Here is a 55,791-nt window from a genome sequence, read left to right on the forward strand (position 1 = left end):
CCATGGCCGGTGCGCGGCGATTCACCTTCAGCCCGCCGGGAAGCACGCCCGGCGAACGCAGGCCGCGTGCCACGCAATCCTGCATCGCTTTCCAGATCTTCAGCAGGCCGGCGCGCGTTTCCGCTTCCGGGCGCCAGATGCTTTCGTTGTGCATCATCAGCTCGGCGATGCTGAGCTGGTGTTCGGCGCACAGCGCCAGCAGCTGGTCGCCGGTGGAGAACGGGAAGGGCTGCTCGCTGGTATCGGCCACGATGCGGTCTTCCGCCGCCTCGTCCGGGTTGACTACGAAGCCACCGCCGACCGAGTAATAGTCGCGGGTGGCCAGCTCGTTGCCGGCAGCGTCGTACGCGGAGAAGCGCATGCCGTTGGTGTGGAACGGGAGCTTCTGGCGTTTGTTGAAGACCAGGTCGGCTTTTTCGTCGAAGGCGATCTCGTGCCGGCCGAGGATGCGGATGCGCTTGCTGGCGCGGATGCGCTCCAGCGTGGCCGGGATGCTGTCCGGATCGACGCGGTCGGGCCATTCGCCTTCGAAGCCGAGCAGGACGGCCTTGTCGGTGCCGTGGCCGCGGCCGGTCATCGCCAGCGAACCGAACAGTTCGCAGCGCACCCGCGCCACGCGTTCGAGCACGCCTTTCTCCTCCAGCCAGTGCTCGGCAAAGCGCGCGCCTGCGCGCATCGGACCGACGGTGTGCGACGAAGACGGGCCGATGCCGATCTTGAAAAGGTCGAAAACGCTGACTGCCATGGCTGGAGTGGGGTTGGCTATGGGGAATAGCCGGCTATTCTACGCCCGACGGCCCCGCCACCCCATACACCACCGCATGCAAGCATTCACACTCTTCCAGCGCGACGACTGCCACCTCTGCGACCAGGCACTTGGCCTGCTCGCCAGCGTGCGTTTCCCGGAGTTCTCCTCCGTGTGGATCGATGACGACGAGGCGCTGGAAGCGCGCTACGGCGCGCGCGTGCCCGTGCTGCGCCGCAGCGACGGGCTGGAACTGGACTGGCCGTTCGATGCCGAAGCCCTCAAGGAACTCGTGTAGGAGCGCGCCTGCGCGCGAATTGGGGTGGGTGGAACAAACCAGACTGACCGCTATATCGTTCTGGAACAACCCGGAATGACCGCTAGATCGTTTCAGAACAACCCAAGCTGACCGCTACACCGTTCCATTGGCTTTTCGCGCGCAGGCGCGCTCCTACAGAAGCGGTCGCACGTGCGGTTTATTTGCGCAGGCGCGCCAGGATTTCTTCGCGCGCTTCGCGCAGGATCGAATCGCGGTCGAGGCTGGCGACGACGTCGGCGACGGCGCGCTTGGCGCCTTGCTCGCCCCAGGACTTGCCGGCGACGAGGTAGCGTTCCGCGGCGCGGCCGATCAGCACGGTGGCGTACCAGCCCAGCGCGCCCTGGGCGGCCGCGGTGACCACGATCGACAGGCCGCCGCTGATGCCCTTGAGCGCGGACGCGACCAACTGCACGCCCCAGACCGCGCCCATCAGCGCGGCCAGCTGGGTGCTGATGACCGCGACGAGGCGTCCGGATTCCGCGCGGGTGAGTGGCAGGCCGTAAACCCGGCTTAGCTGCACCACCATGGCCGCGTCCAGGCCGCCGGCGAGCAGCAGATCGGCCACCGGGATCGGATTCAATGCCACCGCGACCGACTTCGCGATGCAGTACTGGCGGATGACGCCGCTGGCGGCGTCGCGACGGGTGGCCGCGATGCGTGCGCTGATCTGGTCGGTGAGCTTGCCGGCGAACAGGCCGGCATGGATCGCGGAGAGCGCCTTGCCTTCGCGCTCGGCGATGGCGACCAGCCGGGCCTTGAGCGCGGCGACGTCGGCTTCGCGCGGTTCGCTGCGTCGCTGTTCACGGCCGAGTGCGTCGACCTCGACGACCAGTCGCGGTGCCGGCCGCGCCGCCACGGCGAGGACGTCCTCGCGACGCACCAGGCCATTGGCATGTTCGCGCAGACGGTCGAGCAGGCCGTCGCGTTCGTCGTCGGCGTATCGATCGGACTTGTTGAGCACCAGCAGCAACGGCCGGCTGGTCGCGGCGAGCGTGCGCAGGGCGTCGCGTTCTTCGCGGGTGAGGTCGCCGTCGGCGACGAAGACGATCAGGTCGCTGACTTCGGCCACGTCGAAGGCGAGCTTTTCGCGCGCTTCGCCACCGAGTTCGTTGATGCCCGGCGTATCGATAAGGACCAGGCCGGCATGCGCCGCTTCATCGAGGCGCACCGCGTCGGCTTCGGTGGTCGTGCCGTGCAGCACGCCCATGGCGAAGGCGTCGCGCCCGAGCAGGGCGTTGCCCAGTGCCGACTTGCCCGCGGAGACGCGGCCAAAGACAGCCACGTGCAGTTCTTCGCGCTCGATCCGCTCGAGCATGTCTTCCACGCGGCGGAAATCCGCGGCCATCGCCGCGCGAACATCCGCGGGGATGGCCGGATCGTCGAGCAGGCCGCGCAGGCTGGCGCCCACGGCACCGCCACGCGTGTCCGCCGCGGGCGCGTCGACGCGGCCTCGGCGGAAGCGGCCGGCGAAGCCGCGCAGGCGATCGCGCCAGCCTTCGGTCATCGCTTACTTCGGCTGCAGGTTGAGCGTGCCGTTGACCAGCACTTCGTCGGCGATCGTCGACGTGTCCTTGTACTGGCCGCTGCCCACGCCGAAGTCGAGGCGCTTCAGGGTGCCGGTGACCGACAGGCGTGCACCGCCAGCGGCCGGGTTGAACACGACCTTCAGCTGCAGCGGCTTGGTCACGCCATGCAGGGTGAGGTTACCGTTGGCGATGACGTCGCCCTTGGCGTCCTTGCTGAAGCCGGTGGTGACGTAATGCGCCTTGGGAAACTTCGACGTGTCGAAGAAGTCCGCGGTGGGCAGCGCGCTGTCGCGGTCGCCGTCGCCGGTCTTCGCGGTCGCGACGTCCACGGTGACGTCGAACTTCGCCGTGGCGACGTTCGCCGGGTCGTAGCTGATGGCCGCATCGAACTTGCCGAACGAGCCGTCGAACTGCTGGCCCTGGAACTTGCCGCTGAAGCCGAGCGTGCTACCCGGGCCGACCTTGTAATCCGCCGCGGTGGCGGCAAGCGGCAGGGCGAGCGCGAGGGCCAGCGCGGTCAGGCGGCGAACGGACGGGATCATGGCGTGTCTCCGGAAGGGGTGGGGGTGTTTCGCTTCGCACGTCCGAACGGGAGCATGCGCCGCAGGGTGTCGTCACGGTCGATGAAGTGGTGTTTCAGCGCGCCGCCGACATGGGCGACCAGCACCAGCAACAGCAGCCAGAACAGGTAGACGTGCACCGTGCCGAGCAGGTTGGACAGGTCTTCGTTCTTGTCGACCAGCGCCGGCAGGTTGAACTGCTTGAAGTACTGCAGCGGGAATCCGTGCGCCGAGTTGAAGGCCCAGCCGCTGAGCGGGATCGACACGATCAACACATACAGGAAGCCATGCACCACGTGCGCGGCAAGCTGTTGCCAGCGTGGTGCGGGCTCGTCCGGCGGGCGCTTGTCGATCGCGCGCCACAGCAGGCGCAGCAGGAACAGCGCGAGCACGGTCAGGCCGATCGACTTGTGCAGGGCGAACATGTTGATCTTGTTGAGCGACGGCTTAAGGCCGTCCATCCAGAAGGCGAACGCGCCATTGCCGAGGATCAACAGCGCCATCAACCAGTGGAAGGTCTTGGCGACGGTGCTCCAGCGGGTGGGCTCACTGCGCGTGGGCATCGGGGGTGTCCTTGTCGTGGCTGGCGGGCGCGTCGGCACCGCGGATGGCTTCGATTTCCAGCCAGACCGACACCGGGGTGCCGATCGAGCCGGTGTTGGATGTCATGCCGAACGTCGTGCGGTCGATGACGATGTTGGAGGAAAAGCCGGCCGTGGTGTGCAGCCCGTAGATCGTCTTGCCGACCCGGTTGACCCTGAAGGGCAGGTCGAGCGGGCGGGTGATGCCGCGCAGGGTGAGCTTGCCGTGCACCACGCCTTCCTCGTCGCTGCGCTTCTCCACCGAGTCGCTGGTGAAGCGCGCGGTCCGTCCGCGATCCGCATCGAGCAGGCTGCTGCCACGCACGGCCTTGTCCCAGTCCGGATCGCCCATGTCGACCGACGACAGGTCGACCGTGGCATCCACCGAGGAGGCCGGCCAGTTGTCCGGATCGAAGCGGATCGTGCCGTCGGTGATGCGCAGGCGGCCGAACGAGCGGGAAAAACCATTGTGGTCCACGTTGAATACCACGGCGCTATGCACCGGATCGATCCGGTACACCTGGGGTGACGCATGGGCAGTGCCGGTCCATGCAGCGAGGACGAGCATGCCGGGAAGGAGGGCGTGGCGCATTGTGGGAACCTGCTCCATCACGGGGCCAGGTGGGCGGCCGGTGGGAAAGAGTGTGGCCGACGGCGCCGGCCTTGTCAGCCTGCGCGCCGCGAACGGATCGTTCACTCAGCGATGGCGCAGGGCATCCGTGGTGAGTTCCGCCAGCTGGCGCAACCGGTTGCCCCGGGTGTCGTCGAGCAATTCACGCATGCGCTCCGCGGCCGTGGCCTGGTCCAGCTCCTGCCGCTCGGCGAGGGTGGCGGCCAGCGCCTTGCCCAGGCTGTCGAAGATCAGCGCGTAGGCAAAGGCGTGCAAGACGCCGCCGCCCAGCGTGCCCAGGCCCGGGAACGCCTTCAGCGCGTTGCCTGCCACGGCCAGCACCACGGACGTGCCGGTTCGCAAGGTCATGCGTACCTGGCGGAGCAGGCCTTCGATTTCCACGTCGGTGATACGCACGTTGTAAACCGCCGCCAGCGCGCGGACCATGCCCGTGGCCAGGGCGCCCTGGATCACCAGGTCGGTGCCGGGGGCCACGGCGGCCATCGCGCCGACGATCGCCCGGCGTGCATAGCGCGCGACGATGCGTTCGGCTTCTGCGGCGCGCTGGGCCTGTTCGAGCACGGCGGTGCGCTCGTGCAGCCCGGCGAGCACCGCGTTCTCCCGCGCGGGTTCCAGCGCCGTGGGGCCCGCCGCCAGCAACCGGCGCAGCGCGGCGATGAGTTCGTCGACCTGGGGCTTGCGCCGGCGCCGCACGTCTTCGCTGCTGCCGTCGGCCAGGCGCCGGGTGAACTGCTCTTCGCCACCCGCGCTCAGCATCACGATCGCATCGGGCACGCCATCCGCATGCGCATGCAGGTGGCGCAGGATCTGTGCACGTTCGTCGTCGTGCCACTGGTCGGCCTTGTTGACGGCGAGCACCAGCGGCTTGCCGAAATCGCCGAGCCAGCGCAGTTCGCTTGCCTGCGCGCGGGTCAGGTCGCCGGCGCAGACGTAGACCACCGCGTGTGCGCGCAGCGCTTCTTCGCGGGCCATCCGCTCGCGTGAATCGCCGTCGGCTTCGGCCGTGCCGGGCACGTCGGCCACCGTCCAGGCCTGGCCATCCGGTGCGTTGCCTTCGAAATGCCCGACCACGCGCGTGGTGCCACCGCGTGCATCGCTGTGCACCGTCGCGCCGGGCACCAGTGCGGCGACCAGCGCGGACTTGCCCGTGGATATCTCGCCGAACACGGCAATGTAAAGGCGTTCGCTGCCGCGACGATGATCGAGTTCGGTCAGTTCGCTGCGAAGTTCCTCAACACCGGGTGCATCTTCGCGCAGGGCCGATAGCCGTACTTCGAGGCTGGGTCGGTCCGGTGCCTGAATGGGCGCGCGTGGTTTGCGCGGCCGCAACCACCAGATGCCGGCGGCGACGCCTGCGCACAGCAAGGCCAGCAGCAACGTGCCGAGGAGCCAGCGCAGGCCCTCCGGCAAACCCATGAAGCGCTCGGCCAGGGCCAGCGCACGCTCCAGCGTGGCGAAGGAGAGCCAGGCCAGGGCGGCGATGCCGATGGCCGCGACGAGCAGGCGGAGTCGGGATGACATGCCCGCATTCTAGGGCTAGCGATCAGCGAAGGCCTACATGAACACGTGGGCGCCGCCATCTCGGCCCCGCGCTGACTGCATGCCATCATCGTCTTCACATTCAGGACATCGGCGTAGGCAGTCACGTCATGACGAGATGGATTCTCGCAGCGATCGCATACGCGGCGCTCGTTTTTAAACCCGTACACGCCGGCATGCCGCCGGTGCCCACCCCGCAGTTCCGTAGCTACGGACTGCACGAAGGCCTGCCCAGCAGCAAGGTCAACGTGGTGGTGCAGGATGCCCAGGGTTTCGTCTGGGTCGGCACCGCGTCGGGCCTTGCCCGGTTCGATGGCGTCTCGTTTACTGTGCCTGCACTCGGGCAGGCAGGCGGCCAGTCCCTTCCCGGGATGGCGGTTTCCGCGCTCATGGTCGACCGCACCGCCCGGGTATGGATGGGTGGCCCCGAACTCGGGCTGGCCCGCTACGACCCCGCAAGCGCCGCCTTCGTCCACTGGCGTGATGGCCTGGTCGATCCCGACGTGCGCGCGATTGCCGAGGCCGGGGACGGCTCGGTGTGGATCGGCACCGCCGATGGGCTTGACCGGATCCACCCTGACGGATCGCTCGAGCACGTGGCGCCGGGCCCACGCGGGCTGGCGTCCGTTTCCGTACAGGCGTTGCATGCCGACGCCTCCGGCCGGGTCTGGGTCGGCGGGGACGGCGGCATCGACATCGTCGCCGCCGATGGCAGCGTGGCGCGGGCATCGTTCGAGGAATCTTCGCCGCCGCGCGTGCTGCACATCGACGCCCGTGGTGACGAGCTCACGGTCTCGACCGTGCGCGGACTTTACCGACGTGGCGCCGACGGCACCTTCAGGCGCGATCGCCGCGTGCCGGACACGCCGATCTATGCGGCGTTCGCCGACAGCCACGGCACCACCTGGGTGGCCAGCCTCGACGGCCTGTTGATGCTGGATCGCCACGGCCGGATCCACCCGGTCGCCGGTGTATGGACGGCGCAGGGCGGGCTGCCCGGCCGCTCCGTGCGCGGCATCATGGAAGACGGCGAGCACGGGATGTGGTTCGCACTGAACGACGGTGGCCTCGGTTACCTGGGGCCGAGCTGGGAGGACTTCACCCGCTTCGCCCACGTGGCGACGGATCCCTCCAGCCTGCCGGGGCGCACGGTGACGGCGGTGGCCGCGCATGGCGACGACCAGCTGTGGGTTGGCGGCCTGCGCGGCTGGATCCGCTCGTTCGATCCGGCCACCGGTCGCACCGGCGAGGCATACGACGTCGGGCCCATGCGCATCCAGGCCCTGCTGGAAACGCGCGCGGGCGACGTCCTCGCCGGGACGGTCGAAGGGCTCACCCGGATCCATCGCGGGCATGCGGCACCGTGGCTGCGCAGCGAAATCAGGCACGCAGTGACCAGCCTGACCGAGGCACCGGATGGGAAGGTGTATGTGGCGGCGCTGGGCGCCGGCGTCTTCGTGCTCGACCCGGCATTGCGCCATGCCGCGCCCCTGGCGTTCGCCGAGGCACGTCGCGGTTCCACCGATACCCGGCAGATCGAAATCGTCGGCGGCGATCTCTGGCAGGCCAGCGTGGCCGGCCTCGCGCGACGCGATCGTGGCGACGGGCGCATGCACTATATCGAGGGCGTCGCGCCTGGCCGGATCAGCGCGTTCGAACCGGACGACGACGGGTTCTGGGTCGTGCGGCCGGACGCGCTCCAGCACTACACGTGGGAAGGCACGCGTGCACTGCTCGATCGCACGCTCGGCGGCGCACAGGGCTACCCATCGGCCGACATCCTGAATATCCGTCGCGACATCGGCGGGCGGCTATGGCTGTACGGGCAGACGGGGGTATGGCGCTTCGATCCACGCACCGGCACGTTCAGGCCCTTCGGCCTCGCCGACGGCCTCGCCAACGGCGAGTTCACCCACGCCACGACTGTCCGCCTTGCCGATGGCACGATGTACGGTGCGACCCTGGGTGGACTGGTCGGATTCCGGCCGGACCAGCAGCGCGACCATTCCCGGCGGCCGGGTATCGCCTTGCTGGGTGCGAGTGTCCTGCGCGGCGGCACGCGCATGGCATTGCCGGCGACGGGCGACACCCTGCACGTCGCCTGGAACGATCGGGAGTTGGTCGTGCGTGCCCGCACCCTTTCCTACGTCAATCCGGATCGTAACCACCTGGCCTTTACGCTCGAGCGTGACGGGCGCTCTTCGGTGGTGCATGCAGGCAAGGAAGGCGACGGCACCCTCCCGCCGCTGGCGCCCGGTACCTATCGGTTGGCCATCGCCGGACGCGGCCGCGATGGTGTGGACGGCCAGCTGGCTCGTCCGCTCTCCGTCGAGGTGCAGGCGCCGCCATGGCTGCGCTGGTGGGCGTGGCTGGGTTACGCCGTCGCGGCGCTCGCGTCCATCGCCACCGGCGTCCACGCGACGCGTTTCCGGCTGCGCCAGGCCATGCGCGTGCAGCTGGCCGAGCAACAGCGACGGCTGGCCGAAGAGGCGAATGCCGCGAAGACCGACTTCATGGCCACGCTGGGCCACGAGATACGCACGCCCATGACCGGCGTGCTTGGGATGGCCGAACTGATGGCGCGCACGCCGCTCGACGATACCCAGCGTGGCTACATCGAAGCCGTGCGTCGTTCGGGCACCATGTTGCTGCGGCTGGTCAACGACGCGCTGGACCTGACCCGCATCGAGGCGCGCCGGCTGGTGCTCGAACCCGAATGCGTTTCGCTACGATCGATCGCGGCGGCGGCAGTGGATCTCGCATCCGCGGCCGCCAAAGCCAAGGGCCTGTCGCTGTCGATGGTCGTGGAAGCGTCGGTGCCGCGCGCGGTACGCGCGGACCCGGTCCGGCTGCGCCAGGTACTGCAAAACCTCGTCAACAACGCGGTGAAGTTCACCGAACGCGGTGGGGTGTCCGTGCATGTCGGTGGCGAAGCAGGGCGCTTGCTGCTCAGCGTGCGCGATACCGGGCCGGGCATGGACGACGCCCTGATGGGCCGACTGTTCTCGCGCTTCGAGCAGGGCGGCACGCGGCAACGCGGCGAAGGCTCTGGCCTGGGCCTGGCGATCTGTCACGAGCTCTGTGCCCTGATGGGCGGCAGCATCGCCGTCGAGAGCCAGCCCGGCATGGGCAGCACCTTCATGGTCACCCTGCCGCTGCCCGCCTGCACCTGCGCAGGGGGAGCATGCATCGTGCCCGTGCTTGCCGACCCCGCGACGCAAGGCCACCGCGTGCTGCTCGTCGAGGACGACGCGGTGGTCGCCGAAGTGATCGCCGGGCTGCTAAGCCAGCGCGGCCACGATGTGACGGTGCTGGCGGATGGCCTCGTCGCGCTGGCCGAACTGGCGATCACGCCCTTCGATGCCATGCTGCTCGATCTCGACTTGCCCGTCGTGGATGGCTTCCAGGTGGCGCGGATGGCCCGGCGCATGGAGCGCTGTGCTGCCATGCCGATCGTCGCGGTGACGGCGCGATCGGCAGGCGACGAGCTGGATGCGATCCGCGCGGCAGGCATGGATGCGCTGCTGCGCAAGCCCCTGACCGGCGATGACCTCGCCGCGGTGCTGGAGGCTGTCGTGTAAGTTGGCTAGCCGAATCGTTTGAAGTAGCCCAGCGCGCCGACCACCAGCAACACCGTTGGCAGCAGGTTCGCCATCAGCGGTGGCAAGCCGTACACGGTACCGAAGTTCACCATCGCGCCCTGCAGGAAGTACCAGCCGATCGCGAGGATGATGCCGATGAACAGGCGCTTGCCGAAACCGCCCGAGCGCAGCGAGCCGAAGGCGAACGGCATGGCGCAGAGGACCAGCACCAGCACGTTGAGCGGGAAGATCACGCGGCCCCAGAACGCCACCGCATAGGCGCCCGGGTTCTGGCCGTTCGATTCCAGGTAGCGCATGTTGCGGCGCAGGTCGGACATCGATAGGTATTCGGGGTGGATGATCGACTGTTCCAGCACGTGCGGGTTCAGGCGCGACTGCCACGTCTGCGTCGGCGCGGTGATCGAATGGACGCCAGCGTCGTTGCGCGTGCTCGTGCGCACGTTGGTCATGATCCACTGGCTGCCATCGTGGATCGCGCTGTCGCCGTGCGAGAACTCGGCGACCTCGCCATCGGGCGAGAAGGTGTACACGCGCACGTCGACCAGCTTGACCGTGGTGCGGTCACCGTCCTGGGTGGCGATGGCGCTCTTGGCATTGATGATCTTGCCGGCGTCGCGCGCCCACAGGCCACTGCTGGTCGAACCCAGGTTGCTGGAGCGCATGCGCACCTGGATCGCCTGGGCATGCTGGTCGCCGTACGGGGCCACTGTCTCGCCCATGATCACGACGAGCACCGTCATCACCGCCACGATGCCCACCGCCGACACGGCGATGCGCAGCTTGGACATGCCCGCGGCACGCAACGCGGTGAGCTCCCCCGTGGCCGCCAGGCCGCCGAGGCCCAGCAGGCCGCCGATCAGCGCCGCGTTGCTGAACATCTGGTAGAGGCGCCGCGGCACCGTCAGCATGATGTAGGCGATGGCGTCGTAGAGGCTGAAACCGTTTTTGCCGATGTTGCCGAGCTGGCGAACGAACTGCTGCAGCGAATCGAAACCGGTCAGCACCAGCCACACCAGCAGCAGGGTGCCGAGGACGCTGGCGCCGATCAGCCGGTCGGCGCGCTTGATGGTCAGCGTGGCCATCATGCGGCTCCCTTCACGCGCCGCGGGGCGTTCTGTTTCCAGAAGAACCAGGCCGCGATGGCGAACACGATGGCATGCAGCACCCAGATCGGCACCGAGGTATGCAGGTGTCCCTTGATGATCTGCGTGCGGGCGATCAGCTGCCACACCACGTAAAGGAAGTACGACAGCACGGCGACCAGCAGGCGGCCATAGCGCGCATCGCGCGGCGCCTGGCGGGACATCGGCAGCACCATCATCATCAGGACCAGGGTGGAGACCGGCGCGGCGAAGCGCGACACCAGTTCGCCCAGGGCGTCGGCAGTGCCGGCCTTGAACAGCGCCACCGTGGTGGACTCGTGGGCCGGATCGGTATCGTCGTCGTCATCGCTGATGTTCGACAGCGAAACGTCGTTGCGCTCGTATTTCATACGCCGCCAGTTGTCGCCGCCCAGGGGGATCTCGAACTGCCAGCCGTCGAACAGGGCGAGGAAGCGGTCCTGGCCGTTGCTCTCCTGGTACATCTGGCCATGTTTGGCATTGACCACGCGCACCTGGGGGTTGCCGTCCGAATCCACCCGGTCGGTGGCCAGGAAGGTCTTGCCCAGCACCGTGCCGTCGCGGCTGAGGGTGTCGACGAAGATGATCCCGCCCTTGCCGGGCAGCTCGGTGAAGCGGCCGGCGTCGAGGCCGGCGGCGATCACCGACTTGTTGGCCGCGGCGATGGCCTGGTCGGCGGTGCGGGCGGACCAGGGGCCCAGCCACAGGGACAGCATGCCGACCAGGATCGTGGTGATGGCGGCGAGCAGGACCACCGGGCGCAGCATGCCGCGCGGGCCCATGCCGGAGGAGGCCAGGACGTGCATCTCGCTTTCGCGATACATCCGGCCCAGGGCGATCAGGGTGCCGAGGAAGGCGGCCATGGGCAGCAGGGTCGAGAGCAGGTCCAGCATCTGCAGGCCGAGCACTTCGAACATGATGCTGGGCTGGATGCTGCCGTTGGCGACCTTCTGCAAAACGCCCGCGAAGGCGCCGCCGGCGAAGATCACCAGGAGCACCACGGCGGTCGCCAGGATGCCGTAGGCAAGTTCGCGAAGGAAGTAACGGTCGAGGATGCTGAGCATTTGGTAGAATTCGCGGTTCGTGCCGCGCCAGTCCCAGCCGGCAAACCTTAAGTCTAGCCTGTCCGGGCCCCGGCAGGCTTTCGCAGGACGGTAAGTCATGACGGTTCAGTTCAGCCTTGGTTCCAACGCTCCCGAGTCCGCAGCCACCCCCGTGGCGGTGGTCGGTGTCTATGAGAACGGTGTCCTGACCAGCGCCGCGGCGCGGATCGACACCGCCGCCAGCGGGGCGATCAAGCGCCTGGTCGAGGCCGGGGACATCACCGGCAAGGTCGGCAACGTCGTGACCCTGCTCCATCCGGCAGGCATCGCCGCCGCCCGCGTGCTGGTGGTGGGCCTCGGCGCCCAGAAGACCTTCGACACCGCCCGCTACCAGCGGGTGACCCTGGAAGCCGCCCGCGCCATCGGCCGCTTGCCGGTGACCGAGGCCAGCAGCTGGCTCACCGAGGTGGATGTGCCGGGCCGCGACGCCGCCTGGAAGGCCCGCGTGGCCGCGCTCGCCACCGACCATGCCGCCTATCGCTACACCGCCACCCTGAAGCCGCGCGACAAGGCTCAGCCCGAACTGGCTTCGGTCAGCTTCGCCGGTCCGGCCGACGCCGAGGCCGGCCTGGCCCAGGCCCGCGCCATCGCCGAGGGCGTCCGCTTCGCCCGCGAGCTGGGCAACCTGCCGCCGAACATCTGCAACCCGGATTACATCGCCGACCAGGCCCGGGCCTTCGCCGAGGCCCATGAAGGCGTCACCTTCGAGGCGCTCGATCGCGCCGACATGGAGCGCGAAGGCTTCGGCTCGCTGCTGGCCGTGGCCCGTGGCTCGGCCAACCAGCCGCGCCTGGTCATCCTGCAGTGGAACGGCGGCAAGGACGGCGAGAAGCCGTACGCCTTCGTCGGCAAGGGCATCACCTTCGACACCGGCGGCATCAGCATCAAGCCGGGCCCGGGCATGGAGGAGATGAAGTTCGACATGTGCGGCGCCGCCGGCGTGCTGGGCGCCTTCGCCGCCGCGGTGAAGATGAAGCTGCCGGTGAACCTGGTCTGCGTCGTCCCGGCCGTGGAAAACATGCCGGACGGCAACAGCTACCGCCCGGGCGACGTGCTGACCAGCCTGGCCGGGATCACCATCGAGGTGCTGAACACCGACGCCGAAGGCCGCCTGATCCTTTGCGACGCGCTGACCTACACCGGCAAGCGCTTCGACCCGCACACCATTATCGACGCCGCCACCCTGACCGGTGCCTGCGTCGTCGCCCTGGGCAAGCACGCCACGGGCCTGATGACCAAGGATGAGTCGCTGTCGGCCGAACTGCTGGCCGCCGGCGAAGAAACCCTCGACCGCGCCTGGCGCCTGCCGCTGTGGGATGACTACCAGTCGCAGCTGGAATCGGGTTTCGCCGACGTGGCCAACATCGGCGGCAAGTACGCCGGTGCGATCACCGCGGGCTGCTTCCTGGCGCGCTTCACCGAAGGCCGTCGCTGGGCCCACCTGGATATCGCGGGCACGGCATGGGACGAAGGCCGCAAGGGCATGGCCACCGGCCGCCCGGTGCCGCTGCTGGCGCAGTGGCTGCTCGATCGCGCGGCCGGCTGATCGCTGACGATGCCGCGCGCCGACTTCTACCTGATCGATAAGCCGCGTTTCCGCGAGGATCCCCTGCTGCTGGTCTGCGAACTCGCCAGGCGCGCGTTCGGGGCCCAGCAGCCGACCCTGATCCTGGCGCGGGATTTCGAGCAGGCGGAGGCGATCGACGAGTACCTGTGGGCATTCGACGAGGATGCGTTCATTCCCCACCAGCTGGCGGGGGATGACGACGATGCGAATACGGCGGTGCTGATCGTGCCGCCGGGGGTGGAGGTCGCGGATCGTCCGATGGTGATCAACCTGCGCGATACCTGCGCGCCGGGGCAGTTCGATCGCGTGCTGGAAGTCGTCGCGGCGGATCCGGCGGAACGCGAGGGCTCGCGCGCCCGCTGGACCGAGTACAAACGCGGCGGCTTCGACGTCACCAAGCACGACATGTAATCAAGCGGTTGCCGCCTTCGGCGGCCATGCCTGACGGCCTCCGGCCGAACCTCGGCCCCTGTACGCGTCTGCGCGTGGTGGCCGTCCGCGCGGCGCTCGGGCGTGGTCGCAGGACAGCCCTCGGTGCCTACCCTCGCTGCTCAGACAGGTCCTCCGCGCTCGATAAGGTTGGCCGCAGCCGCGGCCCATGTACTTATTGCCCTACGGGCGCTCGCTTGTGCGGAACTCGCCTCGAGGGTAGGCACCGAGGGCTCTCTTCATCCGTGTCGTAAGCCGGATTGGACAGCCACGCCACCGGCCGGCGGCTCGTGTAGGAGCGCGCCTGCGCGCGAACAGCCAACAGCGCGGTGATGCAGGAGCGTGAGTCATCGTCCTTGCCGAATGCCTTCGAACCAAGTCGGAGACGTGCGCTGGTTTCACCGCTTCCATAACCCACGAACAACGATGTGGTCGGGTGAACCGCTGGCCTGCATCAATCCATAGCCTCATTCGCCCGAAGCGAAGCAGTCGGTTCGCGCGCAGGCACGCTCCTACGTACAAATCTCGCGGCAAGGATGAGGAGAGCCCTCGGTGCCTGCCCTCGAGGCGAGTTCGTGGCGGCGAGGGGGCCGGGCGGAAGAAGCCCGAAGGGGGCCGGCCAGGACGGCCGGCCGTTTCTGCCGAGACAGGAGTCGAGTCAGAAACCTCCGCCCGGCACCCGGTGCGCGGCCGACGGCCAAATAAAGAAACGGGCTGCGGAGCAGCCCCTCCCTGTCGCACGCCAGAACGCTGTCTGAGCAGCGAGGGTAGGCACCGAGGGCTGTCCTGCGACCACGTACGAGCGCCGCGCGGAGCAGGGCCGCCCGAGCGCGGCCCGTCAGTTCAGTCCTCAGGCGCCCAGCTTGCGGGCCTGCTCACGCATGGCATCGGCCTGGCGGGTCCAGTCGGTGATGCGCTGGCGTTCCTGTTCGACGACTTCGGCCGGGGCGTTGGCGACGAAGTTGGCGTTGCCGAGCTTGGCTTCGCATTTGCGGACTTCGCCTTCGATGCGGGCGATTTCCTTGGCGAGGCGGGTCTTCTCGGCGCCGACGTCGATGAGGCCTTCCAGCGGGATCAGCGCGCGCATGCCACCGATGACGGCGGCGGCCGCGGCGGGTTCCTCGCCGTCGACCCAGGCCGGCGTTTCGACGCGACCGAGGAAGGCGATCTGGGCGGAGAACTTGTCGGCACGCGCACGATCGGCGGCATCGCCGTCGGCGAACAGCAGCGGGATGACCTTGCCCGGGGCGATGTTCATCTCGGCGCGGATGCGGCGGACGCCGGTGAGCACGTCCTTGATCCATTCCACTTCCGCGGTGGCGGTGGCATCGCCTTCGATCTCGTCGGCTTCCGGGTACGGGCGCAGCATGATCGTCTCGCCGTCGATGCTGAGCAGCGGGCGGACGTTCTGCCAGATCTCTTCGGTGACGAACGGGATCAGCGGATGCAGGGCGCGCAGCAGCGTCTCCAGCACGTGGGCCAGGGTGTAGCGGGTCGAAGCGATGGCGCTTTCGTCGGTGCCGTTGAGCGCGGGCTTGGACAGCTCGAGGAACCAGTCGCAGAACTCGTTCCAGGTGAACTCGTACAGCGCCTGCGAGGCGAGGTCGAAGCGGTACAGCGCGAGCTGTTCCTTCACCGTGGCCAGCGTGTCGCGCAGGCGGGTGAGGATCCAGCGCTCGGCTTCGGTGGACGGCGGGACCTTCGCGACCGGGCCGTCGCCGAGGTTCATCAGCACGAAGCGCGAGGCGTTCCAGAGCTTGTTGACGAAGGCCTTGTAGCCGGCGGCGCGCTCGAGGTCGAACTTGATGTCGCGGCCATGCGTGGCGAGCGAGGCGAAGGTGAAGCGCAGCGCGTCGGCGCCGAAGGCGGGGATGCCTTCGGCGAATTCCTTGCGCGTGGCCTTCTCGATCTTCTCCGCCATCTTCGGCTGCATGAGGCCACGCGTGCGCTTGGCCAGCAGGTCATCCAGGGTGATGCCGTCGATGATGTCGAGCGGATCGAGCACATTGCCCTTCGACTTCGACATCTTCTGGCCGTCCTTGTCGCGGATCAGGCCCGTGAAGTAGACGTCCTTGAACGGCACTTCGCCGGTGAAGTGGTCGGTCATCATGATCATCCGGGCGACCCAGAAGAAGATGATGTCGAAACCGGTGACCAGCACGCTGGTCGGCAGGTAGCGATCGAAGCCGCGTTCGGCCTGTGCCTGCGGATCGGGCCAGCCCAGCGTGCTGTGGCTCCACAGCGCCGAGGAGAACCAGGTTTCCAGCACGTCGGCATCGCGGCGCAGGGCGCCGGTGTAACCCTGCGCGGCGGCGAGCTTGGCTGCCTCGGCCTCGTCGTGGGCGACGATGATCGAACCTTCGTCGGTGTACCACGCCGGGATCTGGTGGCCCCAGGTGAGCTGGCGGCTGATGCACCAGTCCTGGATGTTGGTCATCCAGTGGCGGTAGGTGTTGATCCAGTTTTCCGGGACGAGGCGGACCTTGCCTTCCTCGACGATCTCGAGGCCACGTGCGGCCAGCGTGTCCATTTTCACGAACCACTGCCAGGTGAGGTAGGGCTCGATGACCTGGCCGGTGCGGTCGCCGCGCGGGACCTGCAGCTTGTGCTTCTTCGTCTCGACCAGCAGTTCCTGCGCCTCGAGGTCGGCGAGCACGGCCTTGCGCGCGACATAGCGATCCATGCCGCGGTATTTCTCCGGCGCGGCGTCGTTGATCGCGGCCTCGTCGGTGAGGATGTTGATCATCGGCAGGTTGTGGCGCTGGCCGATCGCGTAGTCGTTGAAATCGTGCGCCGGGGTGATCTTCACGCAGCCGGTGCCGAAATCCTTTTCGACGTAGTCGTCGCCGATGATCGGGATCTGGCGATCGGAGAGCGGCAGGGCGAGCATCTTGCCGATGAGGTGCGCGTAGCGCTCGTCGTCCGGATGCACGGCCACGGCGACATCGCCCAGCATGGTTTCCGGGCGCGTGGTGGCGACGATGAGCTCACCCGAGCCATCGGCCAGCGGGTAGCGGATCGACCACATCGAGCCGTCTTCTTCCTCGCTCACCACCTCGAGGTCGGACACGGCCGTCTTCAGCACCGGATCCCAGTTCACCAGCTTCTGGCCGCGGTAGATCAGGCCTTCTTCGTGCAGGCGCACGAAGGTTTCGAGGACGGCCTTCGACGGGCCTTCGTCCATGGTGAAGACTTCGCGGCTCCAGTCGCCGGACACGCCCATGCGGCGCATCTGGCGGCCGATGGTGCCGCCGGATTCCTTCTTCCACTCCCACACGCGGGCGATGAACGCGTCACGATCGAAATCGGAGCGTTGCTTGCCTTCGGCGTTGAGCTGGCGGGTGACGACCATTTCGGTCGCGATGCCGGCGTGGTCGGTGCCGAGCTGCCACAGGGTGTCGTAGCCGCGCATGCGGTGGTAGCGCACCAGGGTGTCCATGATGGTGTGCTGGAACGCATGGCCCATGTGCAGCGTGCCGGTGACGTTGGGCGGCGGCAGCATGATGGTGTAGGGCGTGCCCTTGCCGGACGGCTTGAAGTAGCCGTTGGCTTCCCACTGGGCATACCACTTCGACTCGATCTGGCTGGGTTCGAAACTCTTGTCCATGCTGGGGTTCCCGGCGCGGGCCGCGTGGGCGTCGCGATTTGGCAGGCGAAAAGGGAATATTGTAGTTTTTTCAGGGGCCCACGGCGAGGCGCGGGGGGCCGACTTCCGCTCGGCGCTCGGGCGTTGCGGCGGGAAGAGCCCTCGGCGCCTACCCTCGCTGCTCAAACAGCGTTCTGGCGTGCGATAGGGAGGGGCTGCTCCGCAGCCCGTCTTCTTATTGGCCTGCGGCCGCGCACCGGGTGCCGGGCGGAGGTTTCTGACTCGACATCCTGTCTCGGCAGAAACGGCCGGCCATCGTGGCCGGCCCCCTTCGGGCTTCTTCCGCCCGGCCCCCTCGCCGCCACGAACTCGCCTCGAGGGTAGGCGCCGAGGGCTCTTCCTCCACGTTCCCGCAAGCTGGGTTGGACGGCCCGACGCCACGGCGGCCCTTGTAGGAGCGCGCCTGCGCGCGAATAGGGTTGCTTAAACACAGCAGGTGCCGGCGCCCAGGATCATCATTTCAATGTGATTCGATGGCGTCCGCATGAATCGGTGAACTAGGTCCCATCATTCCCGCTACGTTGGATTTTCGCGCGCAGGCGCGCTCCTACACGCAAATCTCGCGCGAGCTGCAAGAACAGCCCTGGGCGCCCACCCTCGAGGCGAGTTCCGCACAAGAGAGCGCCCGCAGGGCAATCAAATACATGGGCCGCGGCTGCGGCCAACCTTATCGAACGCGGAGGACCTGTCTGAGCAGCGAGGGTGGGCGCCCAGGGCTGGTCCTGCGACCACGCACGAGCGCCGCGGGTCGGCGCCTACAGCGCGGTGGCCGCGTTGTAGGTGATACTTGTGCGATGACTGAACTCGATGTGGCCGCGATCCTCGGCGCGGAGGGCCCATTCGCCCGCGAAGTACCCGGATTCGCGCCACGCGAAGCCCAACAACGCATGGCCTCCGCCGTCGCGGACGCCATCGACCAGCGCGAGCTACTCATCGCCGAAGCCGGCACCGGCACAGGCAAGACCTTCGCGTACCTCGTCCCCGCGCTCGCCTCCGGCCGCAAAGTCATCGTCTCCACCGGCACCAAGGCCCTGCAGGACCAGCTGTTCTTCCGCGACCTCCCGCGCGTCCACCACGTGCTCGGCAGCCGCGCCAAGACCAGCCTGCTCAAGGGCCGCGCCAACTACCTCTGCCTGCACCGGCTCGACCAGGCCGTGCGCGAGGGCAACCCGGACCGCCAGCTGGCCACCCAGCTGTCGGCGATCCGGGCCTGGTCGGCACGCACCCGGCGTGGCGACCGCATGGAGATGATCGACATCCCCGAGGATTCCCCGGTCTGGCCACGGGTCACCTCCACGCCCGAGAACTGCCTGGGCAGCGAGTGCCCGTTCTTCGACGACTGCCACGTCGTCAAGGCCCGACGCGAGGCGATGGAGGCCGACGTGGTGGTGGTCAACCACCACCTGCTGCTGGCCGACCTCGCCCTCAAGCAGGAAGGCTTCGGCGAGATCCTCCCGGGCGCCGACGCGTTCATCCTCGACGAAGCCCACCAGATCCCCGAGCTGGCCGGCCAGTTCTTCTCGCAGAGCGTCGGTTCGCGCCAGCTGGTCGACCTGGGCCAGGACGCCCTGGCCGAGGCCCAGGGTGTCACCGGCGCGACCAGCCAGTTGCTGGAGCCGGTGGAGGCCGTGCAGGACCTGGTCAAGCGCCTGCGCCTGGCGATGGACCCGCTGCCGCCCAAGGGGCCGTTCGGCGCGCTGGAGCGCGACAGCGGCGTCCACGACCTGCTCGGCGAACTGCGTGACGTCGTTGCCGCCATGTCGGACCTGCTGGCCGGCCTGGGTGAGCGGTCGCGTGGCCTGGCCAACGTGCACGAGCGCGCGCAGATGCTCAGCCTGCGGCTGGACCGCATCGCCGAGGAACACTCCGCCGCCGACGTGCGCTGGTACGAGACCTGGCCGCGCGGTTTTGCCCTGCACGCCACGCCGCTGGACCTGGCCTCGCCGCTGCGGGCGATGCGGATGGCCACCAACGCGGCATGGATCCATACCTCCGCCACGCTGTCGATCGCCGGGGACTTCCAGCACTTCGCCCGCCAGCTTGGTATCGAGGACCCGGTCACCCTGAATGTCGAAAGCCCGTTCGACTACGGGCGGCAGGCGCTGGCCTACCTGCCGAAGGACCTGCCGGATCCCTCGGCGCGCGATCACACCGACAAGGTGATCGCCGCGATCCGCCCGGTGCTGGATGCATCCGACGGCCGGGCGTTCCTGCTGTTCACCTCGCACCGTGCGTTGCGCCGCGCGGCCGAACTGCTGGAGGGGCGCGTGCCGTGGCCGCTGTTCGTCCAGGGCACGGCACCACGGCATCGCCTGCTCGAAGAATTCCGCCTCAGCGGGCGCGGCGTATTGCTCGGTGCGGCGAGCTTCTGGGAGGGCGTGGACGTGGCCGGCGAAGCGCTCAGCGTGGTCGTCATCGACAAGCTGCCCTTCGCGATGCCGGACGATCCGGTCCTGCAGGCACGGCTGGAAGCGCTGGAAGAGGCGGGGATCAATCCCTTCATGGGCTGGCAGGTGCCGACGGCGGTGATCGCCCTGAAACAGGGAGCCGGCCGGCTGATCCGCGACGTGCACGACCACGGGGTGCTGGTGCTGTGCGACCCGCGCCTCACCACCAAGGGCTACGGCCGGCTGTTCCTCAACAGCCTGCCGCCGATGCCGCGCACCCGCGAACTCGGCGACGTCACCGCGTTCTTCGACAGCCGAAAACCCGACGCCGCCCCTTCCGCGCCCTGATTTGCCCGATACCCGGCCGCGAAGCCGCCGCCGGCCCGCGCAGCATCCTCCCCACATTCGCCAAGGGAGGAGCCCCATGTTTCGCTGGACGCAATCGATCACCGCCAAGGTGCTGGGCATCGGGGTGCTTGCCCTGTTGATGATGATTCCACTGACCCAGGCCGACGGCCTGGTGCGTGAGCGCATGAGCATGCGCGACACCGCCATCAAGCGGGTGTCCGACGGGTGGGGTGGGCCGCAGGGGATCGGTGGCTTCGTCATCGCCGTGCCCTCGATCGAGCCGGTGCGCGACCCGCGCAGCGGCACGCCGGCCACGCGCGACAGCGTACGCATCGTGCTGGCCGACGAACTCGCCACCACCGCCGACCTGGCCGTGAGCAAGCGCCGCAGTGGCATGTACGAGGTGCCGGTCTACACCAGCGATGTGACCATCCGTGGGCGCTTCGTGGCCGCCGACATCGAGCGTGCCGCCACCGCCAGCGGGGCGACGTTGTATCCGGATCGCGCCGAGCTGCGCCTGCTGATCGCCGACACCCGCGGCCTGCAGGGGATCACCGCCGCCACGGTCGACGGCCGCCCGGTGCGGCTGGCCTCGTCGTCGGCACGCATGGGTCCATACAGCGTGCTCTCCGTGCCGTTCCCGATCGATACCACGCGCAGCACGCCGATCGACTTCGCGCTGACCCTGCGCGTCGCCGGTACCGAAGCGTTCTCGGCGTTGCCGCTGGCCCGTTCCAGCACGCTGCGGCTGCGCTCGGGCTGGTCGGATCCGTCGTTCCAGGGCGCGATGCTGCCGGGCAAGAGCTCGGTGACTGCGAACGGTTTCGACGCCACGTGGCAGGCCCTCGACCTCAACCGCTCCTACGGCCAGCACTGGGACGGTAGCGACCAGGAGGTCAACGGCCGGCTGGCGAGCTCCGCCTTCGGCGTACGCCTGGTCGAGCCGGGCAGCGTGTACCAGCAGAACGATCGCGCCGGGAAATACGGCTTGCTGTTCATCGCCCTGACCTTCGTCGCCTTCTTCCTGTTCGAGGTGCTCAAGGGGCTGCGCCTGCATCCGGTGCAATACCTGCTGGTCGGCGCGGCCATGGTCAGCTTCTACGTCCTGTTGCTGGCGTTCTCCGAGCAGATCGGTTTCGGGCCGGCCTACCTGGTGGCGGCGGGTACCGTGGTCCTGATCGTGGGTGGCTACGCGGCGGCCGTGTTGCGTGCCCGCACCGCCGGCATGGTGCTCGGCGGCGTGCTGGGGCTGGTTTACGCCATACTGTATGGACTGATCGGCGCGGAACAGTACGCGCTGCTGATCGGCTCGGTCGTGCTCGTGGCGGTCATCGCGCTGCTGATGTACCTGACCCGCCGCATCGACTGGTACGCCTATGGCGTGCCCTTCAACAGCCAGACGGATTCGCCATGAACTTCCTCGCCATCGAAACCTCCACCGAAGCCTGTTCCGTCGCACTCGTCCATGGCGACGAAGTGATCGAACGCAGCGAGATCGCGCCGCGCCGCCACGCCGAGCTGGTCCTGCCGATGGCCGACGCACTGCTGGCCGAGGCGGGGCTGTCACGCAACGCGCTCAACGGCATCGCCGTCGGTCGCGGCCCGGGTGCGTTCACCGGCGTGCGCCTGGGCGTCTCGCTGGCCCAGGGCATGGCCATGGCGCTGGACGTCCCGGTCGTGACGGTGTCCTCGCTGGAGGCGCTGGCCCTGGAAGCACCCGAGGACGATGCGGCGATCCTGTCGGTGATCGACGCGCGCATGGGCGAGATCTACGTGGCCGCCTGGCGGCGCGAAGACGACGGTAGCGTCAGCCTCATGGACCACGAGCGGGTCGACACCGCGGCGGCCCTCGTGCTGCCCGAAGCGATCGCCTGGCACGTGGTCGGCACCGGCTGGGCCACGTACGAAGCGGTGCTGCGCGAACGGATCACCGCACCGATCCGCTCGGCGGACGGCGCGCGCTTCCCGCAGGCCCGGCACATCGCCGAGGTCGCCGCCCGTCGTTTCCGCGATGGAGGTGCCGTGGCGCCCGAGCTTGCGCTGCCTGTCTATCTTCGCGACAAGGTCGCCCTGACGTTGGTCGAGCAGGGCAAGCCGCGGCCGGTGTAATAACCCAGGAGGAGGGGCGTGTGGGGACACTCAGGGTCGTAGGCGCCACCGTTGTGTTCGCGCTTTTCCAGCAGGCCGCGATGGCGGCCACGAGCGAGCCGAGCGCGCCCTCGGGTGTCATCCTGGACCCGCTCTTCGGTATCCCGGTGGCGTGGGGCGCGGTCCCGTACGACCGCGCGCCCGACCTCGTCTACGCGTGCGACTCACTGGGCAAGCAGCCGCGCGGGTATCTGTTCCTCTTCGGCAGCACGACCCGGGACGGCGTGACCTACGCGCTCGTCCATGGGTGGGAGCGCGTGCCGGACGGGTCGGGTGTCGACGGCGCAGGGCCCTTCGAGCAGGATGTGACGGCCACGATCGTCGTCGTGAAGGCGGGGCGGTGTATCGGCACCATGGCGGATGGCTACGCCTGGAGCAGAAGCCAGCGTGATCGCTCGATCGCGGCGAGCTATGGCATCACGGATGCCGTGGTCACTGCGCTGCTCGACGACGGGTTCGAACGGACGTTACGGGCCTATGGAGGCCCGCGCCCCTTTTTGAAAGCGCTGAACGAGAATGCACCGGCCACAGGCCTCGGGCGATTGGATTACCTGGCAAGGAAGGTGGAATCCCTGCGTAAATCGGCCGGCATGGGTGGCGCTGGGGCCATGTAGGCGTTCGCCTACAGACATCGCCTTCCTGATTAATTAACGTCCGTACCGCCTTCACTCGTGGTGTCCGTGAAGCCTTCTTGACTCGCCCGTAGGACGCGCGCTCCTGGGTGCGTGACGGATTCCGTGTAATCGCTACCGAAACGGCGACGATGGTTTCTTCGACGGATATCTCATGATGACGATCAATCTTCACGATGCACTCTTTCACTCTTACGAACTGGAGTGTGGAACGTCCTCCACGGCGACGTTCCGGGTCTCGTATTACCCCGACGAACAGAGCTCGACTCGGATCGATGCAACGATTCGTATTGCCAACGCCTCATCCATCGCGACTAATATCGATCTTGAGCGACTGGCGATTCATAAAGTTTTCGGCGACGTGAGTGACTGGTCGCCGTCGCAGGGGCGGGGATTGACCTACATCCACCTGGCAGGCGGAACGATTTCTGTTTTCGGCGATGAGCCCGTGCTGTCCGTGGCGACGCCAGTTGTCGAGGAATAACGACATCGCGTGGCAGTGGCTATTTTCCCACTGCTCGACGAGGCCAAGGATGGTTCGGTGACCTGGCTCGGCGGCAATGAGCTTTCGCTCACCTGGCCCTAAAGCGTTCGCGAGGCAGTCCGATGAAGTATTGCGATGGTCAGGTCAGCCAGCTGGGAGATGTCGTCTCACTGGGCGGTGTCCCTGGCAGGGTGGTCAGCGACATCGACGGGGCGCGGTATGGCGTCGCTCCTGAACATTCGGCTGGGCAATGGGCATATCTCGGGGTGGGTGTCATGATCGAGTTTGAACGTTACGGTCTGATCCATTACACGGAGCCTGAGCACGATCTGGTGCTGGTTAATCGTGCCGATGGAGATCAGGGCCAGGAAACCTCCGATCCCAGATCGATGGGTGGTTGAGGGCCTGAAACGCACGCAGTAGGGAAGTCCGGACGTCCAGGCATTGCGTCTGCACGCCGCAGGTACGTAAAGGCACCTCGATGCTCGACAAGTTACGAACGTTAGTTTTTGCCACTTTCATCGTTGCTTGCATCGCGGCTTGCACGAATGGGCGAAACCAGTTCTCGACGATGATTCCGGCTTCGGCCACCAGCGTTACATACGCGCATGACCTCACTTCGGGCGAAGAAGTGTCATTTGACGTGCTTTCGAAGCCTGGCTCCTATCAATACATCCAACCCATACGCAACGAGCTTGGACGAGCGGGGTACGTCTTGTGCAAGAAGTCGGCGGTGAGTACGTGGAAACCATCTCCCGGCAGCGACACGGGTGGCTTACCGAACAAGTCCTGGATCGTTGAAATGTATGCAACCCGGAACTTCGAGAAGTTTTTCGTCATGCGTGTCAATGCCGGGCCATCGGAGCATGGCGCGGAGTGGGCGGAAACGTTCCACCTCGCCGCTCAGAACGTGCCGAAAGGAAGGCAGGACATGACTTCCATCAAGGAGTTCTGTGACTGATGCAACATTCACTGCCAGAACGTCGAGCGGCCCATCGATGCACGGTCCGGGTTATGCGCAAGGATGCAATCGCGCGAATCGCTCTTGCACTCATCTTGTCGGTAACGCTCGGTTGCGCGTCCCGGAGTCCGGCGTGCTCAGGGTTGGTGTCCGCAGATGCCGTTGCCCACGCTGGACCCGTCATCGATGCATTCAAAGCGCATCTGAATACATACAAGTCCGATTCGGAAATAGGTGCCTACTTCGCTGACTTCCGACATTACGATCTCTCGACCGTTACCTCGGAATCAACATTCGAGTACGAATTCGTTCCACAACCCACCTCGCACGGGTACAAGGGCGGCGGCGCGGAGTACAAGGTTGATCGACAGACCGGTGCAATCATATCGACGCGTTACATGAAGTAGGTGGGGGCGGTACGACTCGGTAAGGGGAAAGCTGGGGATGTTCAAAGATATGACGGACGAAGAGGTGTGCGAGATCCGCTCCCGTTATCACTACCTGATGGGCGCAAGGGGCGACCCGGGCGAGCCGTTGGATCCGCTAGCATACGTCGACTCAACCGGCGACCGACTTCTACATATCGCGGCAGCGCTAGGTGACGTGCGGACGGTCGACCTGCTTCTTAAGGCAGGGCAGGACGTGAATGCGCGGGGTGACATGGGTTGCAGCGCGTTGCACTACGCCCGAATGTATACGAAGGAAGACGTCGCTGACCTCTTGTTGCTGAATGGCGCGGATGCTTCGCTGATAGATGACTTCGGACGCACGCCCGATCAGCACTGAAAATCTGTACTGGGAACCTTAGGTGGGGCTGTATGCGGACTAGCACAGCGGTAAGGACCATGAAGAGCGGCAGCAAGGCGATCCGGGGGCTGGCGCCTACCGTCATATTTTCCGCGCTGATAGTCGGCTGTCACCCACCCTCGCCGACACCGGATCGCACCCGCGAGTCCGATGTGCTGGAAATCATCTGGGGCTTGCGCCAGGTCCGGGCGATGTACGGAGAAATCCCTGAGACCTACGCGACCCTGGAGAAGCACGGCTTGCGGGCTCCAGTGGATCCCGTGCGCCGCGACTCTTACGAGTACGCGCGCGTAGGCAGCAGCGTTACGGTCTGCGCTCGCTTCGATGAGGCCTCGCCGGGTTGGGACGGAAAGGCCAATAGGGCCCTCTACGGCGATCCGGTGGTACACGGGTTCGGGTCTTGGATCCATGGCATCGGCAGGCAGTGTCTGACCGATGACGTTCTGCCTAAAAAGAAATGAGGCACCAAAGGGTTGCTCATGATCTATCGTGATGGAGAGCGCGTCAGGCTGCTTGACCGTGTAGCCCTGGACGAAGAGAGTAGCGGCATTGTCGTCGGGATTTCCGACGAGCAATCCTACTTGCCATACGTGAAGCATGCCGCCCGGAGCCCGTCACCTGGCTGCGCCCTGGTTCGTAGTGACAGCGGGGAGCTCTGTTGGCGACCGCATCACGGTCAGGACCTTGTGTTCGTCGAGCGGACTGATATTGACGACGGTGCGGCGTTGGATTGGCATAAACCTGGCGACATTTCCACGAAGCCTCCGATACCGCCTCCGCTTAACCACTATTACTCCGGGCAGGCTATCGAAGTTGGCGATAGGGTGCGAATGTCCGCGACGGCCACGGGTCGGGTGATCGCCGTCATATCGAATGGCCAGTTTTCCCAGGCAGCTCCAGAAGAAGAGTGGGCTCACCTAGGTCACGGTTTCCTGGTCGAGCCGGGACTGTACTGGTACGAAGAGGCGGACGAGGATCTCGAATTGATCGACAGGGCGGGCGTCTTATATGGATGACTTCGAACAGCGCAGAAAGCGAATCACGGATGGCGCAAAGTCAAATCCGAACGCCGTGGCTGAGATGATCGTGCTTGCGGAAGAGTTCCCATGTGAGCCCGACGTTTGGGCTGACCTGGCATACGTTTACGCGAGGAAAGATGATTATGTGTCAGCTGTTGATGCGTTAGGTCGTGCCACGGCGCTAGCTCCAGATGAGCCGATCTACCTGTTCAATAGGGCAAGATATAACGCGGCGCTCGGCGAACATCGAGCGGTGATTGCTGATGCGTCGCTTGGCGTTGAAATTTCTGATCGCCTGAAATTCTTCTGGTACAAGGAGGCGCTTATGTTCCTTCGTGCACACGCGCTGGTCGCGCTAGGGGACAACAAGTCAGCCAGGGATGATCTTGCTTCGATAGAAGACCGTGACATGCGTCTATGGATAAACGGGCTGGTGACGTGGGAGGACCTTGCGCGAGGTTGCGGCATGGGTACCTCCGCGCAGAAGCCTCATCGTTGAAGTCGTCATGGACGTTAGATTAGGAAGGCATATGGATGACTTGGCGAAACGAATCGAGAAGATCAAAGACAGTGCAAGGTCCGATCCGAATGCTGTGGGCGAGATGATCGCGATAGTGGCGGAGTTCCCGGAAGATCCCTATGTGTGGTGCGAGTTGGCATACGTCCGTTCGAGGAGAGGCGATCGAGTCTCCGCTGTTGGTGCCTTAGCCCATGCGATAGAGCTAGCTCCCGACGAGCCGGTCTACTTGTTTGATCGCGCGAGGTTTAACCTGGTGCTAGGTGAATATCAGAGCGTTATCGATGACGCATCGCGAGGACTTGAGGTCTCCGAAAGGCTGCAATTCTTCTCATACAAGGATTTGCTCCTCTTCCTCCGTGCTTATGCGCAAGCCGCGCTTCATGACGATGTGTCAGCCAGGAACGATCTTGCGACGATCGGGGACCGCGATATGCGTTTCTGGATAAATGGGCTAGTGACGTGGGATGACCTCGCGCGACGTTGCGGGATGGATATCTCCCCGCAAATGCCTGAGCGATAAATTCGTCATAGATGAACGATGGGGTGCGTATATGGATGATCTGAAAGATCGACTGAAGACGATTACTGATAGCGCAAAGACCAATCCGAATGCCGTGAGTGAGATGATCGCGCTGGCAGCAGAGTTCCCGGAGGAGCCGGACGTTTGGTGCGACCTGGCGTACCTGTATGCGAGGAAAGGTGATCGGTTGTCCGCTGTCGATGCATTGGGTCGCGCTGTCGCATTGGCGCCTGACGAGCCGGTCTACCTCTATGACCGAGCAAAATATTCAGCGGCCCTGGGGGACTATCAAAGTGTTATTGATGATGCGTCGCTTGGCCTTGAAATCTCTGAGCGTCTGCAATTCTTCTCTTACAAGAATTTACTTCTTTTCCTGCGTGCTTACGCTCTGACATCGCTTCACGATGAGGCGGCAGCCAAAATCGACCTCGCGCTGATAGGGGATCGTGACATGCGTATGTGGATAAACGAGCTCGTAACGTGGGACGACCTCGCGCGACGTTGCGGTATGGAAGGCTCGCCATAAGCCGCATGATCCATCGTTGGGGCCGCGCGTTACATCCACGACTAACGCGAAACCACAGTCGCCTCAATCACCGCACAAACATGCTCGAACGCCGCATCGTCGAGCCACGGGCTGTTACTTACCGTCAAGGTCCGCGCAGCGAAATCCCGCGCATTCGGCACGTCCTCGCCACCCAGCATCGTGCCGAGATACGGGTAATCCGGTAGCGCATGCACGAACATCCGCCCGACGCCGTGGCGGGACGCCCACAGGCGTTGCAGCACCGCATCGCGGGTGGCTTCGTCCGGCAGCAGCAACATCAGGTAGGGCCACGTGCCGCCGTCGTCGGTGAACACGTGGACGCCAGGGATCGAGGCCAGTGCCGGCACGCGTACACGCGCCTGGGATGCCGTGGCTTCGATGAACTCGGGCAGGCGATGGAAGGCGCGGGCGCCCACGGCGCGGCGCCAGCGGCCGACACGGTGTAACGGGAAGTCGGCGTCGAAGTGTTCGCCCGCCGCACCGATCAGGTCGCCACGGCGCAGGGCGCGACGCAGGGGATGGCCGTAGGCCATGCCCAGTCCGCGTGGTCGGTACAGCGCGGCATAGCCGGCCAGTTCCACCGTGCGGCGCAGTTCCCAGCCGGGGTGCCAGCGCGCGATGCGGCGGGCGGCGCGGCGAAAACTGTCACGCATCGTCGGGTCGCGTGCGACCAGCAGCCCACCTTCGAAAATCGACAGGCCCTTGCCGGCGGCGAGGCTGAAGAAGCCGGCATCGCCATGCGTGCCGGCGTGACGCCCGTCGATACGTGCACCGAACGCCTGTGCCGCGTCTTCCACGGTGTACGCACCCACGCTCGCGGCGATCGCCGCGGCACTGGCGACGTCGGCGGTGCGGCCACCCAGATGGGTCGGCACGACGGCCAGCGTCTGCTCGTTGCAGGCCTCGGCGAGCCGGGCGGGATCCATGTCGAAGTGGCCCGGGCGCAGGTCGACCAGTCGCGGCTCGAGGCCGGCACGGCGGACGGCCAGGGGCACCAGCGGGCAGGTAAACGCCGGCATCACCACTTCACGGCGGGAGCGGGCGTGCTCGGCGAGGGCGGTCAGCGCCACGGTGAGTGCGGCGGTGCCCGAACACTCGAGCTGGGTTTCTTCCACGCCGATCCACTGCGCGGCGAGCGCGGTCAGCGGTGCCGGGACCGGGCCGCCCATGTCGGCGAACGCCAGCGGCAGGCCGGCGGTGGGCGGTGCTTCGCGCTCAGGCCGGAACCACATCGCCGGCATCCTCGTCGCCTTCGGCGAAGGCCAGGCAGACGATGCCGGCCACGATAGCGATCGCGCCCACGATCTGGGTCGGCGTCACCGGCTCGGCGAACACCCACCACGACAGCAGCATCACGCTGACCACTTCCAGATGCGACGCCGCGAAGGCGGGGCCGATCGGTGCGTGCTTCAGCAGGCTCATCCAGGTGACGAAGGCACCGATGTAGCCGACGATGGCGCCGTAGATCCACGGGTGCGAAAACACGCGCGCCAGCCATTCGGTGCTCGCTTCGACCGGCAGCGCGTGCATGCCGGCCATCTTGAAGCAGACCAGGTTCAGCGTGTCGAACATGAGCAGCAACGCGAAGCCGATGACGTAAAAGCGTTTCATGCACCGGCTCCGACGATCGCCACGCCCGCGGCGATCAGCAGGATGCCGAACACGCGCATCGGGCTCAGTCGTTCGCGGAACAGGAAACGCCCGGCGATCATGATCGCGACGATGTTGATCGAGCCCAGCAGCACGCCCTCGGACAGGGGCACGAGCGAGAGGAAGGCGATCCAGACCACGAACTCCAGCACGTAGCAGGCGATGCCGGTCCAGATCCACGGCCGCGCGGCCATGTATTTCCAGCGCGCCAGGCCATCGCCCGCGCGCTCGTCGCCCGCGGCGGCCTTGAACGCCAGCTGGCCGCCGGTGTCCAGCAGCACGTTTGCCAGCCACAACGCGAACACCATGCCGTTCATATCAGGCCGCCATGCGCGCGGGGCGCGCGTCGCGCGCAATCCGCGAGAAGAAATCCGCACTGCGCTCGATCAGGGTACGCCGTTCGCGATCGATGGTGATCATGTGGTAGCTGTCGGCAAGCAGCAGCATCTCGACCGGGCCGCGGACGCGGCGTGCGACCATGTCGGCATTGGCCACGCTGGCCACGTCGTCGTCCGAGGCGTGCGCGATGAAACACGGCGCCACCACGTCGGGCAGGCGGCGACGCACGTCGCGGGCCAGCCAGACCATCTCGGCCAGGGCATGCCAGGGGTTGCCAGGCAGGCCGGCGGCCTCGCTGTCGCCGGAGAACATCGCCGAGCTGACCTGCGCGCGCAGGCGCTCGTCGCGGATGCCGTAGGGCGGCTGCTCGATGAAGCTGCGCTTGCGGCCGATGCCCATCCGCTTGAACACGGGCAGCAGGAACGAGAGGTGGCGGCCGGTCCAGGGGATCGACCAGCCGTCGTAGCGGAACGTCGCGCCGAACACGCCGACGCCGTCCACCCATTCCGGGCGCATGGCGGCCAGGCGCAGCGCCAGCACGGCGCCCATCGACAGGCCGGCCACGAAGACCCGGTCGACCCGGCCGCGTAGCTCTTCGGCGGCGGCTTCCGCGCTGGCGTACCAGTCCTGCCAGGTGGTGGCCAGCAGGTCGTCTTCGCTGCCGCAATGGCCGGCCAGGCGGACGCCCACGACGGTGAAGCCGGCACGGTTCAGGCCCTTGCCGAGCATGCGCATCTCCGTGGGGGTGCCGGTCAGCCCGTGGATCAGCAGCACGCCATCGCGGCCGCCTTCGAACTGGAATTCCGTGGTTTCGCTCACGCCTGGGCCTCACGCCTTCGCCATCCTAAGGCGGCATGCTCGCAAGTCGTGGTTTCAGTGAGCTTTCCGGTCGTCGGCCGGGTCGCTGGGCGGCGGGAAGCGCAACTCGACCCGCAGGCCGCCCAGGGCCGAGCGGCCGAAGCCGACCCGGGCGCCGTGGCGCTCGGCGATGCTCTCGACGATGGCCAGGCCCAGGCCGGTGCCGTCTTCGTCCGCCCCGGGCACGCGGAAGAAGCGTTCGCCCAACTGGTCGAGGAAGGCGTCGGCGACGCCGGGGCCGTCGTCGTCCACGGCCAGCACGGCGTCACCCGCGTCGCGGCCGACCGAGACGGTGACGGCGTGGCCGCGGCCGGCGTAGTGGAAGGCGTTGTCGACCAGGTTGTCGATCACTTCCTGCACCTGAAGGGCGTCGCCGCGGACGACGCAGGCGCCGTCGATACCCTCGTAGCCGAGGTCCACGCCGAGGGCGAGGGCCTGGTGCACGCGCATGCCCACGGCCTCGGGCACCACCTCGGACAGGTCGATCAGCGCCATGCCGTCGTGGTCGGGCAGGTCGGGCGACTGGGTCCGGGTGAGGGCGAGCAGCTGGGCCGAGGTGCGGGCGGCGCGGGCGGCGAGGCGGTGGATGTGCGACAGCGCGTCGCGTTGCTGGGCCTCGTCGCCGGCGTGGCCGATCCGCTCCACGTGCAGCTGGATGCCGGCCAGCGGCGTGCGTAGCTGGTGGGCGGCATCGGCGATGAAGCGTTCCTGCAGGCCGAGCATGTTGCGCATGCGCGCGAACAGGTCGTCGATGGTGCGGGTCAGCGGCAGGATCTCCACCGGCACGTCTTCCTCGCCGATCGGGCCGAGGTCGTGGCCGCGGCGGCCCAGCCGCATCGTCAGCGGCTCGAGCACGCCCAGGCCGTGGCTGACGCCGAACCAGACCAGCGAGAGCACGGCGATGATCAGCAAGGCCTGGATGGGCAGGGTGAGCAGGAGGATCTCGCGGGCCCGCTGGTGGCGATCGCGCAGGTTCTCGGCCACCTTGATCGTCAGCGTGCTGCCGCTGTCGTGGTGGTCGGGCACGCGCATGATGGCGGCGCGCAACGCCTTGTGGCCCAGCTCGGTGTCGTACAGCGCGGGCGGGGCGTCGACGTCGACCGGGTGGCCGGGGCCGGAAAGCTCGGCGTTGCCGATCAGGCGGCCATTCCGGTCGCTGACCACTTCGTAGTAGTTGCGTCCGTCGGGGTCGTACTCGAGCAGGAAGCGCGCCTGGGCGGTCAGTTCACCGCGCAGCGCATCGCTGCCGATCATCTCGGAGAGGGTGAGCGCGGAATCTGACAGGTCGGCGTCGTGCACGCGGTTGGAGTAGGCGAGCGCGACGAAATACGCGACTACGGCGTCGACGACCAGCACGCCGAGCACGGGAACAAGCAGGAAGGTGAGCAGGCGCCGGCGCAGGCTGGGGCGCGCCGGGCGGCGCGCCGCGTGGCGGCGTTCAGGCATCGGCCGATTCTTCGAGCAGGTAGCCCAGGCCGCGGATGGTGCGCACGTTGGTGCCCGAGCCCTGGAGCTTCTTGCGCAGGCGGTGCAGGGCGATGTCCAGGCCGTTGTCGGTCAGGTCCTCGTCCCAGTTGCACAGGGCCTCGACCAACTGGGCGCGGCTGGTGACCTTGTCGGCGCGCGTGGCCAGCGCTTCGATGAGGCCGAACTCGCGGGCTGTCAGGTCCAGCGGGGTGTCGGCGATCCAGGCACGGTGGCCGGGGATGTCCAGGCGCAGGCGACCGATCTTGAACTCCGGCGTGCCGTTGCTGGTGCGCCGGCGGAGCAGGGCACGCACGCGTGCCTCGAACTCAGCCAGCGCGAAGGGTTTGACCAGGTAGTCGTCCGCGCCCAGGTCGAGCACGCGGACGCGCTCCTTCAGGCCTTCGCGCGCGGTGACGACCAGCACGGGCAGGCTGGCGCCGCGCTTGCGCGCACGTGCCAGCACCTCGGTGCCATCGAGCTGGGGCAGGCCCAGGTCGAGCACCAGCAGGTCGTAGTCGTGGTCGCGCAAGGCGTGGTCGGCAGAGGCACCGTCGGTTACGTGGTCGATCGCGTGCCCACCCTGTTGCAGGGCAGCGCGAACCGCGGCGGCGATGGAGGCGTCGTCTTCGGCGAGGAGTATGCGCATGGTAGGCAAGCATACGCTCCGTAGTGGGGTGGGCGCATGCTGTCGCGGCAGGCTTTCGGTGCGCTTTCCTGGGAGGGGGGTGGGAAGTGGGGGCGACTTCCGTCGTTCGCATGAGGGTGCTGGTGACGATGCGAGTGCGTCTACGCCAGCGCAGCGCGTGCGGCCCCCTCATCCGCCTGCCGGCTCCTGCGCCCCCACTTCTCACCCCCATCTCCCGCCCCTCCAATTGCGAACGATTCCCATTAGAACTATCATCCGAACGTTCTCGCACCAACGACAGGGACCCTGCATCGCATGCGCGATACCGTCGACCGGACACGCCGTGCGTTCTGGCTAAAACACCTGCATCGCTGGCATTGGATCAGCTCCGCGATATCGCTCGTGGTGCTGCTGATGTTCGCCATCACAGGCTTCACCCTGAACCACGCCGCGCAGATCGAGGCCGACCCGCGCGTCGTGCGCCATGCCGCGACCCTGCCTGCGCCCTTGCTCAGGCGCCTGGTCGATCCCGGCCGCAAGTCGGCGCCAGTGGACGATGCCGTCGCCCGCTATGTCCATGACCAGGCCGGCGCCGACATCGGCGGCCGCGACGGCGACTGGAGCGACGATGAGGTCTACGTGTCGCTTCCGCGCCCGGGTGGCGATGCGTGGGTCAGCATCGATCGGGAGACCGGCGCGGTGCAGTACGAGGCCACCGATCGCGGCTGGCTGGCCTGGTTCAACGACCTGCACAAGGGCCGCAACACCGGCGCGGCCTGGCGCTGGTTCATCGACCTGTTCGCGCTGGCCTGCGTGGTGTTCGCCGCCACCGGGCTGCTGTTGCTCAAGATGCACGCCGGCCAGCGCCGCATGACCTGGCCCATGGTGGTGCTGGGCTTCGTGCTGCCGCTGGTGCTGGCCCTGGTATTCATCCACTGACGAAGGATCGACATGCATCGCTGCCTGCCAATCGCGCTTTGCCTTTTCGCCGCCCCGGCGTTCGCCGCGGACATGAACCTCACCGTGGAAATCCCCACGCTGAAGGCCGCCGAATACCACCGGCCCTACGTGGCGGTGTGGATCGAACGCGAAGACCACACGGTCGCCGCCAACCTGGCCGTCTGGTACGACGTGAAGAAGGCCAGCGGCGAAGGCACGAAGTGGCTGAAGGACATGCGCCAGTGGTGGCGCCGCAGCGGGCGTGACCAGACGATGCCGATCGACGGCGTGTCGGGCGCGACGCGTCCGGCCGGCCAGCACCAGCTGCGCTTTACCGACGGCAAGGCACCGCTGGGCACGCTCGCCCCGGGCCACTACGAACTGATCGTCGAGGCCGCGCGCGAAGTCGGCGGCCACGAGACCCAGCGCATCGCGTTCGACTGGCCGGCCAAAGCCGCCGAACACCTTTCCGCCAAGGGCACCGATGAACTTGGCCAGATCACCCTCGACCTCAATCCCTGACCGGAGCCTCCCATGAAGCACACGCTTGCCTGCGCCGCGCTCACCGCCGCGCTGATCCTTCCGTTCGCCGCGCAGGCGCACAAGATGTGGATGGTGCCCTCGTCCACCGTGGTCTCCAGCGACGATGCCTGGGTGACCGTGGATGCGGCCGTGTCCAACGATCTTTACTATCCGGACCACTTCCCGGCGCAGCTCGACCAGCTGGTGATCACCGCGCCGGACGGCAGCCAGGTGAAGCCGGAAAACCCGTGGACCGGCAAGTACCGCAGCGCGTTCGACCTGCCGGTGCCGCAGAAGGGCACCTACCGCATCGCGCTGGTGAACCAGGGCCTGTTCGCGAACTATGAGCAGGACGGCAAGAAGAAGCGCTGGCGCGGTACGTCGGCCGAGCTGAAGACGGCGATCCCCGCCGACGCGAAGAACGTGCAGGTAAGCGAGATGGCCTCGCGCGTCGAGACCTTCGTCACCCAGGGCAAGCCGGGTGGCGCGGCGCTGAAGCCGACCGGCAAGGGCCTGGAGCTCGTGCCGGTGACCCAGCCGAACGACCTGGTCACCGGGGAGAAGGCGACGTTCCAGCTGCTGCTCGACGGCAAGCCGGCCGGCAACCTGAAGGTCACCGCGATCGACGGCGCCACGCGCTATCGCAACGCGCAGGACGAGATGGATACCCAGACCGACAAGGATGGCAAGTTCAGTTTCACCTTTGCCACGCCGGGCATGTACTGGGTGAACGCCAGCACGGTAGACGACAAGACCTCGGCGAAGGAAGCGAAGCAGCGTCGCATCGCCTACACCGCCACGCTCGAAGTGCTGCCGCAGTGATGAGCCTGCCACGTGGATGCCGTCGCGGGGGCGTCCTGCTCCTGTTGCTGTGCCTCGTCACGTTCGCCGCCACGGCGACCGACGTGCGTCGGTTCGAAGGCGAGACGATGGGCACCACGTGGTCGGTCAATGCGGTGCTCCCGCCGAAGGTGGAAGACGCCGCGGTCGAACGAGGCATCCAGGCCGAAGTCGATCGCGTCGTCGCGCAGATGAGCACCTACGAAGCGGACTCGGACCTCAGCCGGTTCAACCGTGCGCCGGCCGGTACCTGGCAAGTGTTGCCGCCCGAGTTCTACACGGTGCTGCGCTACGCGTTATCGCTGGCACGGGATTCGGGCGGCGCGTATGACCCGACCGTGGGGCCACTGGTGAACCTGTGGGGCTTCGGCCCGGACAAGCGTCCGCACGATGCCCCGGATGCCAACGCGATCGCGGCGGCGAAGGCACGTGTAGGCTGGGCGCGGGTGACGCTCGACGATGCGGGGCATCGCGCGTTCCAGCCGGGTGGTGTCTACGTGGATCTGTCGTCCGTCGCCAAGGGCTTCGGCGTGGACCAGGTCGCGCGCTTCCTCGATCGCGCGGGTGTGCACGACTACCTCGTCGAGATCGGCGGCGAATTGCGCGCGCATGGCCGCAAGCCGGACGGCACGCCGTGGCACGTCGGCATCGAGACCCCGGGCGCGGCATCGGGCGCGGTCGACAATGTCGACGAGATCGGCCGGATTGTCTCGCTGCGCGACCAGGCGATCGCCACCTCCGGCGATTACCGCCACTTCTTCGAAACGGGTGGGAAGTTCTATTCCCACCACATCGACCCGCGCACCGGTTATCCGGTGACGCATACCGTCGCCTCGGTCAGCATCATCGCCGACGATTGCATGCATGCCGATTCGCTCGGCACGACGATGACGGTGCTTGGGCCAGACGAAGGCATGGCTTACGCGAAGCGCCACGGCGTGGCCGTGTTGTTCGTGCTGTATGCCGGCGACGGCAGGTTCGAGCAACGCATGTCGCCCGCGTTCGCCGCAGCGATGAAGCCGTGATCGACGCGGGCCTGTTCGACGCTGGCGGGATCCAGCTGGGCTCGCCCATCCGGCTCGCCGTGGCGGCGGGTGCGGTGATTGGCTGGGGCGCGTGGACGGCCGTCGTGGCGCGCCCACGCAAGGGCGCCGCCGATGCGGCCCGCCACGAGGGTAGCGTGCTCGTGGTCCACGCGTCGCAGACCGGCTTCGCCACCGAACTGGCCGAACGCACCGCCCAACTGATCCGTGACGGCGGCACGCCCGCCGACCTGCGCGGCATCGCGTCGCTCACGCTGCACGACCTTGCCTCCGCCTCGCGCGTGTTGTTCATCGCGAGCACCACGGGCGAAGGCGATGCGCCGGACGATGCCACGCGGTTCCAGCGCGAGGTGATGCGCGCGGGCGCCGACCTGCACGGGCTCAGCTACGCGGTGCTCGCGCTGGGCGATCGCGACTACGAAGACTTCTGCGCGTTTGGCCGTGAGCTGGACCGCTGGTTGCGCGAACACGGGGCCACGCCGTGGTTCGATCGGGTGGACGTCGACAATGGCGACGAAGGCGCATTGCGCCACTGGCAGGGCCAGGTCAGCGCGTTGACCGGCGCACCGGAGCAGCCCGACTGGTCGCGTCCGGCGTACCAGCCGTGGCGCCTGGCGGAGCGGCGTTTGCTGAATCCCGGTAGCGCGGGTGGCCCCTGTTTCCATATCGCCCTCGTGCCCAGCGAGCCGGCGTGGCTCGCGTGGGACGCGGGCGACGTGGTCGAGATCGGCCCGCGGCGTGCGCGCGGCGACGAGGCCTTGTTGCCGCATCGCGAATACTCGATCGCGTCCGTGCCGGGCGACGGTGCCTTGCACCTCGTCGTCCGCCAGCAGCGCCACGCCGACGGATCGCTCGGCCCGGGTTCGGGCTGGCTGACCGCGCTGGCAGAGCAGGGCGACACGATCGACCTGCGCGTGCGCCGCAACGCGTCCTTCCATGCGCCGGCCGATGCGCGTCCAATGTTGCTGGTCGGCAACGGCACCGGCATCGCCGGCTTGCGCGCTTTGCTGAAGACCCGGATCGCGCGCGGGCATCGGCGTAACTGGCTGTTGTTCGGCGAGCGGCATGAACGCGTCGACCGGCTGCATGTCGACGAACTGGAAGACTGGCGCGACGACGGCGGAATCGAACGGCTGGACCTCGCCTGGTCGCGCGAAGCCCAGGGCCCGCGTTACGTGCAGGACCGCCTCCGGGTGGCGGCGGATGCCGTGCGCCGCTTCGTCGACGAGGGTGCGAGCGTTTACGTGTGCGGCGGCCTCGCCGGCATGGCGCCGGGCGTGGATGCAGCGCTTCGCGAGATCCTCGGCGACCGTGGCGTGGAAGACCTCGCGGCGGCCGGGCGTTACCGCCGCGACGTCTACTGACGCGGCCGGGCACGTGCCGGCACGTGCTGGGTTCGCTAGACGACGCGCAGGCGCAGCTTGTCGTCGTGGATCCCGTCGTAACGCAGCGCGGTGAGATCGGTGACCCATGCGACGCCCGGCGGGATCTCGCTGGGATGATCGCCGGCGATGGCGATGACACGCGAGCCGGCGGCCAGCCCCGCATCGATGCCGGCTTTCGCGTCCTCGAACACGAAGCAGTCGGACGCGCTCGCTCCCATGCGCTCCGCGCCGAGCAGGTAGCCTTCCGGGTGCGGCTTGCCGAGCGTCACGATCTCGCCGGTGACCATCTTCGGCGGCGGGACGATGCCGGCCGCACCGAGGCGCGCCTTCGCCAGCACGGTGTCGGCCGAGGTGACGATGGTCCAGCGGTCGGCGGGCAGCGATGCGAGGAGTTCCAGCGCGCCCGGGATCGGCACGATGCCATCGACGTCTTCCACTTCTTCGCGATAGAGCCGCTGGTAGACCGCGTCGACGTCCATGCCCTTCGGGGTGAGTTCCTTCACCGAGTCGTACATGCGCACGCCATGCAGGCGGGGTAGCACGTAGCCCCAGTCGAGGCCGACTTCGTCGCACCAGCGCTTCCAGATTTTTTCGACGACGACGCGCGAATCGATCAGCGTGCCGTCCATGTCGAAGAGCAGGGCCCGTGCATCGAGCACCTGGCCGGGTTGGAGCTGCATGTTGCCTCCGGGGATCGTGAGGGGGCCGCGTTGCGCGGCAAGCCCCTCACGATACCGGAGCACGGGCGTGGCGTCAGTCCGCGCGCACCAGTGCGTTCTTCTTCATCGCCTCGGCGAGCACGGCGGCGACCTTCTCGTTCGCCTTGCGTGCTCTCTCCGCCTGGGCCTGGCCCCACTCGGCTTCGGTGCGACCCTGCATGGCGCGTTCGCGGGCGACTTCACCCATCTGCCGGCCCACCTCGGCCTGTTCGCGGCCGATCGCGGCCTGGCCCTGGCTGTACGCGGCATCGTCGCGCGGGTGGCTCGGATCGGCGGCGCGCGTGGCGAGCTCGCCCTGGCGTTCGGCCAGCTTGTTCATCTTCGCTTCGAGCATCGCCTGGCGCTGGTCGAGTTCGGCTTCACGCTTCGGATCCATGCGCGGTTCCGGCGCGGCGTCCTTGAAGCCATCCTGGTAGATGGCGCGGATGCGTGCGAGGTAGGCCGGGTCGCGCAGCACCCAACGGCCGTCGTTGTTGGTGATGCTGATGTAACCGTTGCGCTCGCTGATCGATTCGAAGCGCGACGGGCCGTGGTCGTCCACCGTGAGGATGTCGGTGCCGTGCACGATGGGTGGCGCGGGCGGAGCCGGCGGGGCTTTCGGCGGTGCCGGCGGCGGGGGCGGTGCCGGCAGGCGCGTGGTGATCATCGGTGCGGGGGCAGCGGGCGCGGCGGGCGCGGCGGGCGCCGCCGGAGCGGCCGGTGTCGGCGGTGCTGGCGGTGCCGGCACGCCGTACATCGCGACGGCGGGCGCACTGCCGACACCCTTCTTGTCGACGATCACGGCGACGGCCGGTGCCGCGGGTGCGGGCGCGGCGGCCACCGCGGCTCGTGCGGCTGGCGTCAGCGATGCCGCGTGGACAGGCTTCGCCGCCGGCGATGCCTTGTCGACGATGACCGGCGTGTCGGCCTGCGCGGTGGTCGGTGCGCTCATCGGCGTGGCGACCTGCTGGTCGGCGGCGACGACGCGCCAGGGCAGGGCTGCGGCAACCGCGAGCGATGCGACGAGAAGCGTGGTGATGATGCGCGGACGGGCGTCCTGGGACTGGCCAAGCATGTCGAGTCTCCGTTTCAGGATGCGGAAGGTGGGGGAGGCACCGGGCAGGGCGTGGTGCGGATGGGGCATGACGCCGAGGCGCAGCAGGAGGCGGCCATAGGCGCCAGCCGCAAGCTGGCCACGGTCGACCGCCAGCGCGTCACACGCGGCTTCGCGGCACACGGCGTATTCGCGCACGGCGACGTGGGCCACGGGATGGAAAAAGAACAGGGTGCGGGCCAGTGCCGGGATGCCGCCGAGCAGCAGGTCGCCGCGGCGCACGTGGGCCAGCTCGTGCATCAGCGCCATCTCGCGCTCGTCGTCGGCAAGGCTGTCGTCGAGCGGAAGCAGGATGGTCGGGCGGAGCAGGCCGACGACCTGCGGCGAGTCGACTTCGGCGGACACAGCGAGGCGCGGCGAACGCGCGAGGCCGAGGGCGCGGGCACGCTGTGCGCACAGCGTTTCCAGGCGCACGTCGTCGTGCGGCATGGCACGCGCCACGATGTCCGACAGCCGACGCCAGCGCACGATGCCGATCGCCAGCTGCACGACGACCAGCGTGCCCCATGCGACAAGCAACGCGGCGGGCCACGACCACGCCCACGTGTCGGCGGGCAGGCCGGCATCCGCAGGAACGAAGGTGGTCGCGGAAGGCAGCCCGGCGGCGACGGTCGCAGTGGCCGGCGCGGCGGCCGGCAGCAGTGGTAGCCGGATCGTGCCCGGCACGAAGAACACCGCGATCATCTGCGCGGCGACCAGCCACCACAACCACGAGCGGGTCGACGCGCTGAGCGAGCGCACGCTGCGGCAGAGCACCCAGACCACGGCGGCGAAGGCCAGCGCCTGCAGCGAGGCGGCGCCCAGGCGGTTCACGAAGGTATCGACGAAGGTATCCATCTCAACGCCCCTTGCGCTTCGACTGCAACTGGCCGACCAGGGCTTCCAGTTCGGCCAGTTCGTTGTCGCTGACCTGGCCGCGTTCGGCCATCCATGCGACGAACGGCGAGACGGAGCCTTGCAGCGTGCGCTCGACGAAACGGGCGACGGCACCGGTCATCACTTCGCCGGCTTCGCCGGTGGCGCTGTAGCGGAAGGCGCCGTCGGCCTTGCGGCGGGTGAGGTAACCCTTCGCCCGCAGGCGTTCCATCATGGTCAGCACGGTGGAGCGGGCCAGGCCACGCGCTTCGCCGTAGGCGGCGCACACCTCGGCCACCGAACTCTTCGGCGTTTCCTCGATGTGCTGGAGCAGCGCCAGTTCCTGGTCGCCGATCGTCTTCCTGCTCATGCCACGCTCCTGACTACAGATGTAGGCAGGATGCGCCTGACTACAGTTGTCGTCAATAGCGCGGGGCGAAAAAAAACCCCTGCCGAATGGCAGGGGTCTTTCGGGTACCTCGTCGAACGCGGCGGGGTGAGCCGCCGCGAAAGATCAGGCAGCCGCGTCCTTGAGCTTCTTGAGCGGACGGACCTTGACCTTGACCGAGGCGGGCTTGGCGGCGAACCAGCGCTCTTCACCCGTGAACGGATCCTTGCCCTTGCGCTTCGGCTTGGCAGCCACGGCAACGGAGGTGATCTTCAGCAGGCCCGGCAGCGTGAACGTGCCAGCGCCCTTCTTGTGGACCGACGCGTTGATGGCGCCTTCGAGCGAGGCCAGGACGGCCTTCACGCTCTTCGAGTCCACGCCGCTCTGCTCGACGATGTGCGAGACCAGCGACGACTTCGACAACGGATCCTTGATCGGCTTGAGCGCTGCAGGCGCCTTCGCAGCCTTGGCGGGAGCCTTGGAAGCAGCCTTCTTCGCCGCCGTTTTTTTGGTAGTGGCCATGATATTCCTTGTCACTTTGATCGAATGAGGCGGCCCTGAAGGCCGGTGCCCAGCGGGCGACTCACTCTAGCGTTGCTTTGGTCCGCTGAAAATAGGGTCCGCGAAGTTTTTTCGTCCCAGATGCACCTTTTTTTCAGGGGCCGCGTGACGCGCTGCGGAAAAACCCCTTCCTCCAAGGCGGTAACCTTCGAACTCTGGCACGATGTTCCCACTCGCCTAACGCGCCCTGTGGTTACCCTAGGCCCATGCCTTCCCTGATCGACAACCATGGCCGTACCAAGCGGAAATTGCGGATCTCGCTGACGGATCGCTGCAACTTTCGCTGTACGTATTGCATGCCGGAGCAGCCCGACTGGTTGCCCCGGGCAAGCCTGCTGTCGCGTGACGAGATCGTGCGGCTGGCTGGCCTGTTCGTCGACCAGGGCATCACCCAGGTGCGTCTCACCGGCGGCGAACCCTTGCTGCGCCGCGACCTGCTGGAGTGCGTGCGTGGCATCGCCGCGCTGCGCGAACGCGGGCTGGCGCGCCTGTCGATGACCACCAACGCGTCGCGCATCGCCCCGCTGGCAGCCGCGCTGGTCGAGGCCGGCATCGATGACTTCAACGTGAGCCTCGATGCCGTCGACGCGACGGTTTTCCGCCACCTCACCAAACGCGAGGTGGCCCCGGTGCTCGACGGCATCCACGCGCTGCTCGATGCCGGTGCGAACGTGAAGCTCAACGCCGTCGTGGTGCGTGGCGACAATGACAGCGAAGTCGTGCCGCTGCTCGAGTGGGCGATGGCGCGGAACCTGCCCCTGCGCTTCATCGAATACATGCCGCTGGACGCGCCCGGCCACTGGCGTCGCGACGCGGTGTTCAGCGAGGCGGAAATGCTTTCGGCGATCGCGGCAAGCCACCACGTCGAAGCCCTGCCGCGGCATAGCGATCCGGCGACCCCTTACCAGGTCGACGGCCAGTATCCGCTGGGCATCATTTCCACCGTGTCCAATCCGTTCTGCAGCAGCTGCGACCGGCTGCGCCTGACCGCCACGGGCGAGCTGTTCACCTGCCTGTTCTCGCCGGTGGGCACGCCGCTGGGCGCGCGGATGCGCGGAGGCGACGATGACGACACGCTCACCGTGGCCGTGCGACGCGCGGTGTGGCTGAAAGAAGCCGGCTACGCCGCCCAGCCCGGGCCGGTCGAGCGGCCCATCACCATGCACGCCATGGGCGGCTGACCCTTTCCGAGAGACCCGAATGACCCCGATCGTCTTTGAATTCTTTGCCAGCCTGGAGCGGCTTGCGGGCACGCGCGAACAGCGCATCGACGCTGCAGGCGACCTGCACACCATCGGCGACGCGGTGGGCCTGCTCGCCCGCCAGCGGCCTGAACTGGCGAGCGCGCTGGAACGCTGCGCCTGCGTGTCCGGCGACACCATCGTGCGCCGCGCCGACCCGCTGCCCGCCGACGGGCGGATCGCGCTGTTGCCGCCCGTCGCAGGAGGCTGAGTCATGCCGGCCGATGTCCTGTCGCAGCAACCCATCGCCGTCGAGCCCTTGCTCGAACTCGATCGTCATCCCGAATGCGGCGGCATGGCCCTGTTCGTCGGTACGGTTCGCGACCATCATGAAGGCCGTGCCGTGAAGCACCTGGCCTACACCGCGCACGAGCCACTGGCCGCGAAGGTGATCCGCGAAGTGGAAGAGGAGACGCGGCGTCGCTTCGGCGTGCCCTACGTGCGCATCGTGCACCGCCTGGGCGACCTGTCGATCGGCGACGTTGCGATCGTCTGCGTGGTCCGCGCGCCGCACCGGGCCGAGGCGTTCGACGCCTGCCGCCATGCGGTGGACGCCGTGAAACACACGGCGCCGATCTGGAAGGAAGAGTTCTACGCGGACGGGACCAGTGCCTTCGTCGAAGGCTGTTGCATCCGCGACGACCTGGACGAGACCGCTGCGCGCCCCCATCGCCATCACTCGCACACGAGCCACGGATGAAAGACGTCAGCCAGAAGCCTGATTCCAAACGCATCGCCCGGGCCACCGCGACCCTGCATGCACCGGCGCATTGCATCGCGCTGCTGCGCAGTGGCGAGACCGAAAAAGGCGATCCGCTGAAGACGGCGCGGGTGGCCGGCATCCTTGCCGCCAAGCGCACCGATGAACTGATCCCGTTGTGCCATCCGTTGCCGATCTACCGTGCCGACATCACCTACGAGCTGGCCGACACGGCCGTCCGGGTGATCGCCGAAGTGGAAACCATCGGGCCGACCGGCGTCGAGATGGAAGCGCTGACCGCGGCGAGCCTTGCCGCGCTGACGCTCTACGACATGCTCAAGCCCTATGCCGAGCCGGACGAGCTGCACATCGAAGACTGCCGGCTGGAACGCAAGCTTGGCGGCAAGTCGCACTACCGCCGTACGCTGGCCCAGCCGCGCAGCGCCGCCGTGGTGGTGCTGTCGGACACGGTCGCCAGCGGCGCCAAGCCCGACACCGCTGGCGCATGGGTGCGCGACGCGCTGGAAACGGCGGGGTTCGCGCCGATCGAATACACCGTGCTGCCGGACGACGCCCATGTGCTCGGTAACGCGTTGCGCACGCTGCGCGACCGCGCCGTGGAACTGGTGATCACCGTCGGCGGCACCGGCCTCGGCCCGCGCGACATCACCGTCGACACGGTGAAGCCGCTGCTCGACGTCGAGATCCCCGGCATCATGGAAACGGCGCGGGCGTTCGGCCAGCAGCGCATGCCGTTCGCCATGCTCTCGCGCGGCGTGGCGGGCTACGCGGGGCAGACCCTGATCCTGACCTTCCCGGGTAGCCGCGGCGGCGCGAGCGAGTCGCTCACGGCCACGCTGCCCGGCCTGGTCCACCTGCTGGAGACCGGCCGCACCGGCGGCAAGCATCCCGGCGGTTACGGCGAGGCTGGCTGAGATGGCCTTGCTGCCGCTTGCCGAGGCATTCGCGAGCTATCGACGCAGCGTGGCGCCGATCGGCACCCAGCGCGTGGCCGTCGAGCTGGCGCTCGGAGCGGTGCTGGCGGAGACACCACGGGCGCGCATCGCGCTGCCGCGCTTCACCCAGAGTGCGCTCGACGGTTATGCGATCCGCAGCGCCGACGGCGACGCCGCTCGCGTGCTGGTGGGCAGCATCGCGGCGGGCGAACCGTCGAGCATCGCGCTAGGCGCGGGCGAAGCCATGCGTATCCTCACCGGCGGCATGCTTCCCGACGGCGCGGACAGCATCGCCCGGCAGGAAATCGTCGAGCGGGTCGGCGACACCATCGTCATCGGCGCGCCGGTGCCACACGGCGAAGGCGTCCGCCACGAAGGTGAGGAATTGTCGGCGGGCACGCCGATCGCGCAGGCTGGCCAGCGCGTCACCGCCGGCATCCTCGCGGCGCTCGCGATGGCAGGCATCGATGTGGTCGAGGTGCATCGGCGCCCGCGCGTGGCCGTGCTGGTCACGGGTGACGAGGTGGTCCGGGTGGGAGAGCCGCTGGCACCGGGCAAGGTCTACGACGCTAACGGCCCGCTCCTGCGTGCGTGGTTCGTCGAACAGGGGTACGGCGAGCCCGTGGTCGCCTACGTCGCGGACGACGAAGCCGCGCTGGAAGAGGCGATGAGTGCCGCACTGGATAGCGCCGATCTGGTGGTCACCAGCGGCGGGGTATCGGTGGGTGATCGTGATTTCGTGCCGCTCGTGGCCGACCGGCTGGGCGTGCGCAAGGTGTTCTGGAAAGTGGCGCAGAAACCCGGCAAACCACTGTGGTTTGGCACCCGCGACGGCAAGGCGCTGCTGGGGATGCCCGGCAATCCGGCGGCGGTGCTGGTCTGCCTCGCGGTGCATGCACGCGCGGTGCTTGGCCACCTGGAAGGCGAAACGGCCGAACACCCTGCGTGGCGCCAAGGCGTGCTGGCAGGCGAGGTCGACGCCGACAACGAACGCGACCGCCTCGTGCGCATGCGCCTCGACCAGGGCGATGCGGTGTCGCGGCTGGCGCTGCTGCCGCGACAGGACTCACACATGCTGAGCAACCTCGCCTCGGCACATGCCCTGGTCTGGTTGCCCTCGCAGGCCACGCCGTTCGCCCCCGGCGACCGCGTGGCCTGGATTCCGATCTAGTGAGCGTAACGAGTACAGCGAGCCAGCCCTGACTCGATACCCGGTACCCGCTACGCTCTTGCAGCCCTTACCAGGCCTTCACATCCGACACGACGACCGTGTAGTCCGACATGTCTGGCGTGTAACGGAACAGACGGCCGAGGTCGAAGTCGACGCCCTTGCCCGGTTCGATGTTGGAGGTGCCAGCCGGCCAGCCCTGCTTGCTGGCGATGACCTTGCCCGAGGCGTCCTTCGCGTCGATGCGGATCTGCGCGGCGGCGGCTTCGGTGCACTTGTTGACGAGGTTGCCCTTCATGCTGAAGCGCGGCTGGCCCGAGCCCTGCTGGAGCTTCACGGCGAACCCGTCGATGGCGAAATCCTTGGCGGCGCAAGCGGCCTGCGCGGACAGCGGGGCGGCGAGCATCAGCGCGGCGGCGATGGCGATCTTCTTCATGGTGTTCCCTGTTTCGATGGCTTATGACGACGCCCGTGGGGGCGTTAGCAGGGCTATCGGCCAGGTCGGCGGGGACTTTAGCCGGAAATGTGTTGGGTTGGGGGCGTCGCGTGGTCGCACGGGGAAAGGGCATCGCGCGCAGGCGCGCTCCTACAGGGGGTGTTCGTGCGGGGCAGCGTGGTCGCGAGGGGCGGGCGTTGCGGGGGGGCGGGGGGTTACAGGGCGGGGGCGAAGAGGTCGGCGATGGGTTCGCCGATGCCCTGGGGTTCGAACCAGCGTTTGACGGGGGCGAAGCTGCGACGGTGAGCGTCGCAGGGGCCGAGGCGTTCAAGGGCATCGAGATGCTCGGGCACGCCATAGCCCTTGTGCTTCGCGAAGCCGTAGCCGGGATGCCGCGCGTCGAGTTCGCGCATGTGCCGGTCGCGGCTGACCTTGGCCAGGATCGATGCGGCGCTGATCGCCGGTTCCGTCGCGTCGCCGCCGATCACCGCCTGGCCCGTGCAGGGCAGGGTGCGTGGCAGGCGATCGCCGTCGACCAGCGCCATCGTCGGTGCCAGCGACAGGCCGAGCAGGGCGCGGGTCATCCCGCTCATCGTGGCCTGGAAGATGTTGATCCGGTCGATTTCTTCACGCTCGACGAAGACCACCGCCCAGGCCAGCGCGCGTTCCACGATGCGGCCATAGAGCTTCTCGCGGGTCGCTTCGTCGAGCTGCTTGGAATCGTTCAGCCCGCGGATCACCCGCGCCGGGTCGAGGATCACCGCGGCGACCACCACCGGACCGGCGAGCGGCCCGCGGCCAGCCTCGTCCACGCCGGCGACGATGAGGTCCGGGCTGAGCTGGCGGGTCACGTTGGACTTGCTAGGCATGCGCCGCAGCCTACGGCGCGCGCTGGCCAGCGGGCAAGGCTGGCACGCCGACGAAATCGGTGATGGCGTCGGCCGCATGGTCGGCGGCATGGCCTTCCAGTCCACCACGCAGTTCCTGGTGCAGGAACTCGAAGGCGGCCACGATGGCGCCGCGGCGTTCGCTGTCACCCAGCAATGCGAGCGTCGCGGTGGCGAGGTTGTCGGCCGTGCAGTCGTCCTGCATGAATTCGGGGACGATCAGCGCGCGACCCAGTCCGCAGGCGCGGGCGAGGATGTTCGGCAGGCTGTAGACGTCGGTCTTCAGCATGCGCAGGGCCTTGGCGATGCGGTAGCTGGTCGGCGACACGCGGTAGCCGACCACCATCGGGCGCTTCGCCAGCATCGCTTCCAGCGTCGCCGTGCCCGACGCCAGCAGCACGACGTCGGCGGCAAGCATGGCCTCGTGCGAGCGACCGTCGATGAGCAGGGGCGGCGTGCCCGGGAACCCAGCCAGCAGCTCGGCCAGGCGTGCATGCACCCGTTCGTTCGCGGCGGGCACCACGATGCGCAGGTTGGGCATGGCCTCGGCCACGCGGCGCGCCGCGTCGATGAAGATCGCGCCGATGCGTTCGATTTCGCTGGGCCTGCTACCGGGCAGCACGGCCAGCACCGGCGCATCGTGGGCCAGTCCCAGTGCGTCGCGTGCACCGGCGCGGTCGGAGACCATCGGGAAGGTATCGGCGAGCGGGTGGCCAACGAAACGGGCGTCGACGCCATGTTTCGCGTAGATCGGCGGCTCCATCGGAAACAGGCACAGCACGCGTTCGGCTGACTCGCCGATTTTCGCCGCGCGCTTCTCGCGCCACGCCCACACGGACGGGCTGACGTAGTGCACCGTGCGCAGGCCAGCCGCTTTCAGCTTGCGTTCGACGCCAAGGTTGAAATCCGGGGCGTCGATGCCGATGGTGACGTCCGGCCGCGTCTCGAGCAGGCGCCCGACCAGTGCCTTGCGCAGCGTCAGCAGGCGCGGCAGGTGCTTCACCACTTCGGCAAAGCCCATCACCGACAGCTCGCGGATGTCGAACCACGATTCGAAACCACGGGCGACCATGCGCCGGCCGCCAATGCCAATGAACCGGGCATCGGGGTAACGGGCGCGCAGGGCATCGATCAGGTCGGCACCGAGCTGGTCGCCGGAATCTTCACCGGCGATCAGCGCGATGGTGGGGGAGGTCGCCACGGCCGTCACCGCGCGAGCGAGCGCTCGCTGCGATCGAGGAACTCCAGCATCTGGCGTACGTCGTCGCTGGTTTCCGCCTGGGCGACCAGTTGTTCGCGTGCTTCGGCCAGCGGCAGGCCACCCATGTACAGCGTGCGGTAAGCGCGCTTTATGGCGGCGATGCGGCTGGTTTCGAAGCCGCGTCGCTTCAGGCCTTCGCTGTTGATGCCACGCGGCCGGCCGCGGGTCTCGTTGGCCATCATGACGAACGGCGGCACGTCGGAACCGACCAGGCAGCCCATGCCGATGAACGCATGCGCGCCCACCTTGCAGAACTGGTGCACGCCGGAATAGCCGGACATGATCGTCCAGTCGCCGATCTCGGCATGGCCGGCCAGCGCCGAATAATTCGAGAACACCACGTGGTTGCCGACCTGGCAGTCGTGCGCGATGTGCACGTAGGCGAGCAGCCAGTTGTCGTTGCCCACGCGGGTGATGCCGCCACCATCGCCGGTGCCGCGGTTGATCGTGACGAATTCACGGATCAGGTTGCGGTCGCCGATCACGACTTCGCTGCGCTCGCCCTGCCATTTCTTGTCCTGCGGCGGACCGCCGATGGAGGCGAACTGCAGGATGCGATTGTCGCGGCCGATGACGGTCGGGCCTTCGATCACGACGTGCGGACCGATGCTCGTGCCCTCGCCGACGACAACGTCCGCACCGATGATGCTGTACGCACCGATGCTTACGTTGTCCGCGATCCGCGCGGACGGATCGATCAGCGCGGTCGGGTGGATCATTTGTCGTTCCTTGCGGCGCACATCAGCTCGCAGCACGCGACGACGTGGCCATCGACCGTGGCCTTGGCTTCGAACAGGCCCATGCCGCGGATGAGGCGCTTGAGCGACACGGTCATCACCAGCTGGTCGCCCGGCGATACGACGGCCGAGAAGCGCGCGTTGTCCACCTTGACCAGGTAGAACAGCGGGCTGCCGGCGGCACCGTCCACCTGGCTGGTGATCTGGGTCAGCAGGCCGGCGGTCTGGGCCATGGCTTCGACGATGAGCACGCCCGGCATCACCGGGTGGCCGGGGAAATGACCCTGGAAGAACGGCTCGTTGATCGTGACGTTCTTGATCGCCGTGATCGTCTTGCCGGGGTCGATGTCGGTCACCCGGTCCACCAGCAGGAACGGGTAGCGGTGCGGCAGCAGCCGCTGGATCTGTTCGACTCCCACCGGCAGCGTCACGGCAGCTTTCGTTTCGGTCATTGCCCTTTGTCCTTTTCCAGCGCCGAAAGACGGCGCGCAAACTCGTCAAGATGTTTCATGCGGGCTGCATTGCGCCGCCAGAGGCGATTTTCCTGCAGCGGGGACCCGGACGAATACTCACCCGGTTCACGGATGGATGCCGTGACCAGGCTCTTCGCCGTGATGGTAACCCGGTCGGCCACTTCGAGGTGGCCAAGGATCCCCGCGTTGCCACCGATCAGGCAATACCGGCCGATTTTGGCGCTGCCGGCCACCGCCGAGCAGCCGGCCATGGCCGTGTGCGCGCCGATGTGGACGTTGTGGGCAACCTGGATCTGGTTGTCCAGGCGCACGTCCTCTTCCAGCACGGTGTCTTCCAGCGCGCCGCGGTCGATGGTGGTGTTCGCCCCGATCTCGCAGTCGTCGCCGATCCGCACGCCGCCCAGCTGGGGGAGTTTCACCCAGTGGTCGCGGTCGAAGGCGAGGCCGAAGCCGTCCGAGCCGATCACGGCTCCCGGATGGACCAGGACGCGCTTGCCCAGGGTGACGCGGATGACCAGGGTCACCCGGGCCACCAGCCGCGAGTCAGCGCCGACCACGCAGCCGGGGCCGATCGTGCAATGCGGGCCGAGGATGACGCCTTCCTCGATCACGGCGCCGTCTTCCACCACGCAGCAGGGGCCGACACTGGCCGTCGGGTGCACCCGCGCCGACGGTGCGACCACCGCGCTGGCATGGATGCCGCGCGGTGCGTCGGCCACGCGCTCGAACAGCGCGGCGATCTTCGCGTAGGCGACGTAGGGGTCCTTCGCCACCAGCGCGGCACCGCTGCGCAGGGGCAGGGCGTCGGCGTTCAGCACCACGATGCCGGCCTGGGTCTCGGCCAACTGCGAGGTGTATTTCGGGTTGGAGAGGAACGTGAACTGGGTCGGGGTGGCCGCCGCGAGGGTGCCGACGCCGTCGACCGTGGTCGCCGGGTCGCCGTGGGCTTCGAGGCCGAAGCGCTCGGCCAGGTCGGCGAGGGTGTAGTGGGGGTTGCCGCTCACGGTGGGGGACTCCCAAAAGAGAAGGGGTGGCAAGGTGTTAGCTTGCCACCCCGGGATGGTGTAGGCGTAAAGCGCGAGGGGTGAAGCGGCAGCGAAGGCTCTTGCTGGCGATTTACCGTTTACGCTTTTCCGCTCCGTAGGCTTTCGCGCGCAGGCGCGCTCCTACGGGGTTGCGGTTACGTATCGTTAGAACTGGTTGCCGAAGGTGAACTGGATGCGCTCGACGAAGCGGCTGTCGCCAGCCTGCTTACGGAAGGGCACCGCGAAGTTGATGATCAGCGGGCCGATCGGTGCCTGCCACTGCAGGGACAGGCCGGTGGAGGCGCGCAGGTCGCTGGCGTTGAACGCACCGAAGTTCTGGTACACGTTGCCGACGTCCATGAACCACGACACGCGGGCGGTGTTGACGTCCTTCAGGAACGGCAGCGGCAGGAAGACCTGCGCGGTACCGAGCGTCTTGAAGGCGCCACCGACCGGCTGGCCGTAGCTGTAGTAGCCGCCGTTGCATTCGTTCTTCTTGTTCGGCGTGGAACTGGCGCTGCCACCGTCGCAGAGGCGGGGACCCAGGGTGTTGTCCTGGAAGCCACGTACGTCGCGCACGCCGCCGGCGTAGTAGTTCTCCCAGAACGGGAACGCGACCTTGTCACCCTTGCTGTAGAGCTTGACCGGGTTGCCGCTCGCGTCAACGCGGATCTGGCCCGTGCTCGGGTCGACGTCGTAGCCGTTGTTGTCGTACGTCTGGCCGTAGGTCTTGCCGTAGCCGACCTGGCCATCGAGGTAGAGCACGAAGCCCTTGCCGATCGGCCAGTAGTGGTTGGCTTCGCCGAAGATCTTGTAGTACTGCACGGTGGAGCCCGGCAGTGCGCCCGAAATCGACAGCGACAGCTGGCCGCCGCGGGTCGGTGCCCAGTAGCTGTTCCGGGTGTCGTGGGTGTAACCCAGGCTCGACGTCCACGAGTGGATGGTCTTGTTGCCCAGCGCGTCCTGGTAGGCCACCAGCTGGCGCGGGGTGTACGGCGAGCTGTTGATCAGGTTCGAGCTGATGCCGAGGCTGGTCGACAGCGAGTCGAAGTCGGAGATCGGGATCGACAGGGTCGTCTCGAAGGACTTCGTGCTGTAGGTGTAGTTCGCGAGGTCGGTATCGCCGTAGTCGAGCTTGCTGTAGCTGAGGTTGTAGCCCAGCGCGATGCCCGAGTCGGTGAGGTACGGGTTCACGTAGCTCGCGTTGACGCGCTTGTAATAGGTGCTGGTTTCCGCACCGATCGAGAAGCGGTCACCGGTACCGAGGAAGTTGTTCTGAGAGACCGACGCCGACAGGATGATGCCGGAGTACTGCGAGTAACCGACGCCGAACATCAGCGAACCGGCGGACTGTTCTTCCACCTTCGCGGTCAGGTCGACCTGGTCGACCGTGCCCGGTACCAGCTGCTTGTCGATGTCGACGGTCTTGAAGTAGCCGAGGCGCTGCAGGCGGGTCTTCGAACGGTCGATGGCGCCCTGCGAGTACCACGCGCCTTCGAGCTGGCGCATCTCACGACGCAGCACCTCGTCTTCCGTGCGGGTGTTGCCCTGGAAGACCACGCGACGCACGTACACGCGCTTGCCCGGCTCGATGAACAGGGTGAGATCGGCGGTGCGCTTGTCCTTGTCCAGCTTCGGCACCGGCGTGACCTTCGCGAAGGCGTAGCCGATGTTGGCGAGGATGGCCTTGATCGCGTCGCTGGAGGCTTCGATGGCGGCGCGGTTGAAGGTGTCGCCCTTGTGGATGTAGACCAGCTTGCGCAGGGTGTCTTCCGGCAGGATCAGTTCACCCAGCAGCTTCACGTCGGAGACGGTGTAGACCTCGCCTTCCTTCACGCTGGCGTCCACGTACATGGCGCGCTTGTCCGGGCTGATCGCCACCTGCGTGGAGTCGATGCCGAAGTCGGCGTAGCCGCGGTTCATGTAGTAGTTGCTGAGCTTTTCCAGGTCGCCCGAGAGCTTCTCGCGCGAGTACTGGTCGTCCTTGGAGTACCAGGACAGCCAGTTGGTCGTGTTCGATTCGAAGCCGTCGCGGATGTCCTTGTCGGCAAACGCCTTGTTGCCGATGACGTTGATTTCCTTGATCTTGGCAGCCTTGCCTTCGCGGATTTCGATGTCGATGGCGACGCGGTTGCGATCCAGCTGGGTCACGTGCGGTTCGACCGACACGTTGTACTTGCCGCGGTTGTAGTACTGGCGGATCAGTTCCTGCTGGACGCGGTCGAGCGACAGGCGGTCGAAGGTCTCGCCTTCGGCCAGGCCGATCTCCTTCAGGCCCTTGCGCAGGTCGTCTTCCTTGATGTCCTTGTTGCCACGCAGGGTGAGCTTGGCGATGGCGGGACGCTCGATGACCTTGACGACCAGGATGTCGCCCTGGCGGTCCAGTTCGACATCGCTGAAGAACTTGGTCTGGTAGAGGGCACGAATGGCAGCCTGGGCCTTGTCGTCGCTGAGCGTGTCGCCCTTCTCGACAGGGAGGTAGCTCAGCACCGTGCCCTGCGCGATGCGGGTCAGGCCATCGATACGAATATCGGAAACGACAAACGGCTCGAAGGCAAGCGCATTGGCGGACAAGGAGGCAAGCAAGATCAGGGCGGCGATACGCTTCATCGTCGATTCCAATGGGTTAATTCCAGCCAACGGCGGACGAGGCCGGTGACCGAAGAGGAGCACGTGCCGGACTCATGCCCGGCATCGTCTGGCCTTGGGCGCCGAAGCGTCCTTGGCCGGGGTTGTACGGTTGCGCCCCCTGGGGTGCGCACAGGATCCCGTGCCGCGCGGCGCTAGCGCCGCTATCACGAAACCAGGATTCGCTGGATGTCGTTGAAGAAAGCCAGGCCCATCATCGCGAAGACCATCACCATTCCCACCAGGGTGAAAGCTCTTACGGTCCGTTCGCTGACGGGGCTGCCTTTGATCAACTCAATAAGGTAATACACCAGCTGTCCGCCGTCCAAGATCGGGATCGGCAGCAGGTTGAGGATCGCCAGGCTGAGCGAGACCATGGCGAGGAAGCCAAGGAACCACGCAAAGCCCTGGCTGGCCTGCTGGTTGGCCGCCTGGGCGATGCCAATCACGCTGGACAGGTTCTTGCTGGACGCCTCGCCGGTAATCATCTTGCCGATGAGGTTGTAGGTGGACGCCGCCCCGGACCAGGTGGCGCGCAGCGACTCGCCCATGGCGGCCAGCGGGCCGAAGCGGCGCGTGGCCACCTCGATGGGTGCGGCGGCCACGCCGACGATCCAGCGCGGCGGATTGCCGCCCTCGCTGAGCTGGCGGGCCTTGATGTCGAAGGTGAGCGGCTTGCCGTCGCGCAGGAGGTTGACCTTCAGCACGGGCGACACCGCGGCTTCCTGCACGACCAGCTTGCTGAACGAGCCAAAGGTGTCGACCGGCTTGCCGTTGACGCTGGTGATGCGGTCGCCGGTGCGCACGCCGGCGAGGGCGGCGGGATCGCCAGCCACGACCTCGTGGATCACCGGCGGCGGCGAGGCCGGGGCCAGGCCCAGTTCGTCGAAGCGCTTGCCGATGTCGTCGCCGCTACGCAGGTTCTGCACGGGCAGGACCACGTTGCGCTCGGTGCCGTCGCGGCCCTTCACATGGACCGGCAGCGGGTCGTGGCCAAGCAGGCTGTCCGCCACGATGTTCATCGCATCGCTCATGGTGCTGACCGGCTGGCCATCCACGGCGAGCAGGCGGTCGCCCGGCTGGATGCCGGCGACCGCGGCGGGCGAAGCCGGCGTGGCGCTGATGATCGGCGCCGTATCCGGGCGGCCAACCATGTACATGACCCAGAACGCCAGGATGGTGAACAGCAGGTTGATCGCCGGGCCCGCGGCCGCGATGGCGCTGCGCTTGGCCACCGACTGGGCGTTGAATTCCTGGCCGGCATAGGCCGGGTCGACCTCGCCGTCGTTGCTGTTGAGCATCGCTACATAGCCGCCGATGGGCAGCATGGCGATCCAGTATTCGGTGCCGTCCTTGCCGGTCCACTTCCACAGCGGCGGACCCATGCCGATCGAGAAACGGAGCACACGGACGCCACAGCGACGCGCGACCCAGAAATGGCCGAACTCGTGAAGGGTTACCAGGACGCCAAGCGTCACCAGTAGCCAGAACACGGAACCTAGGAAGGGGCTCATCGGAGGGGCGGGTCTCGGAAAAAAAACGTTTGGGTGGAACGAGTTTAGCAGTAAGCGCGGTGGAGCACGCCCCGGGCGGCCCGCCGGGCGGCGGCATCGCGCTCGACAAGGGTCTGGACATCGACCACGGGAATCGCCGGCAGTTCCTCAAGAACGCGTTCGACGACCTCGGAAATGCCCAGGAAGGGCAGGGTGCCGGCGAGGAAGGCCTCGACGGCCACCTCGTTCGCCGCGTTCAGGATCGCCGTGGCGTCGCCGCCGGCGCGCAGGGCCGCGAACGCGAGCGCGAGGCAGCGGAAGGTCTCGAGGTCGGGTGGCTCGAAGTCCAGCCGCGCGTGCGCGGCCAGGTCGAGCGGGGCTACCCCGGCTTCGATCCGTTCAGGGTAGGCCAGGGCGCAGGCGATGGCCGTGCGCATGTCCGGGTTGCCGAGCTGGGCCAGGACCGACCCGTCGACGTAGTCCACCATGGAGTGGACGAGGCTTTGCGGGTGCACCACCACGTCGATCGCGTCGACCGGGGCGGCGAACAGGTGGTGGGCCTCGATGACCTCCAGGCCCTTGTTCATCAGCGTGGCCGAATCCACCGAGATCTTCCGGCCCATCGACCACTTGGGGTGGGCGCAGGCCTGGTCGGGCGTGATCGTGCCGAGCTCGGCGCGCGTGCGCCCACGGAAAGGGCCGCCCGAGGCGGTCAGGATCAGCCGGCGCACGCCGCTCCGGGCCAGGTCCGGGCGACCGCCGGGCAGGCACTGGAAAATGGCGTTGTGTTCGGAATCGACCGGGATCAGGTCGCCACCGCCGTCGCGCAGGGCCTGCAGCAACAGCTCGCCGCCCATCACGATGGATTCCTTGTTGGCCAGCAGCAGGCGCTTGCCAGCGCGCGCCGCGGCCAGGGTGGACTCCAGCCCCGCGGCACCGACGATCGCGGCCACCACGGTGTCACACAGGGGGCCTGCGGCGGCAGCGGTCACCGCGTCGGCGCCCGAGGCGACCTCGCAGGTGATTCCGGCGGCGGCAAGCCGGCGCGCGAGGTCGGCTTCCATGCTCGGATCGGCGACGATGGCGAGGTCGGGGCGGAAGCGCTCGCAGAGCTTCGCCAGCGCCTCGGTGCCGCGGTTGGCCACCAGCACGCTGGCGCGGAACCGGTCCGGATGCCGGGCGATGACGTCGAGCGTGCTGGTCCCGATCGACCCGGTGGCGCCGAGGACCGCGACCTGGCGGATAGCCATGGCTTACAGGCCCAGCAGCAGCTTGCCGGCTGCGAAGATCGGCAGGGCGGCGAACACGCTGTCCATGCGGTCGAGCAGGCCACCGTGGCCTGGGAAGAGATTGCCGGAGTCCTTCACCGCCGCGTGGCGCTTCATCAGGCTCTCGAACAGGTCGCCGACCACCGCGATGGCGACGGTCAGCACGCCGAGGATGACCAGGCCGACCAGCTTCGCGCCGTCGTCGACGCCAAGCAGCCAGCCGCCGACGACGGAGGCCAGGCCGCCTGCGAGCACGGCACCGTAAACGCCGGCCCAGGTCTTTCCCGGGGAGATCTTCGGGGCGAGCTTGCGTCGGCCGAAATAGCGGCCGCTGAAATAGGCGCCGGTGTCGGCGGCCCAGACGATCACCAGGGCGAGCAGCACCCAGCCGTGGCCGCGGTCGCTGGCATGCATGTCGATCATCGCGGCCAGCGCCGGCAGGATCACCAGCAGGCCGGCGCCGAGCTTGAGCATGCGGTTTTCGTGGTTGGG

The 55,791-nt window shown here is 67.4% G+C and carries 56 protein-coding genes (2 of these 56 running past the window's edge); 27 read left to right on the plus strand and 29 right to left on the minus strand.

Going from position 1 to position 55,791, the window contains the following annotated elements; genetic code table 11:
- Positions 1-745 carry the 5' portion of an L-serine ammonia-lyase gene (locus KPL74_00285; protein QWT20464.1) on the minus strand. 638 nt of this gene lie to the left of the window's left edge, so 745 of the gene's 1,383 nt are visible here — the first part of the coding sequence; it begins with the start codon at positions 743-745; the stop codon falls past the left edge of the window.
- A gap of 76 nt (positions 746-821) precedes the next feature.
- On the opposite strand from KPL74_00285, the gene KPL74_00290 reads away from it, so the two are divergent.
- On the plus strand, positions 822-1,043 hold the full coding sequence (locus KPL74_00290) for a glutaredoxin family protein (protein ID QWT20465.1): 222 nt from the start codon (positions 822-824) through the stop codon (positions 1,041-1,043).
- A 178-nt stretch (positions 1,044-1,221) separates the two neighbouring features.
- On the opposite strand, the gene KPL74_00295 is transcribed toward KPL74_00290, so the two are convergent.
- The 5 genes from KPL74_00295 to KPL74_00315 all read right to left on the minus strand — a co-directional run bounded on the left by KPL74_00295 (position 1,222) and on the right by KPL74_00315 (position 5,883).
- The gene (locus tag KPL74_00295; protein ID QWT20466.1) at positions 1,222-2,568 is read right to left on the minus strand and encodes a GTP-binding protein; all 1,347 of its coding nucleotides are present in this window, start codon (positions 2,566-2,568) and stop codon (positions 1,222-1,224) included.
- A gap of 3 nt (positions 2,569-2,571) precedes the next feature.
- Positions 2,572-3,132 carry a YceI family protein gene (locus KPL74_00300; GenBank protein ID QWT20467.1) on the minus strand — a complete coding sequence of 187 codons (561 nt, stop codon included), beginning with the start codon at positions 3,130-3,132 and terminating at the stop codon, positions 2,572-2,574.
- A complete protein-coding gene (locus KPL74_00305; protein ID QWT20468.1) occupies positions 3,129-3,713 on the minus strand; it encodes a cytochrome b in 585 nt (194 codons plus the stop codon). The genes KPL74_00300 and KPL74_00305 overlap by 4 nt, the downstream gene beginning before the upstream one ends.
- A complete protein-coding gene (locus KPL74_00310) occupies positions 3,697-4,323 on the minus strand; it encodes a YceI family protein (GenBank protein ID QWT20469.1) in 627 nt (208 codons plus the stop codon). Before KPL74_00310 ends, KPL74_00305 begins: the two co-directional genes overlap by 17 nt.
- 105 nt (positions 4,324-4,428) lie before the next feature.
- A complete protein-coding gene (locus tag KPL74_00315) occupies positions 4,429-5,883 on the minus strand; it encodes a 50S ribosome-binding GTPase (protein ID QWT20470.1) in 1,455 nt (484 codons plus the stop codon).
- Between the two features lie 128 nt (positions 5,884-6,011).
- Here KPL74_00315 and KPL74_00320 point away from each other — a divergent pair, with 128 nt between their 5' ends.
- Positions 6,012-9,482 (plus strand): response regulator, encoded by a 3,471-nt coding sequence (locus KPL74_00320; protein ID QWT20471.1) that lies wholly within the window; start codon positions 6,012-6,014, stop codon positions 9,480-9,482.
- A 5-nt stretch (positions 9,483-9,487) separates the two neighbouring features.
- Here the strand turns inward: KPL74_00320 and lptG are convergent, their stop codons facing one another.
- Positions 9,488-10,585 (minus strand): LPS export ABC transporter permease LptG, encoded by a 1,098-nt coding sequence (gene lptG, locus KPL74_00325; protein ID QWT20472.1) that lies wholly within the window; start codon positions 10,583-10,585, stop codon positions 9,488-9,490.
- Positions 10,585-11,688: an LPS export ABC transporter permease LptF gene (lptF, locus tag KPL74_00330; protein QWT20473.1), complete on the minus strand. Its 1,104-nt coding sequence runs from the start codon at positions 11,686-11,688 to the stop codon at positions 10,585-10,587. Before lptF ends, lptG begins: the two co-directional genes overlap by 1 nt.
- 97 nt (positions 11,689-11,785) lie before the next feature.
- Here lptF and KPL74_00335 point away from each other — a divergent pair, with 97 nt between their 5' ends.
- Together KPL74_00335 and KPL74_00340 are read left to right on the plus strand one after the other, a co-directional pair.
- Positions 11,786-13,273 (plus strand): leucyl aminopeptidase, encoded by a 1,488-nt coding sequence (locus KPL74_00335; GenBank protein QWT20474.1) that lies wholly within the window; start codon positions 11,786-11,788, stop codon positions 13,271-13,273.
- A gap of 9 nt (positions 13,274-13,282) precedes the next feature.
- Positions 13,283-13,705, plus strand: a complete 423-nt coding sequence (locus KPL74_00340) for a DNA polymerase III subunit chi (protein QWT20475.1) — start codon at positions 13,283-13,285, stop codon at positions 13,703-13,705.
- A gap of 868 nt (positions 13,706-14,573) precedes the next feature.
- Here the strand turns inward: KPL74_00340 and KPL74_00345 are convergent.
- A complete protein-coding gene (locus tag KPL74_00345; GenBank protein QWT20476.1) occupies positions 14,574-17,330 on the minus strand; it encodes a valine--tRNA ligase in 2,757 nt (918 codons plus the stop codon).
- 833 nt (positions 17,331-18,163) lie between these two features.
- Here KPL74_00345 and KPL74_00350 point away from each other — a divergent pair.
- From KPL74_00350 to KPL74_00410, 13 genes are all read left to right on the plus strand, one after another.
- On the plus strand, positions 18,164-20,104 hold the full coding sequence (locus tag KPL74_00350; protein QWT20477.1) for an ATP-dependent DNA helicase: 1,941 nt from the start codon (positions 18,164-18,166) through the stop codon (positions 20,102-20,104).
- Between the two features lie 76 nt (positions 20,105-20,180).
- Entirely contained in the window at positions 20,181-21,518 is a 1,338-nt protein-coding gene (creD, locus tag KPL74_00355; protein QWT20478.1) for a cell envelope integrity protein CreD, read from the plus strand.
- Complete coding sequence (tsaB, locus tag KPL74_00360) at positions 21,515-22,213, plus strand: tRNA (adenosine(37)-N6)-threonylcarbamoyltransferase complex dimerization subunit type 1 TsaB (protein QWT20479.1); 699 nt, start codon at positions 21,515-21,517, stop codon at positions 22,211-22,213. The genes creD and tsaB overlap by 4 nt, the downstream gene beginning before the upstream one ends.
- A 53-nt stretch (positions 22,214-22,266) precedes the next feature.
- Positions 22,267-22,866 (plus strand): hypothetical protein, encoded by a 600-nt coding sequence (locus KPL74_00365; protein QWT20480.1) that lies wholly within the window; start codon positions 22,267-22,269, stop codon positions 22,864-22,866.
- Positions 22,867-23,038: 172 nt separating this feature from the next.
- Positions 23,039-23,368 (plus strand): hypothetical protein, encoded by a 330-nt coding sequence (locus KPL74_00370; GenBank protein ID QWT20481.1) that lies wholly within the window; start codon positions 23,039-23,041, stop codon positions 23,366-23,368.
- A gap of 122 nt (positions 23,369-23,490) precedes the next feature.
- Positions 23,491-23,769: a hypothetical protein gene (locus tag KPL74_00375; protein ID QWT20482.1), complete on the plus strand. Its 279-nt coding sequence runs from the start codon at positions 23,491-23,493 to the stop codon at positions 23,767-23,769.
- A gap of 80 nt (positions 23,770-23,849) precedes the next feature.
- Positions 23,850-24,329 (plus strand): hypothetical protein, encoded by a 480-nt coding sequence (locus KPL74_00380; protein QWT20483.1) that lies wholly within the window; start codon positions 23,850-23,852, stop codon positions 24,327-24,329.
- 444 nt (positions 24,330-24,773) lie between these two features.
- Positions 24,774-25,115 carry an ankyrin repeat domain-containing protein gene (locus KPL74_00385; protein ID QWT20484.1) on the plus strand — a complete coding sequence of 114 codons (342 nt, stop codon included), beginning with the start codon at positions 24,774-24,776 and terminating at the stop codon, positions 25,113-25,115.
- Between the two features lie 59 nt (positions 25,116-25,174).
- Positions 25,175-25,597: a hypothetical protein gene (locus tag KPL74_00390; protein QWT20485.1), complete on the plus strand. Its 423-nt coding sequence runs from the start codon at positions 25,175-25,177 to the stop codon at positions 25,595-25,597.
- A gap of 18 nt (positions 25,598-25,615) precedes the next feature.
- Positions 25,616-26,152, plus strand: a complete 537-nt coding sequence (locus KPL74_00395; GenBank protein QWT20486.1) for a hypothetical protein — start codon at positions 25,616-25,618, stop codon at positions 26,150-26,152.
- A complete protein-coding gene (locus KPL74_00400; GenBank protein ID QWT20487.1) occupies positions 26,145-26,654 on the plus strand; it encodes a hypothetical protein in 510 nt (169 codons plus the stop codon). Before KPL74_00395 ends, KPL74_00400 begins: the two co-directional genes overlap by 8 nt.
- Positions 26,655-26,685: 31 nt before the next feature.
- Positions 26,686-27,195 carry a hypothetical protein gene (locus KPL74_00405; protein QWT20488.1) on the plus strand — a complete coding sequence of 170 codons (510 nt, stop codon included), beginning with the start codon at positions 26,686-26,688 and terminating at the stop codon, positions 27,193-27,195.
- 31 nt (positions 27,196-27,226) lie between these two features.
- On the plus strand, positions 27,227-27,721 hold the full coding sequence (locus KPL74_00410; protein ID QWT20489.1) for a hypothetical protein: 495 nt from the start codon (positions 27,227-27,229) through the stop codon (positions 27,719-27,721).
- A gap of 41 nt (positions 27,722-27,762) precedes the next feature.
- Here KPL74_00410 and KPL74_00415 read toward each other — a convergent pair whose 3' ends face one another.
- From KPL74_00415 to KPL74_00440, 6 genes are read right to left on the minus strand one after another with little or no spacing between them, the layout of a single operon-like run.
- Complete coding sequence (locus KPL74_00415) at positions 27,763-28,974, minus strand: DegT/DnrJ/EryC1/StrS family aminotransferase (protein QWT20490.1); 1,212 nt, start codon at positions 28,972-28,974, stop codon at positions 27,763-27,765.
- On the minus strand, positions 28,958-29,353 hold the full coding sequence (locus KPL74_00420) for a DMT family transporter (GenBank protein ID QWT20491.1): 396 nt from the start codon (positions 29,351-29,353) through the stop codon (positions 28,958-28,960). The genes KPL74_00415 and KPL74_00420 overlap by 17 nt, the downstream gene beginning before the upstream one ends.
- Positions 29,350-29,709, minus strand: a complete 360-nt coding sequence (locus KPL74_00425) for an EamA family transporter (GenBank protein QWT20492.1) — start codon at positions 29,707-29,709, stop codon at positions 29,350-29,352. Before KPL74_00425 ends, KPL74_00420 begins: the two co-directional genes overlap by 4 nt.
- A 1-nt stretch (position 29,710) precedes the next feature.
- On the minus strand, positions 29,711-30,550 hold the full coding sequence (locus KPL74_00430; GenBank protein QWT20493.1) for an alpha/beta fold hydrolase: 840 nt from the start codon (positions 30,548-30,550) through the stop codon (positions 29,711-29,713).
- A gap of 54 nt (positions 30,551-30,604) precedes the next feature.
- The gene (locus KPL74_00435) at positions 30,605-32,035 is read right to left on the minus strand and encodes a sensor histidine kinase N-terminal domain-containing protein (protein ID QWT20494.1); all 1,431 of its coding nucleotides are present in this window, start codon (positions 32,033-32,035) and stop codon (positions 30,605-30,607) included.
- Positions 32,028-32,711, minus strand: a complete 684-nt coding sequence (locus KPL74_00440; GenBank protein ID QWT20495.1) for a response regulator — start codon at positions 32,709-32,711, stop codon at positions 32,028-32,030. Before KPL74_00440 ends, KPL74_00435 begins: the two co-directional genes overlap by 8 nt.
- 285 nt (positions 32,712-32,996) lie before the next feature.
- On the opposite strand from KPL74_00440, the gene KPL74_00445 reads away from it, so the two are divergent.
- From KPL74_00445 to KPL74_00465, 5 genes are read left to right on the plus strand one after another with little or no spacing between them, the layout of a single operon-like run.
- Complete coding sequence (locus KPL74_00445; protein QWT20496.1) at positions 32,997-33,620, plus strand: PepSY-associated TM helix domain-containing protein; 624 nt, start codon at positions 32,997-32,999, stop codon at positions 33,618-33,620.
- A gap of 12 nt (positions 33,621-33,632) precedes the next feature.
- Positions 33,633-34,142: a DUF2271 domain-containing protein gene (locus tag KPL74_00450; GenBank protein ID QWT20497.1), complete on the plus strand. Its 510-nt coding sequence runs from the start codon at positions 33,633-33,635 to the stop codon at positions 34,140-34,142.
- 12 nt (positions 34,143-34,154) lie between these two features.
- A complete protein-coding gene (locus KPL74_00455; GenBank protein QWT20498.1) occupies positions 34,155-34,964 on the plus strand; it encodes a DUF4198 domain-containing protein in 810 nt (269 codons plus the stop codon).
- Positions 34,964-36,007 (plus strand): FAD:protein FMN transferase, encoded by a 1,044-nt coding sequence (locus KPL74_00460; GenBank protein QWT20499.1) that lies wholly within the window; start codon positions 34,964-34,966, stop codon positions 36,005-36,007. The genes KPL74_00455 and KPL74_00460 overlap by 1 nt, the downstream gene beginning before the upstream one ends.
- Positions 36,004-37,389: a sulfite reductase subunit alpha gene (locus KPL74_00465; GenBank protein ID QWT20500.1), complete on the plus strand. Its 1,386-nt coding sequence runs from the start codon at positions 36,004-36,006 to the stop codon at positions 37,387-37,389. Before KPL74_00460 ends, KPL74_00465 begins: the two co-directional genes overlap by 4 nt.
- Before the next feature lie 35 nt (positions 37,390-37,424).
- Here the strand turns inward: KPL74_00465 and KPL74_00470 are convergent, their stop codons facing one another.
- The 4 genes from KPL74_00470 to KPL74_00485 form a co-directional block, all read right to left on the minus strand.
- Positions 37,425-38,090 carry an HAD-IA family hydrolase gene (locus KPL74_00470; protein ID QWT20501.1) on the minus strand — a complete coding sequence of 222 codons (666 nt, stop codon included), beginning with the start codon at positions 38,088-38,090 and terminating at the stop codon, positions 37,425-37,427.
- A gap of 73 nt (positions 38,091-38,163) precedes the next feature.
- The gene (locus tag KPL74_00475) at positions 38,164-40,059 is read right to left on the minus strand and encodes a M56 family metallopeptidase (GenBank protein QWT20502.1); all 1,896 of its coding nucleotides are present in this window, start codon (positions 40,057-40,059) and stop codon (positions 38,164-38,166) included.
- A 1-nt stretch (position 40,060) separates the two neighbouring features.
- The gene (locus KPL74_00480) at positions 40,061-40,447 is read right to left on the minus strand and encodes a BlaI/MecI/CopY family transcriptional regulator (GenBank protein QWT20503.1); all 387 of its coding nucleotides are present in this window, start codon (positions 40,445-40,447) and stop codon (positions 40,061-40,063) included.
- 144 nt (positions 40,448-40,591) lie between these two features.
- Positions 40,592-40,987, minus strand: coding sequence for an HU family DNA-binding protein (locus KPL74_00485; GenBank protein ID QWT20504.1), 396 nt, complete (start codon positions 40,985-40,987; stop codon positions 40,592-40,594).
- A gap of 245 nt (positions 40,988-41,232) precedes the next feature.
- On the opposite strand from KPL74_00485, the gene moaA reads away from it, so the two are divergent.
- Genes moaA through KPL74_00510 form a run of 5 tightly spaced genes read left to right on the plus strand, consistent with a single transcriptional unit; the run spans position 41,233 to position 45,094 of the window.
- Positions 41,233-42,207 (plus strand): GTP 3',8-cyclase MoaA, encoded by a 975-nt coding sequence (gene moaA / locus KPL74_00490; protein QWT20505.1) that lies wholly within the window; start codon positions 41,233-41,235, stop codon positions 42,205-42,207.
- Positions 42,208-42,226: 19 nt separating this feature from the next.
- The gene (locus KPL74_00495; GenBank protein QWT20506.1) at positions 42,227-42,478 is read left to right on the plus strand and encodes a MoaD/ThiS family protein; all 252 of its coding nucleotides are present in this window, start codon (positions 42,227-42,229) and stop codon (positions 42,476-42,478) included.
- Positions 42,479-42,481: 3 nt separating this feature from the next.
- The gene (locus KPL74_00500; GenBank protein QWT20507.1) at positions 42,482-42,967 is read left to right on the plus strand and encodes a molybdenum cofactor biosynthesis protein MoaE; all 486 of its coding nucleotides are present in this window, start codon (positions 42,482-42,484) and stop codon (positions 42,965-42,967) included.
- Positions 42,964-43,902: a bifunctional molybdenum cofactor biosynthesis protein MoaC/MoaB gene (moaCB, locus tag KPL74_00505; protein ID QWT20508.1), complete on the plus strand. Its 939-nt coding sequence runs from the start codon at positions 42,964-42,966 to the stop codon at positions 43,900-43,902. Before KPL74_00500 ends, moaCB begins: the two co-directional genes overlap by 4 nt.
- 1 nt (position 43,903) lies before the next feature.
- Positions 43,904-45,094 carry a molybdopterin molybdotransferase MoeA gene (locus KPL74_00510; protein QWT20509.1) on the plus strand — a complete coding sequence of 397 codons (1,191 nt, stop codon included), beginning with the start codon at positions 43,904-43,906 and terminating at the stop codon, positions 45,092-45,094.
- 67 nt (positions 45,095-45,161) lie between these two features.
- On the opposite strand, the gene KPL74_00515 is transcribed toward KPL74_00510, so the two are convergent.
- From KPL74_00515 to KPL74_00560, 10 genes are all read right to left on the minus strand, one after another.
- The gene (locus tag KPL74_00515) at positions 45,162-45,527 is read right to left on the minus strand and encodes a hypothetical protein (protein QWT20510.1); all 366 of its coding nucleotides are present in this window, start codon (positions 45,525-45,527) and stop codon (positions 45,162-45,164) included.
- A gap of 215 nt (positions 45,528-45,742) precedes the next feature.
- Entirely contained in the window at positions 45,743-46,396 is a 654-nt protein-coding gene (rnhB, locus tag KPL74_00520; GenBank protein ID QWT20511.1) for a ribonuclease HII, read from the minus strand.
- Between the two features lie 10 nt (positions 46,397-46,406).
- Positions 46,407-47,615, minus strand: coding sequence for a lipid-A-disaccharide synthase (gene lpxB, locus KPL74_00525; GenBank protein QWT20512.1), 1,209 nt, complete (start codon positions 47,613-47,615; stop codon positions 46,407-46,409).
- Between the two features lie 5 nt (positions 47,616-47,620).
- Positions 47,621-48,394: an acyl-ACP--UDP-N-acetylglucosamine O-acyltransferase gene (gene lpxA / locus KPL74_00530; GenBank protein QWT20513.1), complete on the minus strand. Its 774-nt coding sequence runs from the start codon at positions 48,392-48,394 to the stop codon at positions 47,621-47,623.
- Positions 48,391-48,864: a 3-hydroxyacyl-ACP dehydratase FabZ gene (gene fabZ / locus KPL74_00535; GenBank protein ID QWT20514.1), complete on the minus strand. Its 474-nt coding sequence runs from the start codon at positions 48,862-48,864 to the stop codon at positions 48,391-48,393. Before fabZ ends, lpxA begins: the two co-directional genes overlap by 4 nt.
- Complete coding sequence (gene lpxD / locus KPL74_00540; GenBank protein QWT20515.1) at positions 48,861-49,889, minus strand: UDP-3-O-(3-hydroxymyristoyl)glucosamine N-acyltransferase; 1,029 nt, start codon at positions 49,887-49,889, stop codon at positions 48,861-48,863. Before lpxD ends, fabZ begins: the two co-directional genes overlap by 4 nt.
- 186 nt (positions 49,890-50,075) lie before the next feature.
- Positions 50,076-52,520: an outer membrane protein assembly factor BamA gene (gene bamA, locus KPL74_00545; protein QWT20516.1), complete on the minus strand. Its 2,445-nt coding sequence runs from the start codon at positions 52,518-52,520 to the stop codon at positions 50,076-50,078.
- A gap of 185 nt (positions 52,521-52,705) precedes the next feature.
- Positions 52,706-54,052, minus strand: coding sequence for an RIP metalloprotease RseP (gene rseP / locus KPL74_00550; GenBank protein QWT20517.1), 1,347 nt, complete (start codon positions 54,050-54,052; stop codon positions 52,706-52,708).
- A gap of 44 nt (positions 54,053-54,096) precedes the next feature.
- Positions 54,097-55,281, minus strand: a complete 1,185-nt coding sequence (locus tag KPL74_00555) for a 1-deoxy-D-xylulose-5-phosphate reductoisomerase (GenBank protein ID QWT20518.1) — start codon at positions 55,279-55,281, stop codon at positions 54,097-54,099.
- 3 nt (positions 55,282-55,284) lie between these two features.
- Positions 55,285-55,791 carry the 3' portion of a phosphatidate cytidylyltransferase gene (locus KPL74_00560; protein ID QWT20519.1) on the minus strand. It continues 312 nt past the right edge of the window, so 507 of the gene's 819 nt are visible here — the last part of the coding sequence; its start codon lies beyond the right edge, outside the window; the stop codon is at positions 55,285-55,287.

The sequence above is a fragment of the Bacillus sp. NP157 genome (genome assembly GCA_018889975.1).
Taxonomy (GTDB): domain Bacteria; phylum Pseudomonadota; class Gammaproteobacteria; order Xanthomonadales; family Rhodanobacteraceae; genus Luteibacter.

Excerpts from the sequence above, each read along its gene's own strand:
- KPL74_00290 (QWT20465.1), top strand. The coding sequence starts at position 822 with ATGCAAGCATTCACACTCTTCCAGCGCGACGACTGCCACCTCTGCGAC.
- KPL74_00295 (QWT20466.1), bottom strand. The coding sequence starts at position 2,568 with ATGACCGAAGGCTGGCGCGATCGCCTGCGCGGCTTCGCCGGCCGCTTC.
- KPL74_00300 (QWT20467.1), bottom strand. The coding sequence starts at position 3,132 with ATGATCCCGTCCGTTCGCCGCCTGACCGCGCTGGCCCTCGCGCTCGCC.
- KPL74_00305 (QWT20468.1), bottom strand. The coding sequence starts at position 3,713 with ATGCCCACGCGCAGTGAGCCCACCCGCTGGAGCACCGTCGCCAAGACC.
- KPL74_00310 (QWT20469.1), bottom strand. The coding sequence starts at position 4,323 with ATGCGCCACGCCCTCCTTCCCGGCATGCTCGTCCTCGCTGCATGGACC.
- KPL74_00315 (QWT20470.1), bottom strand. The coding sequence starts at position 5,883 with ATGTCATCCCGACTCCGCCTGCTCGTCGCGGCCATCGGCATCGCCGCC.
- KPL74_00320 (QWT20471.1), top strand. The coding sequence starts at position 6,012 with ATGACGAGATGGATTCTCGCAGCGATCGCATACGCGGCGCTCGTTTTT.
- lptG (QWT20472.1), bottom strand. The coding sequence starts at position 10,585 with ATGGCCACGCTGACCATCAAGCGCGCCGACCGGCTGATCGGCGCCAGC.
- lptF (QWT20473.1), bottom strand. The coding sequence starts at position 11,688 with ATGCTCAGCATCCTCGACCGTTACTTCCTTCGCGAACTTGCCTACGGC.
- KPL74_00335 (QWT20474.1), top strand. The coding sequence starts at position 11,786 with ATGACGGTTCAGTTCAGCCTTGGTTCCAACGCTCCCGAGTCCGCAGCC.
- KPL74_00340 (QWT20475.1), top strand. The coding sequence starts at position 13,283 with ATGCCGCGCGCCGACTTCTACCTGATCGATAAGCCGCGTTTCCGCGAG.
- KPL74_00345 (QWT20476.1), bottom strand. The coding sequence starts at position 17,330 with ATGGACAAGAGTTTCGAACCCAGCCAGATCGAGTCGAAGTGGTATGCC.
- KPL74_00350 (QWT20477.1), top strand. The coding sequence starts at position 18,164 with ATGACTGAACTCGATGTGGCCGCGATCCTCGGCGCGGAGGGCCCATTC.
- creD (QWT20478.1), top strand. The coding sequence starts at position 20,181 with ATGTTTCGCTGGACGCAATCGATCACCGCCAAGGTGCTGGGCATCGGG.
- tsaB (QWT20479.1), top strand. The coding sequence starts at position 21,515 with ATGAACTTCCTCGCCATCGAAACCTCCACCGAAGCCTGTTCCGTCGCA.
- KPL74_00370 (QWT20481.1), top strand. The coding sequence starts at position 23,039 with ATGATGACGATCAATCTTCACGATGCACTCTTTCACTCTTACGAACTG.
- KPL74_00375 (QWT20482.1), top strand. The coding sequence starts at position 23,491 with ATGAAGTATTGCGATGGTCAGGTCAGCCAGCTGGGAGATGTCGTCTCA.
- KPL74_00380 (QWT20483.1), top strand. The coding sequence starts at position 23,850 with ATGCTCGACAAGTTACGAACGTTAGTTTTTGCCACTTTCATCGTTGCT.
- KPL74_00385 (QWT20484.1), top strand. The coding sequence starts at position 24,774 with ATGTTCAAAGATATGACGGACGAAGAGGTGTGCGAGATCCGCTCCCGT.
- KPL74_00390 (QWT20485.1), top strand. The coding sequence starts at position 25,175 with ATGAAGAGCGGCAGCAAGGCGATCCGGGGGCTGGCGCCTACCGTCATA.
- KPL74_00395 (QWT20486.1), top strand. The coding sequence starts at position 25,616 with ATGATCTATCGTGATGGAGAGCGCGTCAGGCTGCTTGACCGTGTAGCC.
- KPL74_00400 (QWT20487.1), top strand. The coding sequence starts at position 26,145 with ATGGATGACTTCGAACAGCGCAGAAAGCGAATCACGGATGGCGCAAAG.
- KPL74_00405 (QWT20488.1), top strand. The coding sequence starts at position 26,686 with ATGGATGACTTGGCGAAACGAATCGAGAAGATCAAAGACAGTGCAAGG.
- KPL74_00410 (QWT20489.1), top strand. The coding sequence starts at position 27,227 with ATGGATGATCTGAAAGATCGACTGAAGACGATTACTGATAGCGCAAAG.
- KPL74_00415 (QWT20490.1), bottom strand. The coding sequence starts at position 28,974 with ATGTGGTTCCGGCCTGAGCGCGAAGCACCGCCCACCGCCGGCCTGCCG.
- KPL74_00420 (QWT20491.1), bottom strand. The coding sequence starts at position 29,353 with ATGAAACGCTTTTACGTCATCGGCTTCGCGTTGCTGCTCATGTTCGAC.
- KPL74_00425 (QWT20492.1), bottom strand. The coding sequence starts at position 29,709 with ATGAACGGCATGGTGTTCGCGTTGTGGCTGGCAAACGTGCTGCTGGAC.
- KPL74_00435 (QWT20494.1), bottom strand. The coding sequence starts at position 32,035 with ATGCCTGAACGCCGCCACGCGGCGCGCCGCCCGGCGCGCCCCAGCCTG.
- KPL74_00445 (QWT20496.1), top strand. The coding sequence starts at position 32,997 with ATGCGCGATACCGTCGACCGGACACGCCGTGCGTTCTGGCTAAAACAC.
- KPL74_00450 (QWT20497.1), top strand. The coding sequence starts at position 33,633 with ATGCATCGCTGCCTGCCAATCGCGCTTTGCCTTTTCGCCGCCCCGGCG.
- KPL74_00455 (QWT20498.1), top strand. The coding sequence starts at position 34,155 with ATGAAGCACACGCTTGCCTGCGCCGCGCTCACCGCCGCGCTGATCCTT.
- KPL74_00460 (QWT20499.1), top strand. The coding sequence starts at position 34,964 with ATGAGCCTGCCACGTGGATGCCGTCGCGGGGGCGTCCTGCTCCTGTTG.
- KPL74_00470 (QWT20501.1), bottom strand. The coding sequence starts at position 38,090 with ATGCAGCTCCAACCCGGCCAGGTGCTCGATGCACGGGCCCTGCTCTTC.
- KPL74_00475 (QWT20502.1), bottom strand. The coding sequence starts at position 40,059 with ATGGATACCTTCGTCGATACCTTCGTGAACCGCCTGGGCGCCGCCTCG.
- KPL74_00480 (QWT20503.1), bottom strand. The coding sequence starts at position 40,447 with ATGAGCAGGAAGACGATCGGCGACCAGGAACTGGCGCTGCTCCAGCAC.
- KPL74_00485 (QWT20504.1), bottom strand. The coding sequence starts at position 40,987 with ATGGCCACTACCAAAAAAACGGCGGCGAAGAAGGCTGCTTCCAAGGCT.
- moaA (QWT20505.1), top strand. The coding sequence starts at position 41,233 with ATGCCTTCCCTGATCGACAACCATGGCCGTACCAAGCGGAAATTGCGG.
- KPL74_00495 (QWT20506.1), top strand. The coding sequence starts at position 42,227 with ATGACCCCGATCGTCTTTGAATTCTTTGCCAGCCTGGAGCGGCTTGCG.
- KPL74_00500 (QWT20507.1), top strand. The coding sequence starts at position 42,482 with ATGCCGGCCGATGTCCTGTCGCAGCAACCCATCGCCGTCGAGCCCTTG.
- moaCB (QWT20508.1), top strand. The coding sequence starts at position 42,964 with ATGAAAGACGTCAGCCAGAAGCCTGATTCCAAACGCATCGCCCGGGCC.
- KPL74_00510 (QWT20509.1), top strand. The coding sequence starts at position 43,904 with ATGGCCTTGCTGCCGCTTGCCGAGGCATTCGCGAGCTATCGACGCAGC.
- KPL74_00515 (QWT20510.1), bottom strand. The coding sequence starts at position 45,527 with ATGAAGAAGATCGCCATCGCCGCCGCGCTGATGCTCGCCGCCCCGCTG.
- rnhB (QWT20511.1), bottom strand. The coding sequence starts at position 46,396 with ATGCCTAGCAAGTCCAACGTGACCCGCCAGCTCAGCCCGGACCTCATC.
- lpxA (QWT20513.1), bottom strand. The coding sequence starts at position 48,394 with ATGATCCACCCGACCGCGCTGATCGATCCGTCCGCGCGGATCGCGGAC.
- fabZ (QWT20514.1), bottom strand. The coding sequence starts at position 48,864 with ATGACCGAAACGAAAGCTGCCGTGACGCTGCCGGTGGGAGTCGAACAG.
- bamA (QWT20516.1), bottom strand. The coding sequence starts at position 52,520 with ATGAAGCGTATCGCCGCCCTGATCTTGCTTGCCTCCTTGTCCGCCAAT.
- rseP (QWT20517.1), bottom strand. The coding sequence starts at position 54,052 with ATGAGCCCCTTCCTAGGTTCCGTGTTCTGGCTACTGGTGACGCTTGGC.
- KPL74_00555 (QWT20518.1), bottom strand. The coding sequence starts at position 55,281 with ATGGCTATCCGCCAGGTCGCGGTCCTCGGCGCCACCGGGTCGATCGGG.